Origin of the sequence: Maribacter sp., from assembly GCF_049667165.1 — a bacterium.
In the GTDB taxonomy this organism is placed as follows: domain Bacteria; phylum Bacteroidota; class Bacteroidia; order Flavobacteriales; family Flavobacteriaceae; genus Maribacter_A.
In genome coordinates this window covers 1-56,580 of record NZ_JBATHS010000214.1, presented here as the reverse complement: position 1 = coordinate 56,580, position 56,580 = coordinate 1, and the positions used below count along the sequence as shown (strand labels likewise).

Genomic DNA, 56,580 nt, shown 5'->3' with positions numbered 1-56,580 from the left:
AGATTGTATTTTAACATTCCTAGTATTTCTATATACTTAGATATTGTTTTAAAAGACTTTATAAAATATTTGGACTGGGATGATAAAAGAATACTTTTTGAAAAAGAAAAAATGGAGTTGCTTTTTACAGATGCTACGACTTATTACGAGGAAGAATTTAAGTGATTTTGTTAAATAGAGGTGGATAACGAAATATAAGTATCAAAAAAAGAGTCTATATGTTGTTGTAAATGTTCTGGAAAAATCACTATTAGGAATGGTTTGATAAGGTTTTAAAACCGAATAAATAATTGACTGTGTGGTGTTAAGGAGTTGTGTGGCTTGTTTGTAAATATAATAAAACCAAAAAACCCGATTCAAATGAATCGGGTTTTTTTTGGTGGTGCCTCCAGGAATCGAACCAGGGACACATGGATTTTCAGTCCATTGCTCTACCAACTGAGCTAAGGCACCGGTAATTCAACATAATACATGCTTTCCACAAGCGCTGTACTCGCCCGCTAGAGCCGAGTAATAGGAGCGGCTTAGAAGGGTGCAAATATAATTTCAAATTTAGGATATACAAACAAAAACCAAAAAAAAGGTGATTGTTTTTTTTCAATTATAGATCTTTGTACCATGAATCTTATTATCGATGCCGGCAATACCTTTGTAAAGCTTGCTGTTTTTAATAACGGCTCGGTAGTTTATAAGGGAAGTGCGGATGTTTCCGATGTAGTTGAAAAGGCAAAGGAGCTATATCATACATACCCCCAGATTGAATGGACGATAGTATCTTCGGTGGTTTTTCTTGGGGATAGCGATATTGACGCCTTGAATGTTTTTTCCAAAGTACATGTTCTTGGTCCAAACTCCAAAGTACCTTTCATAAACCAATATGCCACGCCCGAAACATTGGGGGTAGATCGCATGGCGTTGGCAACTGCTGCCTATTATTATGCACCTCAAAAAAACACTTTGGTCATTGATGCAGGTACGTGTATAACTTATGATATGGTAGCCCATTCAGGGGAATATTTGGGAGGTGCCATATCCCCTGGACTTTTGATGCGATATAAGGCGCTAAACAAGTTCACCTCAAAACTACCGCTTTTGGCCCTAAAGACGCCGGAAGGTTTGATCGGCGATACGACCGAATCGTGCATACATAGTGGGGTAGTCAATGGGGTTTCTACCGAATTGGATGGTATAATCGATCAATATCGCTCTGAATATGAAGATTTAACAGTTATTTTAACAGGGGGCGATGCGCTATTTTTGTCTAAACGATTAAAAAATACCATATTTGCGCTTTCCAATTTTCTACTTGAAGGATTAAATTATTTGCTGGACTACAATAAGCGTTAAATGATCAAAAAAATTGTAATTGCAATAGTATGCATTGCGTCAACAGGACTATATGCTCAAAATGGTTCTGTTTCTCCTTACTCTTATTTTGGTGTCGGTGAAATACAATCCAAGGGAACAATGGAAAACCAAATGATGGGTGGCATCGGCATGTTTGCCGATAGTATCCATATAAATCTTAAAAATCCCGCGGCATACAGTAAAATGGGTATGCAATATGGTGAGGATTTTGGGAATACGACCTATACCGCAGGGTTATCCCATAAAAGGCTGACTTTCGAAAATAATGTAGAGAGTCAAAGCAACAATGTAACCAACCTCGAATATATTTCCGTGGGCATGGCCCTGAAAAAAGGGTTCGGAATAGGTTTTGGGATCATGCCCTATAGTTCGGTGGGTTATAATATGATTTCTGAAAATGTCAATTCCAACGATGAGACAATAACCAATCAGTTTTATGGTGAAGGAGGGTTGAACAAAGTGTATTTTTCTGCCGGTTATGAATTCATCAAGAATGTAAGTCTAGGTTTGACCGCTGGGTTTAATTTTGGCACTTTAGAGAACAATCGCGTTCAGATCGTCGAGAATGTTCAATTCGGCACCTTAGACAAAAGAAGCTCCAAAGTAAACGGGATGGATTTTAATTATGCCCTTGACTATACCCCGACATTTAAGGATAAGTATCAGTTGTTCGCTTCGGTACGGGTAAATACACAGGCAAATCTAGTTTCTAAAAACAATAAGGAAATCGGTTCTTTCTCGATCAGTACGGGTCAGAATATTGAGGTTGTGAACGTGAATTTGGATGCCTTGAACCTCAGGAACACAGAATTGAAGATACCCACTACGACTACGCTGGGGATCGGCTATGGGGAAAAAATGAAATGGTTTCTGGGAGCCGAGTATAGTTTTCAGGGTATGAGCTCGTTCTCAAATGATTTTATCGAAGCCGAAAATTTGGAATATAAAGATGCCAGTTCATTTGCACTTGGCGGTTTTTATATACCGGATTACTCCGCATTTTCAGGGTATTATAAAAGAATCACCTATCGGGCAGGACTGCGGCTTGACAAGTCAGGAATGCTACTGAATAATCGGGAGATAAACAACTTTGGCATAACTTTTGGTTTTGGGTTACCAATGCGCGGAAGTTTTTCGAATCTTAACCTTGGTTTTGAGGTGGGTAGAAAAGGCACAAAATATGATGATTTTATAGAGGAGAACTACTTTAAGGTTAACGTGGGTCTTTCCTTTAACGATATTTGGTTCCGTAAGAGAAGGATAAATTAAGAAAAATTTGTACATTAACCACATTAATATAAATACTATGAAAACGAAACTTTACTTCACAGCTATAATGCTTTTAGGGGGCATTGGAGTAAGTAATGCACAGGCTCAGAATCAAGAGTGCATGACCAATCTATCAATTTATGTTGAACATGCAAAAGTCAAGAATTATGAAGCTGCGTATACTCCATGGAAAATGGTTTACGAGAATTGCCCTGATATCAACTGGGCCAATTATGCCTATGGCGAGCGAATCCTGAAGGATCGTGTCGAAAAATCGTCAGGTGCGGATAAGGATGCCAATATCCAGGATTTATTGACTTTATATGATAATAGTCGTAAGTATTTCCCCAAAAAGGCTTCTTTAGCCCCTGTGATTATAGACAAGGTTTTGCTGAAGTATGATAATAAAATGATTTCGGATGGTGACATTTTCAGTGATTTGAGCAAAGCTTTTCACGAGGATAAACCCAATTTTAAAAACCCAAAGGCGCTATATCTGTATTTTTCAAGTTTGGTCGATTTGCACAAAGCTGGAAGCAAGGACCTTCAAGAGGTTTTTGATGTCTATGATGATGTTACGGAAAAAATCGAAGATGAGAATATCATGTTAACAGATAGGATTTCGCAACTTTTACCGAAGGAAGAAGCAGGGACATTGACTTCAAAAGAGAAAAAACAATTGAAGGCAGCAACGACGAATTCCGAATCCTTTGGAAAGATTGCAGGTAGTATTGATTCCAAATTGGGTGATTTGGCAGACTGTGCTAATTTGGTTCCATTGTATCAAAAAAGTTTCGATGCCAAGAAGAGCGATATCAATTGGGTGAAAAGAGCTGTCGGTAGAATGTTCGACAAGGAATGTACCGATGATCCCATGTTCAAAAAATTATTCGAGGCACAAATGGCGTTGGATCCATCGGCAGATGCATATGTGTACGGTGGTAATTTAAAATTAAAAGCGGGCGATAGTAAAGGGGCCGTTGCAGATTTCAACAAAGCCTTGGAATTGGAAACGAACGCCAGGAAACAATCGAATATCGCATACAAGGTGGCCACCGTTTTTAGAAGGGGAAGTAAATCAACCGCAAGAAGTTATGCCCAAAAAGCTATTGATGCCAATCCTGCGAATGGGAAAGCCTATTTGTTGATTGCGAATTTATATGCAACAAGTGCCAATGATTGTGGTGAAACACCTTTTGAGAAAAGGGCGATATATTGGAAGGCAGCTGAAATGGCAAATAGGGCAGGAAGGGTCGATCCTTCATTGAGTGGAAGGGCAAATCAATCCGCTACAAGTTACCTCGCCAAGGCACCCTCAAAAACGGATATCTTTAATTCTGGAATGGCCGGTAAAACCGTAACATTCAATTGTTGGGTCGGTGGTAGTGTTAAGGTACCTAATCTGTAGGATGAAACGACATTTTCGAAATTATATAAATGGCATTGCCCTGGTGTTTTCCGGGGCAATGCTTTTTTTTTCTTGTGCGGATAATTATAAAAGGGTGGGCGAAGAAGCCTTGCCAATGGTGTTTCCCCAAGGTGTCGCCCAAAATTTTTCATTTACGTATACCGAAACTAAAAATGTGATGGCCAATGATGCTACCGATACGACTCGGGTCTTATCGGTATTGACGGGCCCCATTACCGAGAATTTTGAGAATCTTGAATTTCCCTATCGCACCTTCCCCGAAGGTATCGTGGTCGATATCTATGATGAAAACAATAATAAAAATAAGATTACCGCTGATTATTGTATTCGGTATTCATCGACAGGACTGATAGATCTTCGGGGTAATGTTGTATTGGAGACCCATGATGGGAAAAAACTGGAGACGCCCCAATTATATTACGATCAGACAAATGAATGGGCCTTTACCCAAGACAAATTCAAATATACAAACCCCGAGGAAGGAACCATTATGGACGGGGAGGGAATGGATTTTAATAAGGATTTTAGTTTTTTATATGCACATAAAACCTTTGGTCTGATGACCATAAAAGAAGAAATCAATGATTAAGATTTTAAGATATACCGAGTATCTATACCTGGCAGTTGCCTTTTTCTCGCTTTATAGGATATTTACGGATTGGAATACAGATCGCGAGGGCACCTATATATTTATATTCTTTGCGGTAGTTTCATTGGCAATGTTCGCTTTTAGAAGAAACTATAGGAAAAAATTTGAACAAAGAAAAAAGGATAACCAATAGTAAGCGTGGATACATCCATTGTCATAATAATAGTGTCCTTAGTGTTCTCCGCCTTTTTTTCAGGAATGGAGATAGCTTTTATTTCGGCCAATAAGATTCATATTGAAATAGAGAAAAAACAAAATGACTTTTTGGCCAAAGTACTGTCACGGCTGACTAAGAGACCTTCGAAATTTATTGCTACCATGCTTATTGGAAACAATATAGCATTGGTCATCTATGGCTTATTCATGGGTGAGCTCTTGATGAATTGGTTTGTGGGTATGTTACCGGTAGATAATGCCATCATCCATCTTATTTTGACCGATTTCAGTTTGTTGACACAAACCATCATCTCCACACTGATTATTTTGATCTCTGCGGAATTTCTGCCCAAGGTCTTATTCCAGATTTATGCCAATAGTCTTTTGAAGATCCTGGCGTTGCCCGCCTATATTTTTTACTTGCTTTTTTCGATCATATCAGAGTTCATTCTCAAAATTTCCGATTTTATCCTGAGGATCTTTTTCAAGACTGAAGGTGATGAGACGCAACTTGTCTTTAGCAAGGTAGAACTTGGTGATTACATCCTAGAGCAAATGGGGGCCGTTGAGGAAGAGGACGTAGTAGACTCCGAAATACAGATTTTTCAAAATGCCTTGGAATTTACCTTGGTAAAGGCCCGTGAGGTCATGGTGCCAAGGACAGAGATTGCCGCCGTTGAGTTGCATGAGGGTACAAAGAACCTCACTAAATTGTTTACAGAAACAGGATATTCCAAAATATTGGTCTATAAGGATACCATCGATAATGTCATTGGTTACGTACATTCCTATGAACTTTTCAAAAAACCCAGAACCATAAAGAGCATACTAAGGCCTGTGGAATTTGTTCCAGAGACGATGCTCATTCACGATATTTTGAATGTGTTGACCAAAAAACGAAAAAGTATCGCTGTGGTATTGGATGAATATGGAGGCACCTCGGGTTTGATGACCGTAGAGGATATCGTAGAGGAATTGTTTGGTGAAATTGAGGATGAGCATGACTCGACCGATTTGATCGAGGAGCAATTGGATGAAAACAATTACAAATTTTCGGCCCGCTTGGAAGTCGATTATATAAATGAGAATTACAAATTACACCTTCCTGAGAACAATGAATACGAAACTTTGGGTGGACTTCTGGTCAATGAGAGGGGCGAAATACCTGAAAAGGATTCTGAAATAAGAATCGGAAATTTCGTTTTTACGATATTGGAAGTATCAAGCACAAAAATAGATTTGGTGAAACTTGAAATTTTGGATGAGGAATAAACCCTTTATTACCTGATTTTAGGACCGATTTACTTTTTAATAATTCAAAAGAAAATGGTAATTTCGCAAACTGATTTTAAACATACCATATAATGGCGATTTTAGAGAATATAAGAAAGAGAACGACCATATTGATTTTGATCATAGGACTTGCACTTTTTGCATTTGTCATTTCTGGCGTATTTACAAATAGTAGTTTTGCCGGTGGCAAGATGGGTTCTTCGGTAGCTGAGATTAATGGGGATGAAATTCCAATTGATGAGTTTAGAAGAAAAGTTGAGGTTGCCTCCAATAGATTTGGCCCATCGGCTTCTTCCATGATGGTGGTGAACCAAGTATGGGACCAAGAAGTCAGGAATTCGATTTTAGGCCAGCAATTCGAGGATTTGGGGATCGATATAGAAAGAGATCAGATCATGAACTATATCAAAACCATTCCTGCGTATAATCAAAATCCCCAGTTTTTGAATGAAAATGGGATTTTCGATGAATACAAGTTTCTTGATTTCATCGCGGATCTAAAGGTCAATAGCCCCTCGCAATATAATCTATGGTTGCAGGACGAACAATCCATCATTCAAAATGCCAAGCAACAAACGTATTTTAATTTGGTTAAGGCAGGGGTGGGTGCTACTTTGAAAGAAGGGGAATTGGATTATAAATTGGCCAATGACAAAGTGGATATCAAATATGTACGTATACCGTATACTTCGATAGCCGATAGCACTATAAACATCACCAAAAGTGAAATACAGACGTACATAAACAGCCATAAGGAGAAATTCAAGCAGGAGAAGGCCCGTGATATACAATATGTCTATTTTGAGGAAAAAGCTTCTGCCGCGGATGAGGATGCCATAAAGCAAGAAACCCTTAAATTATTGGATGATACCATAGAATACAGGCAAGAAACCGATCGTATGGATACCATTCCAGGGTTTAGGAATACCACTGATCTAGAAGATTTTCTCGATCGTCGTTCAGATATAAAATATGACACCATTTATAAGGCCAAAAAAGATTTACCGTCAAGTTTTGCCGATACCTTGGTAGCGCTAAAGGTAGGGGAGATCTTTGGGCCCTATCGCGATGGAAATTATTTTAAGGTTTCTAAAATGGTCGATAAAAAAATCAATGGCACAGCAAAGGCCAGCCATATTTTGATTTCATGGAAAGGGGCGAAAAGTGCCGGTGAGAATATTACCAGGACCAAAGAGGAAGCCGAGATCAAGGCCAAAGAACTATTGGACGAAGCCAAAAAGAAGGATGCTGTTTTTGTGCAATTGGCACGTGATAATTCAGATGGGCCTTCTGCGCCAAATGGCGGTGATTTGGGATACTTCCAACAAGGTGCCATGGTCGCTGATTTCAATGACTTTGTATTTGGCAATGCAACAGGAACCATTGGTCTCGTTGAAACCGAGTTCGGTTTTCATGTGATTAAGATCGATGATAAGCAGGATATATATCGTATTGCTACTTTGGCCCGAGAAATCGAACCGTCAGAAACGACCGTCAATACGTTGTTCCAAGATGCGACTAAGTTTGAAATGGATGCTATTTCAGGGGAAAAGGCATTTACCGATTTGGCCAAGGAAAGTGATTATGAAGTACGTCCGGTCAATAAAATCATGGCCATGGATGAGAATTTGCCAGGTCTAGGTTCCCAGCGGGGAATCGTACAATGGGCGTTCAATGAAGAGACAAAGGTAGGAGAGGTTAAACGGTTCAATGTGAACAATGGGTATGTTATAGCCCAAATGACCGGCTCATATGATGCAGGGCTTAAATCTGTGGAAGATGCTTCTACTACCGTACTGCCGATTCTAAGAAAAGAAAGAAAAGCAAAACAATTGATTGCCGCCAATAAGGGCAAGTCAATGGAAGATGTTGCAAAGGACAATAGTGTTTCTGTTTCCAATGCCTCCGCCTTGAATGTGAAAACGCCGACCATACCTGGTGCAGGTAGGGAACCTATGGTAGTAGGTAGGGCTTTCGCAATGAATGTTGGGGATACATCCGATTTTATTATTGGTGAGACAGGTGTCTTTCTAATTTCGGTGACCAATAAACAAGAAGCCCCAGTATTGGAGAATTACAGCACATTCGCAAATTCAATCAAAACCATGAATGCTGGAAGGGTCAATAATGCGGTCTATGAAGCATTGAAGAAAACTTCGGAAATAGAAGATAATAGAGCCGTGTTTTATTAAGGCATCAAAATTTTCAAAAAAGTCCTAACAGAAATGTTAGGACTTTTTTTTCAAAATCATTTCCGAGAAAGGTATGATCGTTTCATATCCCCTTTGTCGAAAATACCCCATCGAAGCGTCATCCCCAATAACCAGAATAAAGTCACCTCCCCATGCACCAAGACTTTTGATGGCCCGAGGGTACTCTGAAAAAAGTTGTTCTTTTATTGTGGGTATTCGTATCGTGTTAGAAATCACCGTTTCATGAAGGTTCAATAGGGTTTCGAAGGAATCGATATCCTTAGAGGCCATTATTTTGGATGTTAGATTCCCAATAACCTGAATCAACTCATTTTTGTTGAATGTCTGTTTCCTGTATTGCAAAATTCCATCCCTGCTATTCTGTTTTTTTTTGAGATAAACAAAATACAATTCGTTGTTGAATTCAGGATTGAATTCGACCGCTTCCACTATAGGGGCTCCTTGGACCCATTGGTAGGTTATAGGGGTGTTGTGCTGTGCACATGCGATGTCGTACCCGCTTCCCCCGAAAGTAGTAGCCAATAGTTTATATGGGTCTATTTTGGCCCACTGGGCGATATTGTTGATCAATGTCGATGATGAACCAAGTCCCCAATCCTTCGGGAATGTCAATTGGGTAGATAGGTCGTAACCGCCTTCATGCGTTAAAAAGTCAGGTTGTAAACGTTGGGCCTCAATAAGGATCTTCAGTGCTGTATTTGCATTGGATGTATGGGTCGAAGTACGTATGTGCATGGTTCCCAGATCGACCTCCATCTCAAACCAAACCTTTCCTTCCTTATCCAAACTACGCCAAAAAAGGCCTTTGTTCTTTGAGGGTTCCACGGTCAAAAACTGACCGAATGTCGTTGGTAAGGCCAAGGCTTTGGCCCCATCAAGAACGGCATATTCGCCCGTTAGCAATAATTTTCCGTTGCTGTAGAATTCTTGCCTCATGGTCTGCTTCTCAATTTATCCAATTTTGCAACGACAGCACTATAGGTAACGGTATGGTTCTTAAAATGGTCAACAATGGTTGTTTTTTCTTGCTCGGTGGCTTCCAATTGGTTAAGGATATTCAATAAATGCATTTTCATATGACCTTCCTGAATACCCGTGGTGACCAACGAACTGACAGCCGCGAAGTTTTGCGCCAATCCAGCAACAGCTACAATTTGCATGAGTTCTTTTGCCGTTGGGTTTTGGAGTATTTCAAGCGCCAATCCGACCAAAGGATGAAGTGTTGTCAAACCACCCACGGTACCAAGGGCCAAGGGTATTTCCAACCAGAATTTGAAAACCCCATGTTCAATACGGGCATGGGTTAGGCTCTTATAGTGGCCCTCCTTTGCAGCATAGGCATGTACCCCGGCCTCGACCGCCCTAAAATCATTTCCCGTGGCCAAGACTACGGCATCTATGCCGTTCATGATGCCTTTGTTATGGGTAACCGCCCTATGTGGTTCAACATCTGCTATATGTACGGCCCGTATCATTTTATCGGCAAATTCTTCGGGAGTGACACTTTCACTTAAAGTTAGTTCACTGATGGGGCATGATACTTCAGCCCGTACCAAACAATTCGGAACGTAGTTGGACAGGATGCTCATGACAATTTCAATCTGTTTTTCCTTTTCGTTAAAAACAGCATATTGTTGGGCCTCTCTTTTGAACGTCTCGGCAAATTGCTCCAAACAGGAATTTATGAAATTGGCACCCATGGCATCCATAGTTTCAAAAGTGCAATGCAATTGATAATAGTCCTTAAGTTGGGCTGTTTTATTTCGAAGTTCGATAGTTACGATTCCACCGCCCCTTTTTTCCATATTTATGGATAAAGGTTTGGCGTCTTTGATAAGCATGGGTTTCACTGCTTTAAAAAAGGTTTTCAGATGCTCAGGGTCGCCGTCATACATAAAATGTACCTGACCTATTTTTTCTGTGCCAAGGACCTCTGTTTTAAATCCGCCTCGATCAAACCAGAACTTAGCGGCCTTACTGGCCGCGGCCACTACGGAACTCTCCTCAATGGCCATCGGAATTGCATACAATTTTCCGTTGATTAAGAAATTAGGGGCTATTCCCAAGGGCAGGTAATAATTCGTAATCGTGTTTTCTATGAATTCATCGTGCAATTTTTGCACCTTACTGGCGGTATTCCAATACTGCTTCAGTAATTTTTTGGTTTGCGCTGGGTCATGGGTATACCGCTCGGCAACCCAGTCAATTTTTTCTTGTTTGGATAATTTAGAGAAGCCCAAAATTGGATCGATCATTGTACATTTGATTTGTAGCTGTAAAGATAGTCAATACGCCGATATTCAAAGCCTGAACGAACCTACATGGCCCGTTGCTTTTTGTCGTTAAAGTTTAATTAATTGTAAAATAATCACTAAACTTGAGTGTTTAAAACAGATTTTACAAAATATATGAATAAATGCTGTTTGTTCTTACTCCTATTCATTGGTTTTATGACCTCTACTTATGGGCAAGGGAAGAAAATCACTGTTGAAGAGATATATGGGGGATCTTTCAGGACAAGTGCTATGGACGAACTTAGGTCCATGAAAAACGGAGAGCAGTATACCTTGTTGCATTATGATTGGGGCGGCCAAACTATACGCATCGATTCCTATGATTATAAGACCTTGGAAAAGGTTGGCTCAATCGTTAATTCAGCCGATAATGACAATATTCCGCACTTTAGTACCTATACCTTCAGTGACGATGAAAAAAAGGTTTTATTGGCCACTGAATTGGAGTCGATCTATAGACATTCCGCATTGGGGATATTTTATGTCTATGATATAACCTCGAAATCAATAGTCAAGGTATCCGAAAAAAAGATCCAAGAACCTTTATTGTCACCAGATGGGAGCCAAGTGGCCTATGCCCTTGCCAATAATCTATATATTTTTGACATTGAAAAAGGCACCACATTTCAACTCACCAAGGATGGTGAAAAGAATAAAGTGATCAATGGGATAACCGATTGGGTCTATGAAGAAGAATTTGCTTTTGTTAGGGCATTTGCATGGAATTCCAATGGCAGTAAAATTGCCTTCCTGAGATTTGATGAGACCGATGTTCCGGAATTTTCGATGGATGTGTATGGCACCAATTTGTATCCGCAACAACATGTTTTCAAATATCCGAAAGCGGGGGAGAACAATGCCCGGGTCTCGCTTCATATGTATGATGTGGTTGCAAGGAAAAGTGCTGAAATAAACTTGGACGATCCCTATTATATTCCGCGTATAAAATGGATGAACAGCGCCGATTACTTAAGTGTGACAACCCTGAACCGTCATCAGGATCATTTAAAATTATATGCGGTCAACGCGACGGATAATGCGGCACATGTGTTATTGGAAGAAAAAGACGAAGCATATGTCGCTATAAATGATGACCTAACCTTTTTGGCCGATGACAGTTTTATTTGGACCAGCGAAAGGGATGGGTATAATCATTTATACCTATACGGTTCCGATGGCGAGCTTATGAACCAAATCACCAAGGGTAATTGGGAAGTGACCGATTACTATGGTTACGATCAAAATGAGGATAGGATCTATTATCAGTCGACAGAGAACGGATCGATCAATCGAGGGGTATACAGTATTGAAAGCAATGGTAATACTAAGAAAGGGCTGGCTGTCGAAAACGGAACGAATGCTGCTGACTTCAGTGCGGATTTCAACTACTTCATAAACACCTATTCAAGTGCTACAACCCCCTATCGATTTACAATGCACCTTGCCTTAACCGGCGAAAAATTGCAGAATATAAAAGACAATCAGTATCTTGTTGAAAAGCTGGGCGAATATGATACATCCCCGAAAGAGTTTTCAACATTGGCCATCAATGGTAATGACCTCAACATGTATATGATCAAACCATCTGACTTCGATGCCTCGAAACAATATCCTTTGTTAATGTTTCAATACAGTGGTCCAGGATCGCAATCGGTTGCCAACCGTTGGGGAGGCAGCAATGATTATTGGCATCAGATGCTCGCTTCCGAAGGGTATATCATTGCCTGTGTTGATGGTAGGGGGACAGGCTTTAAGGGAAGGGACTTCAAAAAAATAACCCAAAAGGAATTGGGGAAATATGAGGTCGAAGATCAAATTGCGGCCGCCCAAATATTAAGTGAACTGCCTTATATTGATAAAGACCGAACCGGTATTTGGGGTTGGAGTTATGGTGGGTTTATGTCGACCAATTGTATTTTAAAAGGCAATACGGTCTTTGAGACCGCGATTGCAGTCGCTCCCGTAACCTCATGGCGGTTTTACGATACCATTTATACAGAGCGGTATATGAAGACGCCTCAAGAGAATGTAAGTGGTTATGATGACAATTCACCTTTCAATTATCCCGAAAAGTTAAAAGGAAACTATTTGCTGGTGCATGGATCAGGGGATGACAATGTGCATGTGCAGAATACCATGCGTATGGCAGAAGCCTTGGTGCAGGCCAATAAACAATTCGATTGGGCCATATACCCTGATAAAAACCATGGCATCAATGGGGGCAATACGCGTATTCACCTATTTACTAAAATGACTGATTTCATTCATAAAAGTTTAGGGGACAATTAACAACATATATATGACAATACGGTTTTATCTAATAACCTTTCAAGGAATGTAATTGTAAATCAGGCCAATGATATTGAAGAATAAACCAAGATTATTCCTACCTGCAACTTCAAACGTTAAAAGGGATTTGGAACAAGGCCCTAAAGAATCAAATAATACTAAAAATGAAATTACGATCAACAACGAAACTTTAAAAGTTCTTTCTAAACGAGAAATTAAACGAAATAGAGTAAGAGAATTAAAAGAATTAAAGTAACAGCAAAAGAAAACTAACAATTAACTAACCTTATTATTATGGACAAAGGAACTATTAAAAAGGGACATCCAAAAGCATTATATACCTTGTTTGCAACGGAGATGTGGGAACGGTTTTCCTACTATGGTATGCGTGCATTATTAACTTTATACCTAACTGCAGAATTAGTAAATGGTGGATTTGGATTAAACAGGGAAGAATCATTAGCCATTTATGCCATTTTTACGGGTTTGGTCTATTTAACACCAATACTTGGTGGTTGGGTAGCTGACAATTTTCTTGGTAAAAGAAAAACGGTTTATATAGGCGGTTTGGTAATGGCTGTAGGTCAGTTTCTATTGGCAGGAAGTGCATTTTTATCACATTCTTTGGATCCTGTAACGCGACTTTTTATATTTAATTTAGGCTTGGGAGTCTTAATTATTGGTAATGGATTTTTTAAACCAAATATTTCTACCATAGTAGGGGATTTTTATGATGATAACGACCCTAGGAAAGATTCTGCTTTTAATATTTTTTACATGGGTATAAATCTAGGAGCTATTTTAGGCCCTTTTATCGCAGGAGCTTTGGGTGAAAATGTAGATTGGGGTTATGGGTATATGGCAGCTGGAATTGGAATGATTATCGGAGTACTTTGGCTTAAAGCAAGAGAATATTCGTTAGAGCAAAAAGGACTTCCACCAAATTCGCCCGAAGACAAGTTTGTTTTAGACGGTAAGGATTGGCGGGAAATTATTTTATATGCTATAGGTCTAATTATATCAACATTTGTTGTTGTTTTTATTTGGAGGCTACTACCAGATAATGTTACAACCATTGTTACTTACGTTGGATTCGCAGCTGGAATAATTGGCTTAGGGTATGTTATTTTTAAAGGAACCAATGGTCCTTCAGAGTGGAGTAGAATGGTGGTTATTTTAGTTCTTGCTTTTTTTAATATTGCCTTTTGGGCTGGATTTGAGCAAGCTGGGGGAACCATGAATTTGTTTGCAAAGGAGAATACGGATAGGCTTATATTTGGATGGGATGTACCTGCTACTTGGTTTCAAAATGTAAACCCTATTGCAATTTTGATCTTTGCACCTATCTTTTCAGTAATGTGGTTAAAGCTTGACGCGATGAAATTCAATCCACGAACACCAATAAAATTTGCTATAGGATTATTTTTGGGCGCGTTTGCTTTTTGGATAATGACACAGGCAAGTCATGCAGCAGAAGGAGGTAGTTTAGTGTCTCCATGGTGGTTGGTTGTCGTATATGTTGTACTAACCTTAGGCGAGTTAATGTTATCACCTATAGGACTCTCAATGATTACGAAGTTAGCTCCTACAAAGTTAGTTTCTGTGGTTATGGGATTATGGATGGCAAGTTTTGCAGCCGGTAACTATTTGGCGGGAATGTTAGAAAGTATATTGCACAAATATGATTTTGAATTGTATCCTTTTATTACCATGTTAATGTTAGGTTCCGGAATTTGCCTAGTATTGCTTTCTCCTTTCTTGAATAAAGCTATGAAGGGAATCCACTGATAAATGTTGAAATTTTAATTAGAATAATTAAAAAGCTCAGGTTTGATTACTTGGGCTTTTTTGTTAATAAACCTAAACAATGAGCACAGAGAAAGAATCTTTTTTTGGAGTTATGAAATCCTGGAATAAAAATTTTAGGGTTGCTGGTAACATGGAACTTTTGAACGTTGGGCTTGGTACTGATTATTTGCAGTACTGGCACTTTAATTAAGCGTCATTACAAAGGCCCCCTGTTCGCCGGTGTAGTGAAATGGAATCTTTTTTTGGTCACAGGTCGCGGCCCATCGTTTTACATAACTGCGATAGTTGCTGCCATCAGCGATCAATGCCCTCGGCCGCAATGAGTCGATGACCCGTGCCAGATTAAGTTTTGGGGATTGGGTCAATAATACAATATCAGGTTGCGCTTCCAACTCGGGAAACACGGCCAAACTATCAATGATCAGCAATTTTTTTTCGTCCATATTGAAAGCGTTTCCTAGGGGCCGATACATTACCGTAGCGATATTTTCGTTTATCACGTAATCATCGATAATTCTCGTCGAAGCCGAACTGTCGGTGGAGTAGATGGTAAGATGCGCCCCGGATTGGTGCATCAAAATTGAATTCTTGGTTTGATGGGCTACCCAAAGTTGTTCTTTATCATGGGTTTGACGTTGTTTGTGCAACGACCAAATTTGTAGGCTGATCATACTTACAAGCACCAAAGTGACACTTTTAAAAGTGGGTTTAGGCAACATCCAGATCAAAGAAATAAGGAGTGCATAGGTAATCACCATTTGAACGGAATCAAAAGGGATATTCTGAAAAATAAATGCTTCTTGTTGGGCAATCCAATCGATGATCGCATTCATGGATCCGATCAGGGTATCGAATAGTGCGATAAGACTATCGGGTGCCAAATTCAATAACACCAGTGCGATTACGAGAATACCCACACCCAGTATCAGTCCTAAAAAGGGGACAATCAATAGGTTGGAGACAAAAAACAATCCGGGAAATTGATGAAAATAATATAAACCTATAGGTAAGACCCCAATCTGGGCGGCAAGGCTCACCGAAAGCAATTGCCATATTTTTTTAACCAACCATGGCTTAGGCGACCAGAATTTTTGCAGTAGGGGATATAGCCATACAATGGCAAAAACGGCAGCATAACTCATTTGGAACCCAACATTGAACAATAGCATGGGGTTGAACACGAGCAGAATGAAAAACATGGACAAGGCCAGGATATTGAAGGTATTGCTGGGCCTATTCAAGTATAGGGCATAGGCGACAAAACTGAACATGGTGACTGCCCGAACCACAGAAGCCGATAAACCGGCTAAAAAGGCAAAACCCCATAACAGGAGCACAATGACAGTAAGTTTTAGGACCTTCCCTTTGGGGAGAAATTCCAACGGACGTAAAAGAAATTCAAGGAAGATAAGGAGAATACCGATATGCAGGCCAGACACGGCAAGGATATGCACGGCACCGGCATTTTTGTAGGCCGTATATGTGGCTTCGGAAATATCATCACGTTGACCCAAAAACAAAGCTTGGATAATCCCAAACTCATCTTCCCCAAAATTTGCCTGTTTCATTCGGCTGATGATCTTATCCCTCAATCGGGCTGCATAACCCCTTAGGGTTCTAGTGGGATGGGTATATAGAATAAAATCATGTCTGTTCAAATGTAATTGATTATAGACCCCAAGCTTTTCCAAGTAGTTCTTATAATTGAATTGGTGGGGATTCAATGCGGGATGAACCATTTCTAGAGTGGAATAAGCAATAAGCTCGTCATCAACCTGCAATTTTTCTTGAATGGAGTCGGTTGCTAGGTTCACAATAATTCTTCCTGAGGCCTTTCTTTGCTGGTAGTAGGTGACCTCTGCAATAAAACGCTGATTGAATGATGTGGGTTTTAAAACTTCAATGATCTTCAATTCCCACGTGTCAGGCCCATTTGATTTGAAATGGGAATAATGATCTATTGCATTTTTTGGTTGGGCCAAGGCCACTATCAGGATGCCGAGGAATAGGGTAGTACATGCGGCCATGATCCCAAAAGTTATGCCTCTGGCCTTTTTTTGTTTAAAATGAAGAATGCCGAGTGTAAGTAAAGAAACCAAGGTAAGTAGCAATGGTACGCGAATACCGGTATTAAAGGAGTACCCTATAAGGATTCCCAATACCAAAAGTAGCGTTAACTTAATGGGAATGAAATCCAGCAGTTTCATCTATAAAACTCGGGTTGCTTTTACAAAGGAATAGTTCCAATACCCTTCCCTCAGGGAAGAGACGATAACCCCTCTGGAAGTGGAGGCATGTATAAATTTGATCTCATCATTTTCGACCGCGACCACCATGCCTACATGATTTATTTTTTTACCCCTGCGTGACGTTTTAAAAAAAAGGAGGTCGCCTTTTTCAACCTGGTTTACACGAATGCGTTTACCTTGGTTGGCCATTGCGGAAGAAACTCGTGGAAATGCAATATTATTTTCCTTAAAAGCGACATACAAAAGACCGGAGCAGTCCATCCCTTTTTTTGTCGTGCCTCCATATTTATAACGTACCCCCGAGTACGTAAGGGCTGTGTTGATGATGTCGTTGACCTTCGTTGATGATGAATGGGTTTCAAGAACTTCCAAATCATTGCTGTTTTCCCCGTTACCCGAATTTTCTGGGGAAGCTTCAACGGTAATCGTACGCTCTTTCGCGTAGGTAGTTTTCTTTTTGGCAATACAGCTGCCCAAAAAAATAAAGAGAATAATAAATGGGTATGTTTTTTTCATCCAAGGTTTGCAAAAGGCCTTCGGATACCAAATTTAAGCATTTTCTACAATTAGATCGGCTGCCTTGACACTGGCACCTGTGCCACCTAGTTTTTTTTCAAGTAGTTCATAGGCTTTCAGTTGATTTTCCCGACATGCACCTTGCAGTATTTTAGTAAGTTCGTTGCGCAAGTTTTTGCTATTAAGGTCATTTTGGATCAATTCCTTGACAACCTCTTTCTCCATGATCAGGTTCACTAAGGATATGAATTCTAACGTGATAATGCGTTTTGCTATTTGATAGGACAACCAACTTGCCTTATAGCAAACGACCTGGGGAACCTTGAACAATGCGGTTTCCAAGGTGGCCGTGCCACTCGTGACCAAGGCAGCATGCGCCAAACTCAATAATCCGTAAGTTTTATTCGTTACAAATCCTACATTGGAATCCTTTAAAAATGGGGTATAAAAACCATAGTCCAAACTTGGGGCCCCTGCAATGACAAAGTAGTAATCGGGAAAATCCTGTGTTATGGAAAGCATGGTTTGGAGCATTTTTTTGACTTCTTGCTTACGGCTTCCAGGGAGTAAGGCAATAATGGGTTTATCAATGTCCAATTTGTTTTCTTGCCGAAAGCGCTGCGCATCGATTTCTTCCCGATTCTCAATGGCATCGATCAACGGATGGCCCACAAAATGTACAGGGTAATCGTGTTTTTCTTCGTAGAATGACTTCTCAAAGGGAAGAATGACATACATGGCATCGATATTCTTTTTTATCTTTTGAATACGTCCTTCCCGAGATGCCCAAATTTGAGGCGATATATAATAATTCGTTTTGTAATTGCCAGCCTTGGCCCATTCGGCAATCCTTAGGTTAAAACCTGAAAAATCGATAAATACGATGACATCCGGATTGAAGGCGGAAATATCATTCTTACACAATTTGATGTTCTTGAAAATTCTGCCCAGGTTCATGACGACCTCAATAAAACCCATAAAGGCCATTTCCTTATAGTGTTTCACCAGTGTCCCGCCAGCCGCCTGCATTAGATCACCGCCCCAGCATCGGATCTGGGCATCGGCATCCTTTAGTTTCAGGGCTTTGATTAAATTGGATCCATGAAGGTCTCCAGAGGCTTCCCCGGCGATAATGTAGTATTTCATTCTAGAATACTTTATAATAAAGAATCACCAGGGCCGTAAGAAGTGTTGCAATCAACACGCCTTTTGCCCGCTGATCCCGGCGTATTTTTAAAAATCCGAAAAAGGCCACTAAATTCAAGATTGCCCCTAGGGCAAGTAAACTCCCGACATGTCCCTGTTGTACTGCAGCTTCGAAGGTCTCTGCAATGCCAAAATCTGAAAACAGTAGGATATAGGCCAAGGTGCCGATCGTATTTGCGATAATGCCGACTATAAAACCGACGATAAGTTCTTTTTTAGTTTTCATGGGTAAAGTTTCAATTTTCAGATTTGTCCGAATGTTGCGTGTGTCAAGCTCGGTTGTAAATTCCAAAAGCCTTCTCCCGCCACTTTGGTATTTAAAGCTGAAAGTACTATTTCAGATCTAATTTTCCTGTATGGAATGTATGCTCTTTCTAGGTGTTTGCCATATCGGCCTCCTGACACCCTTTATTCAATACCTATAAATCCCAACCATTGAGTTCTTGTATGGCATGGTGTGCCGTTAGGTCAAATTGGGTTGGTACCACAGATATATAACCATTGGCGAGGGCCCATTCATCGGTGTCCTCCCCATGGTCCAAAAGGTCGAATTCCCCGGTCAGCCAGTAGTACTCCCTTCCTCTTGGATTCGTACGTTTATCAAATTTTTCCTTCCAATTTGCCCGGGCTTGCCGGCATATTTTTATTCCTTTTGGCAATTCCTTGTCCATTTTGGGTATGTTCACATTGAGGACCACCCCTTTAGGGAGTTTGTTTTTCAGTACTTCACTTACGATATTCCTTATGGCTTCGCCCGCAAATTCGAAATTAGCATCCCAGGCATAGTCGCACAGAGAGAAACCTATGGCGGGAACCCCCTCTATACCTGCTTCAATGGCAGCACTCATGGTGCCCGAATAAATGACATTGATCGATGCATTTGACCCATGGTTTATCCCACTGATACATATATCGGGTCTACGATCCAACAATTCCTGCAGTGCTAGTTTAACACAATCTGCCGGGGTTCCACTGCAACTGTATTCCGCGAAGGCACCATCGGCGAGATCTATATCGACTTTCGCTGAATATAGGGTATTATCAACAGTAATGGCGTGGCCCATTCCCGATTGTGGACTGTCAGGTGCGACCACTATGACCTTCCCGATTTCTGACATAAAACGAATCAATGCCCTAAGGCCCGGAGCGGTAATTCCGTCGTCATTGGTAACCAGGATAAGGGGTTTTTCCATTTTACATACTTTATTCTGCAAATTTACGTTTAAAAAAACAGATGTTCCCATATGGTGTTTAACAAAAATTTAATGCCTGCGGCTTAAGTGCTGGCACGGTTTTTTCTGTATATTAGGGAATTGGATAGGCCCCCTTGGCAGGACAATGGGGAATCTTGGTTTATTAAGAATAAAGGAAAAGTACTAAATAGCAAAGAATTATATATGAAAAGGAATCTTGCCTACGCCCTAATTGTTATGCTTGTTGCAGTAGCATCTTGCAGTTTTACCAAACAGTCTTTTGTGAATGATGACAAGGATAAATTGTTGTTAGACCTGATTACCTATGTCTTGGAAAAAGGCCATTATGAACCCAAGCATATCGATGATGATTTTTCAGTACATGTGTTTGAGGATTTTATTGATGTTCTCGATCCCACAAAAAGATATTTTTTAGCAAGTGATATTCAGGAGTTTGAAAAATATAAATTTCAAATCGATGACCAGATCAATAATACGGATATTACCTTCTTCAATGTGGTCTACAATAGACTGATAGAACGAATGAATGATGCAAAGATCATTTACAAGGAAGTATTGGAGGTTCCATTTGATTACAACATAGAGGAAAGTATTAGCATTAAATATGAGGATGAGCCTTTCGCAGCATCAAAATCCGAACTAAAGGAACGTTGGAGAAAACAGTTGAAGTATGCGACCCTAGGCACTTACGACTCCAAACTGAACCAGTCTGTAAAAGCACCTAAAATTACCAAAAAGTTAAAAAACGAACAGGTTGAAACGACTATCGAAGATTCTGGAATTTCAAAAGAGGAATTGGATAAGGTATTAACACCGGAAGCTGCTGAAATTGCATCCAGGGAAGCCACAAGGAAAACGTTGGACGAATTTTTCGATTTCATTGATGATCTTGAGCGTAAAGATTGGTTCGTGCAATATATCAATACCATTGTAGATGAATTTGATCCGCATACATTTTATTTTGCCCCTGAGGACAAGGAGAAGTTCGATGTAAGTATGTCAGGTAAGTTCGAGGGTATCGGGGCACGTCTGCAAAAGAAAGCCGAAGGTGCCAAGATTGTTGAGATTATTTCAGGTGGACCTGTATGGAGAGATCAACGACTCGAAGTCGGGGATGAGATTATCAGGGTTGGCCAGGAAGGGAATGACCCAATAGATATCGTGGGCATGCGATTGGATGATGCCATTAAGTTGATAAAAGGACCTGAAGGCACCGTCGTCGATTTGACCGTCAGAAAGGTAGATGGCTCGATCGAGGTCATTTCTTTGACGAGAGATGTGGTAGAACTTGAAGAATCATATGCCAAATCGGCGAATATCATTAAAGGTGACCAAAAATTCGGTTTGATCAACCTGCCCAAATTTTATGTTGATTTCAATGATTACTCTGAACGTAATGCAGCAACCGATGTGGCCAAGGAGGTCGAACGTTTAAAGCAGGAAGGTGCTGAAGGGTTGATCCTTGATCTTCGTGATAATGGTGGTGGGTCTTTGAAAACCGTAGTTGAAATGGCCGGACTCTTCATAAAAGACGGTCCAATAGTTCAGGTACGGTCCAATGGCAAAGGCAAGGATGTTTATGACGATAAGGATGAGCGTATCCAGTGGGATGGCCCTCTCGTAATCCTTGTCAATGAGCTTTCAGCCTCTGCATCGGAAATTTTAGCCGCTGCAATGCAAGATTACAAACGTGCCATCGTAATCGGCAGTAAGCAGACCTTTGGCAAGGGAACCGTACAAAATGTCATTCCATTGGAGAATATTGTACGTAGCAATGAGCATGGCGATTTGGGAGCGATTAAACTGACCACCCAGAAGTTTTATCGAATCAATGGTGGGTCGACCCAATTGGAAGGGGTGAAAAGTGATGTAGTTGTTCCGGATAAATATAGTTATATCGATTTGGGGGAACGCGATCAGGCGAACCCATTGAAATGGGATAAAATCTCCCCAGCCGAGTATAATATTTGGGATGGCTATATCGACTATGACCAAACCATAGCGAACAGTAAGAAGCGAATGGCAGAGAACAACCAAATAAAATTGATCGAGGAAAATGCCAAATGGATCAAGGATCAACAAGAAGAGAATGTGATTTCCTTGAATTATGATATTTATAGAGCCGAAGAAAAGAAAGACAAGACCAAATCGGACTACTTTAAATCATTGACGGAGTATGATTCAAAATTGACTTTCAAGTCGTTGAAGTATGAAGAGGAATTGTTTACCCAAGATGCCGATTTACGGGAAAAAAGAGATCGCTGGCATATTAATCTTGCCAAGGACGTCTATGTTGAGGAGGCTGTAAATGTATTGCAGGATCTTAAAATCAACAACCTAAAGCATGCCAAATTGGCGAGTTTAAAGGACTAACGAATTTAGTGGTTATAACACAAAATTAAACCCCGACCCTAAATAGGCGGGGTTTATTATTTGCCAATATTCCATAAAGGCATTCGAGGCAGAAGGGACTTGAACCGCGCCAGAACGCCGGCAATACTGTTATACCAATGATCGTTCTCACTGATTTTGTTGGGCTATTGACACTATAAGGAGGCACCGATACTTTTTTTGGTAAAATGCACAGCGCCCCGCATTAAAATGCAGGGCGCTGTATCATTCATTTTTAAGCGAATTGGAAATATGCGTTCAAGGGAACCTTATTTCCTTTCGAATAAGGCTTCCATTTCCTCCAGTGTCTTCCCTTTGGTTTCAGGGATATATTTGTACACGAATAAAATGATGATCACAATAAAGACCGAGAACAGAAAATAGGGTAGGGCATTGTTCCAGGTTCCCCCATTCATGATCAATCTATTGGCATCACTCTCAACCACCATGGGAAAAGTTTGGGATACAAAATAGTTTGCCAACCATTGTGCGGCCACTGCGACTGCCATAGCCGCACTTCTTATCTTATTAGGGAATATTTCCGATAAAAGCACCCACACAATAGGGCCCATCGACATGGCAAACGAACCGATGAAGATCAGGATCCCAATAAGACTAACGATACCTTCAGTAGTAGAAATAGTTGGTAGTCCGGCTGAATTCACTCCTGCGTAATCACTGAAATATAAGGTGAAACCCATCATCAAAAATCCGACTAGCATTCCAAAACCACCAATGATCAATAAAGGTTTTCTACCCAATTTGTCAACCGTGAACATGGCTATAAACGTGAATAGTAAGTTTACCGTTGCGAGCAAGATTTGTTGCAAAAGCACATCATCTTGTCCGAAACCAAGGGCTTGTTCAAAAATATCGGCACCGTAATAAAGTACCGCATTGATTCCTGTAAATTGTTGTAGTACGGATAATACCGTACCAATAACGACGATAGGAAGCATACTCTTGTTGAATATCGAGGCTTTTTTCTTAGTGCTTTCCGCCTTAATATTGTCCCTGATTTCCTTAATTTCCTTCACTGCGATTTCCGCACCGTGTATTCTCGTTAATATATTTTCAGCTTCCTCTTCTCTTCCCTTGATCATTAACCAACGTGGACTTTTAGGCACAAAGAATAGTAGGACCAAGAAGAGCATGGCGGGCACCAATTCTGACCAGAACATATTACGCCATCCAAAAGCGATATTCTCGCTCTCGCTTAAATCCGACCCGATAAAATAGGTGACCAAGAAAACCACGAAGAAACCGATAACCACGGCCAGTTGATAAAATGTTACCAGTATGCCCCTGTTTTTTGCCGGTGCGATCTCAGCGATATACATAGGTGCGTTCATTGATGCAATACCAATGGCAATACCGCCTATAAGTCTAAATATAACCAATAAGGTGGTCGATTCTGGCAACATACTGGGCAAACCGGATCCCCATGCCGAAATGGAGAAAAGGACCGCGGAAATGATCAAGGAGTTTTTTCGACCAATGGCCTTACTAATGAGGCCTGCGGAGGCTGCACCAGCCAAGGCTCCCAATAGGGCGCTACTTACAATAAAACCTTTTAATGCCCCGGTCAACTCAAAATACTTGGAAAAATAAAACTGGGTACCATTGATTACCCCGGTGTCATAACCAAATAATAAACCGCCTAAGGTTATGACGATGGTTATAAAATAAATATTGATTTTTGCGGTTGATTTTTTTCCCATTGTTTGATTGGTTTTAGGTTTGATAAAAAGAAATTCAAAGATACTTCTTTGTTCTTAAAGTATCCTTATTATTGATTTAATAATTAAATGGATTGAATCTCACTGAATCCTGTATTTCAGTATTGAAAATACAGTATTCAATAATTTTCGGAATGGTATCGACTATTTAAATTTTACCGTAATTCATCGGAATTTAATCGAAGGGACTTTGGAGATTTCAATACATGAACCCACTATAATTGGGTTATGAAAGTGTACCTATAAATAAATCTTGATGGTAGGCTTTGCTCGTATGGAAATATCCTTAAGCAACTTACTTTCGTTACAAGAATTATCTTAATGTAATGCACCAAAAACGTTCGCCACCAAACGTATTATTTTTATACTTTTTTCAATCCTCTTTCTCTTGACTTTTCGCTAGTGTCATTGATTCTGAATTGATACAATACCGCAATCCACTTGGTGCGGGACCATCTGGAAATACGTGTCCTAAATGGGCATCGCACGTATTGCACATAACTTCCACCCGAATCATGCCATAGCTACTGTCTTTTTTATATTTGATGGCATTTTTCGAAACCGGCTGGGTAAAACTGGGCCAACCAGTCCCTGATTCGAATTTGATCGTGGAATCGAAAAGTGGGGTGCCACAACATACACAATTGTATTGACCTGCTTCGTGAATACTGCACAGCGCCCCTGAATGTGGTGCTTCGGTACCTTTTTCTCTGGTAATCCTGTATTGTTCGGGACGCAATAGTTCACGCCATTGGGCATCTGTTTTTTCAACCCTTCGACCGGGTTCAAGGTTTCCTTTTACCGTAAAATTTATGACATCTTTCCAAGTTAACATAGTTATTTTCTTTTCAATGCATTGGTATACGTTCTCGGTACATTAAAAGCCGGTTGGTAAATTGCAAAGGCTTCATTATAGTCATGGTAATGGTATTATCCTTACGATCGCATACGATTTCAACCTAAATTACACTAATTTTAGTCCGTGGACAAGCGCAAACAACATAAGATCCTCTATGCCGTTTTAATGTTACTATGTGTCATTGGCTTTTGGTTGTTCGAAAACTTTTATACACCAGACACCTATTCCTCAACGGATGATGATGGCTTCAAAACGGTTATACCTACTTATTTTATACCCACTTCAACGACAGGGGACATTGTTTCCCATGATCATTTTATGTTGTCTTATAATGAACCCTACGAGCAGGCTGAATGGGTGGCCTATATGCTTAAAAAAAACCAATTGACCAATGATGATCGAAAACGCCCTTATTTTATCGAGGATCCCAAAGTGAAATCAAAATCTGCGGATTGGCGCAATTATAAGGGGTCTGGTTTTGACCGAGGACATTTATGTCCTGCGGGTGACCGGCGTTTTACCGAATTTGCCTATAATGAAACCTTTTACACCAGTAATATAAGTCCACAAGACCGTGATTTCAATGCTGGGGTTTGGAACCGGTTGGAAATTCAAGTACGGCAGTGGGCAAAACGTTATGGAAATCTTTTTGTGGTTACTGGGGGTGTTTTGGAAGACGGCCTTGAAGAAATTGGGGAAGAGGATGTGGATGTGCCGCGGTACTTTTACAAAATTATAGCGAAGGGGGATGAGAAGAACCTTAAAGTCATCGCTTTTTTAATTCCCAATAAGGAAAGTGCCGAGCCCTTACATCATTTCGTGGTTCCCGTAGACCGGATAGAGAAACTTACGGGTCTTGATTTTTTCGAAGAATTGCCGGATATGGAAGAAGCGGAATTGGAAAGTAGATCTACATTGGCCGGATGGAAGTTTTAGATACCCTCCTTCAATCTATTAGAGTCTAGCTTTAAAAAGATAAACAGTAAGATGGAGAAAAAGAGCAGTCCGGAGCCACCATAACTAAAAAAGGGAAGGGGTATGCCAATGGTGGGTAAAACACCGATAACCATACCTATGTTGATGAAGTAATGAATGAACAGGATGGAAATTACGCCATAACCATACATTCGTGAAAATGGATTCTTTTGTCTTTCGGCCAAATAGACCAATCTTAAAAAAAGGAATGTAAAAAGGAGTATGACTGTTGCTGTTCCTACAAATCCCCATTCTTCACCCACCGTACTGAAAATATAATCGGTGTGCTGTTCAGGTACGAAATCCCCTTTGGTTCGGGTTCCTTCTAAGAATCCTTTTCCGAAAAAACCACCTGATTCTATGGCCTTCTCAGATTGATAGGTGTTGTATCCAATGGTTTTTCGAATTTGCTCCAATTTTTGTGGGTCCTTTTCAAGACGCAGCCAAAGGCTAAAACGATCCCTGTGTCTTTGTTCAAAAACATTGTTAAAGACAAAACCAACAGAGAGCGAAAATAGGATAATGACAGTAACCACCGATATCAATGGAAAAACTGGAACTTTGAAGGTTTTTTTCTTTAGAATAAGAAAAATAACGATAAGAAGTCCCAATATGATTCCGACCCATATCGTCCCAAACATCAAAGTCGCGATAAAAATTACAATGGTCAATAAGCCGATGACCAAATAAAAAAGGGGTAGCCCTTCACGGAAAATAACGAACATGAGTGCGAAAAAAACCAAGGCACTTCCCGGATCTGGTTGGGGAATGATCAGAATTGCTGGTAACAAGATGATTCCCACGGCAAATAATTGATCTTTTCGTCTTTTGATGTCCGTTTGAATATCGCTTAAGTACTTGGCTAAGGCCAGAGCGGTCGCGACCTTGGCAAACTCGGAAGGCTGTAGGTTGAAGAAACCGAGATTATACCAAGAGGTTGCTCCGGCAATGGTCTTGCCAAAGACAAACAATCCCAATAATAAGACCATGGCGATTACATACATTAAGCTTGAGAACCGTTCATAGAAATTGGCCTCTAGGGCCATAATAATGATTATGCTCAAAATGCTTACTCCAAAAAAGAACAGCTGTTTTCCATGCAAGGAAGAAAAATTGAAAATTGAGGGGTCGGCATCCGTGAATGTACTTGAATAAATGTTCACCCAACCTATAGCCACTAAAGCAATGTAAAAGAAAATGGTGAGCCAATCTATACGTTTAAAAAGACTCTTACCAGACATACTCGTTTATCTTGAATTCCTCACCACTATATGGTTTTGCGTATTCATGTTCCAAGGTTTTCTCCAACATCCTTTTTTCGAGATCTTTTCGAGTAATTTCACCCTTAAGGTATTTTTCTATCATCAGCGATGCGATATGTCCTGCATAACGAGATCCATAATATCCATTTTCAATATAAACAGCTAATGCTATCTTGGGATTGTTCACAGGGGCGAAGGCGATAAAAAGAGAATGGTCGGTGAGTTGGGTTTTAACACTATCTATAATGGTATAATTTTCGACAGTACCTGTTTTTCCTGCAATTTCGATTCCGGGGATTTGTACCCATCGCGCAGTACCCTTATGATATACGTCGGCCATTCCTTGTACCACGGGTTCAAAATATTTGCGATCAATGGTCGTTTGTTTCAATTCGGTGAATTCGGGAATGGTAATTTCCTTCCCGTTCACTTTCTTTAGAATATGCGGTGTAAAGTAATGCCCACGATTTGCTATGGCTGCGGTCATATTCGCCAATTGAATAGGTGTTACGGCGACCTCCCCTTGCCCAATGGCATTTGAGATAATATACGAGGAACTCCACCGATTGTCACCGTACCATTTATCATAATATTCCTTAGATGGAATGCGCCCGGGTCGTCCCGTATGTAGGTCCGAACCTAAGTAGCCACCTAGGCCAAAGCTTCGCATATGTTTTTCCCAAACATCCATGGCTTCATCCGTGGTTTCGAACTTATCATATATTTTTCTGAAAACTCCTGCAAAATACGCGTTGCACGACTTGTAAATACCGACATTCAAGTCCCGGATCCCACCACCACAATGGCATCCGCGTTTCGTTTTACCAACATAAAATCCATGATAGCAAGTAATTTTGGTATTTGGATCGATAACCCCTTCCTGTAATGCAATCAGCGCATTAAGTGTCTTAAACGGTGATCCTGGGGATGGCTCGGCCAAAAGGGAACGATCCCACGTCGGATTCGCTATGGAATCATTATAGAGTACGGTATAATTCTTAGAACGTTTTCGCCCAACGAGCAATGAGGGGTCATAGGTTGGCCCTGATATCATAGATAGTATTTCCCCCGAGGAAGGTTCTATGGCAACAATGCCCCCTCGTTTGCCATGCATCAACAATTCACCATATTCCTGAAGATCCTTGTCAATGGTGATACTGATTTCCTTTCCCTGTTCAGGGGGGGTGTCCAAGGCACCATCTTTATAGGGGCCAATGTCCCTGTTGAATCTATCTTTTTGAATGTACTGTACGCCTTTTTTTCCTCTTAGGGTATCCTCATAGGTCTGTTCGACCCCAGTTCTGCCTTTGAGTTCCCCTTGAACATAGTAAGGGTTTTGGGCAAGGTCTTTTTCATTGACTTCACTGATGTAGCCAAGAACGTTGGCCGCACTTTTGGTATCATAATAACGCAATGATCTTTTTTGGATATAGAAACCTTCAAAATGGCGCATTTTTTCTTGAAGCTTTGCATAGTCCTGTTTTGACAATTGTGGTACCAGTACTGAGGGTAATCTTGGGGAATAGACCCTGGCTTTGTTAAGTTTTTGGATAAAGGCCTCCTTGTCCATGCCAATTAGGTTGCAGAATTCCAAAGTATCCAATGGTTTAACCTCCCTGGGGATAACCATGACATCATAGGCCGGATCATTACCCACCAATAATTTGCCATTGCGATCATAGATATACCCTCTTTCAGGGTAATCATAAATGGCTTTTATCGCGGGGTCTTCCAATACCTGATCTTCGGAAAAACTGAATATCTGTAAGTAAGATAACCTACCGATAAATGTTATTCCTATAAACAGGATAATGGATGATAAGAGAACCTTCTTCATTGAAGATGATTTTATACTTTAGGAAATCATTCCTAGATTCATTACATGGTCAATAACCTACCCAACTTCGATATCTTACGAGGCTATTGTACCTTCGATTAAACAGAAATGCTATTCTTTGTTGACACTGAACAACGATGCGAACAATAAACACAAAATTAATGAGGCAATGCCATTTGACAATACTTTTTTTACAATTAACACGAAATTGGCTATACTGAAAATCTCGAGGGAAAAGAAGATCAAATGGTGCACCAATATTAATAACGCCAAAAACGTAAATTGTTGTGCCTTAGTACTATTACTTAGCTTAAAACTTTGAAATTCATAATTGATACCAAATACAAACCGCATTATGGTCGGTCGCAAATAGGCGATCGTGATGGTTGACGCAGCGTGAATGGCCATTGTATCGGAAAAAAAGTCTACGGATAGTCCTAGTAAGAAGCTCAATCCGATAAATGCGGCTCTATGCTCCTTGATCGGATACCAATACAGAAACAAAATATAGACCATGGGGTTGATATACCCAAAAAAATTCAGACGATTGAAAACCAATACTTGAACCAGTACCAGTAACACAAAGCGGATAATATTTATAAAAACACCCCTATTCATTTGTCGTGGCTTTTTCCAAGTCCAGTAATTCCTCCCGATCTAGATTTTTGATGATATATACATTCTTAATATTGGTCATGTCATTGAATAGGGCCACATCTATTCGATAAAAACTCTTGGAATTGTCCAAATTGAACTTTTTAATGGTGCCAATTGGGACATTTTCCGGAAAAATACTGCTCATGGCGCCTGATACGATCGTATCCCCTATATTTAATTGCACCAACCGGGGAATGTCTATCAATTGGACCACATTGTAGTTTTTGGCATCCCAAATCAGGGAGCCGAAATGATTCGTATTCTTTAGTTTGGCGTTGATATTCGACTTCGTGTTGAGTATACTTTGTACCGTTGCAAATTTATTGGAGGTGTTTTCCACAATACCCAAAATCCCCAAATCGGTAATGACACCCATATCCTGTTCCACACTATCTTTTTTTCCGCGGTTTATGGTGATGTAATTCCTTTTATTGGCATAACTGTTCTTAATAACCTTCCCTGAAACAACGGCATACCCCATATTGTCCGTGTGCATTGACCGTAAGGAATCTGTAGTTGTCTTAAGTAACCTATTGCGCAATACTTCGTTTTCCCGAAGCAATCTTTCATTTTCAACATCCAAATCAAAATAGGTAGTGATACCATGGGATATACCATAGATTTTTCCCGTGACCGCATTCGCGGAATTAAAAAACCTTGATTGATGGAAAGAATGGGATTGGACCGTGAAGGCCAATGAGATGATCAACAATAAGATATAAAGTAGAAAATTCTTATATCGAATTATAAAGTTGATTATCTGCTGCATTCACTTTCTGTTTTGTGAAGCCGATAAAGGTAATTTTTCGAGAATAAAAAAACCTTCAACGTACCTAATGAAACTAAATTGTTTATGGGACTTTACTTTATTAAAATGTTCTTGTAGCGTTCCAAATTCTTAAGTGCGATGCCAGTACCCCTTACAACCGCGCGTAATGGATCTTCCGCAATGTACACCGGTAAATCTGTTTTTTGTGATAACCTCCTATCCAATCCTCTGAGCATAGAACCACCACCGGCAAGGTAAATTCCGGTATTGTATATATCAGCTGCCAATTCAGGCGGTGTTTGCGATAAGGTTTCCATTACCGCATCCTCGACCCTAAGAATGGATTTGTCCAAAGCTTTGGCAATTTCCCTATAGGATATTTGTACTTGTTTAGGTTTTCCCGTAAGCAGATCACGCCCTTGAACCGATTTTTCCTCAGGTGGGTTTTGAAGATCTTCAGTTGCCGAACCTATTTCAATTTTTATAGCCTCTGCCGTTGTTTCCCCGACATAAAGGTTGTGTTGGGTTCGCATGTAATAGATGATATCGTTGGTGAATACATCCCCTGCGATTTTCACGGACTTGTCACAAACGATTCCACCTAGGGCAATCACCGCTATTTCAGTAGTACCACCCCCTATATCGACGATCATGTTTCCTTTGGGCTGCATAATATCAAGGCCGATACCGATGGCTGCCGCCATGGGCTCATGGATCAGATAAACTTCTTTTCCATTTACACGTTCGGCCGATTCCTTTACGGCCCGCATCTCAACCTCAGTAATCCCGGAAGGAATACAAATAACCATTCGCAATGCCGGCGGGAACCATTTTTTCTTAAGCGCAGGGATGTTTTTGATGAACATATTGATCATCTTCTCGGAAGCATCAAAATCTGCAATAACCCCATCTTTCAAGGGTCTAATGGTCTTTATGTTTTCATGCGTTTTCCCCTGCATCATGCTGGCTTCCTTCCCAACGGCAATGATTTTTCCTGTAATACGATCTCTCGCAACAATGGACGGACTGTCTACTACGACTTTGTCTGCATGAATGATGAGGGTATTTGCTGTACCTAGGTCAATAGCAATTTCCTCGGTTAAGAAATCAAAGAATCCCATTATAAGTTATGTTGTTTCGGTTAAAGGTGCATTTCATCGACAAAAGTAGTGAAATTAATGCTTAAAATGACGTGTGCCTGTCATTACCATCGCAATATTATTTTTGTCACAATAATCAATACTTAGTTGGTCCTTAATAGAACCTCCTGGCTGTATAACGCATGTAATGCCACTTTTATGCGCAATTTCAACACAATCTGGAAAAGGGAAAAAGGCATCACTTGCCATTACGGCCCCGTTCAGGTCGAAATGGAATGATTTTGCCTTGTGAATAGCCTGGTTTAGGGCATCTACGCGCGAGGTCTGTCCTGTGCCACTAGCGCATAATTGTTTGTTTTTTGCCAGCACTATGGTGTTGCTTTTGGTGTGCTTGCACAATTTTGAGGCAAAAATAAGATCCTCCAATTCTTTGGATGAAGGTTTTTTGTTTGTCACATAGTTCAAATCGTCCACGGAATCGGTTTTTTGATCTTTGTCTTGAACCAAAATGCCATTTAAACATGTTCTAACAAGGGTGTCGGGTAAATCAACTTCTTTAAGGATCAAAATGATCCTGTTTTTCTTCCCTTTTAAAACTTCAAGGGCTTCTTTTGAATAGCTTGGCGCAATGACCACTTCACAGAAAAGGGTATGTATTTCTTCCGCGGTAGGCTTGTCAATTTCAACATTGCTGATCAAGATGCCTCCGAAAGCAGAGACAGGATCGCCGGCAAGGGCATCCACATAGGCTTGAAGAATGGTCGTTCGCGTAGCCAGACCACAGGCATTGTTGTGTTTTAATATGGCAAATGTAGGGGCGTCATTGCGGAATTCGTTCATAAGGTTCACGGCAGCATCAACATCCAATAGGTTGTTGTAGGAGAGCTCCTTACCATGCAATTTGGTGAATATAGCATCAAAATCCCCAAAGAAAAGCCCTTTTTGATGTGGATTCTCACCGTAACGCAACGGCTGTCCTTTGGTCTCACTGATTTTTAATACCGGCTCATTGTGCTTTTGGTTGAAATAGTTGAAAATGGCCGTGTCGTAGTGTGAGGAAACATTAAAAGCCTTGGTAGCAAATTTTCTACGCTCTTCCATGGTGGTAGTTCCTTTGCCTGAAGAAATGATATCCAAGACTTCACCGTAATCCTCCATGGACGAAACACAAAGTACATCCTTATAATTTTTTGCCGCGGCACGGATCAACGAAATGCCGCCTATATCTATTTTTTCAATGATATCTTGCTCAGAGGCCCCACTTGCAACCGTTTTTTCAAAAGGATAGAGATCTACGATGACAATATCCAGTTGGGGAATTTCGAATTCTTCGAGCTGGGCAATATCTCCCTCATGGTCTTGGCGGTTCAAAATACCCCCAAAAACTTTAGGATGTAGGGTTTTCACTCTTCCACCTAGGATAGAGGGATAACTGGTTACCTCTTCAACGGGCACCACATCGATACCTAAATCCTTGATGAATTTTTCGGTACCACCGGTTGAATAGATAGTTATGCCAAGGTCATTGAATTTTTTTACTATAGGTTCAAGACCATCTTTATGAAATACGGAAATTAAGGCTGATGTCGCTTTTTTGGTGCTCATTTTATGCTGGTGGAATTTAAGTTACTAAGCCCACAAAATTAAATTTTTTGAAGGTAACAAATGAGTCAGGTTATCAACAAAACCCTAAAGTTTTAAAGAATTTTGGCCACTTCCTGATTTACATATTCCAAAAACCGTTCATCATCCACCGTGAATGGGTCAATAGTTTTTGAATCGATATCAATTTGCCCTACATTTTCGCCATTTACAAAGAGCGGAACGACAATTTCAGATTTTACCGTTAGACTGCACGCGATATAATTATCCTGTGCCTTGACATCAGGAACCACGAAGTTCTGATTGCTCAACGCCACTTGGCCACAAATTCCCTTCCCGAAAGGAATTATAAGATGATCCGTGGGTTCTCCTGCAAATGGCCCTAGCTTCAATTCATTCTTGTCGCCATTTTTAAAATAGAATCCGACCCAATCGTAGTGGGGAACATTTTTTTTTAAGAATTGACAAACGAGTTGCAGACGCATCTCTACTTCAAGTTCCTTATTTAGGATTATTTCGGAAATTTCCGAACGCAAAAGGTTTAGCATTTTTATTTGTAAAATTATTAAAGTAAGAATGATATTTTGGAATAGAAGGAATTTTTTTGCTTTTAAACTTAAAACCTCTTTTTAAAAAAAGAGTTATTGATTATTTAATACAAATTTTCTCTTAGCAACCATTTAATCTTTTGTTAATAAAAACAATATAATCTAAGATTTCGTAGTTTTGCAGTTGTAATGAAAGCAACGTTTCGAAAAATAACGTCTTCGGTTATGGCACTTATTGTGCTGTTTTCCACCATGTCCTTTTCTTTGGATATGCATTTTTGTGGAGATCATTTGGTTGATTTCAGCTTTTTTGATCATGTGGATAATTGCATGATGAAGTCTCAAATGTCCAAATCACCCCGTGAGTGTACCATGATGGATATGGATATGGATTGCTGTACCGATGTGGAAGTTGTTCTACAAGGACAGGATGACTTGAAGATTTCATTCGATCAAATCACTTTTGACCAACAGGTATTCATCGCCTCATACGTTTATTCGTACATCAATTTATTCGAAGGGTTTGACCAGCACGTTGTTCCCTTTAAGGATTATTCTCCTCCACCGCTGATACGGGATTTACAGATCCTAGATCAGACTTTCCTTATTTAAGAGCATTTTTAAGAAGTATTGCCATGCTATTGATTTAGTATGGCTACAGGCATTTCTTGCCTTTGGAGCAGTATTATCACTTCCAATCCAACATCTCATATTATGCTTAATAAAATCATCAAATACTTTTTAGAGAACAAACTGGTCACCGTTCTCATTCTGATTGCACTAATTACCTGGGGTGTTGCCACCTCTCCCTTTAATTGGGATACGGGATTCCTGCCAAAAGATCCTGTTCCCGTTGACGCCATACCCGATTTGGGTGAAAACCAACAAATCGTTTTTACCGATTGGAGTGGAAGGTCGCCACAAGATATTGAAGATCAAATAACCTACCCACTTACTACCTCGCTTTTAGGAATCCCAAATGTAAAATCAATTAGAAGTACTTCTATGTTTGGGTTTTCAAGCATTTACATCATTTTTGAAGAAAAAGTCGATTTTTATTGGTCCCGGTCCAGAGTTTTAGAAAAGTTAAATTCTCTACCAGACAACTTATTGCCTTCAGACGCAAAACCTGCTTTAGGACCAGATGCTACGGCATTAGGCCAGGTGTATTGGTATACCATTGAAGGTCGCGACCCGAAAGGTAATGTAACGGGGGGTTGGGATTTAGATGAATTGCGCTCGGTGCAAGACTACTATGTCAAGTATGCCCTAAATGGAGTTTCTGGTGTTTCAGAAGTCGCATCGGTTGGTGGTTATGTGAAGGAATATCAAATTGATGTGAACCCAGATGCTTTGAAAGCTTATAATATTGGGATCGATATGGTCATGATGGCGGTTAAAAATTCCAATCGCGATATTGGCGCTAAAACCATTGAAATCAATAAAGCAGAGTATTTTATTCGCGGACTTGGTTATATAAAAACTACCCAAGACATTGAAAACACGGTTGTAAGTGTTACTAATAACAAGCCAATACTTATTAAAGATATAGCTCATGTTAGTTTGGGCCCTGAAACGCGAAGAGGTGTTTTGGATAAAGGAGGCGCCGAAGTGGTTGGAGGTGTTGTAGTGGCTCGGTATGGCTCTAATCCTTTAGAGGTTATCAATAATGTAAAAGATAAAATAAAGGATTTTTCATCGGGCTTGCCCAAAAAGACCTTGGCAGACGGAACTATAAGTCAGCTTACCATAGTGCCGTTTTATGATCGTACGCATCTTATAGAAGAAACCATTGCTACCTTAGAAACAGCACTATCACACGAAATTCTCATTTGTATTATTGTCGTACTTGTTCTTATGATGAATTTAAGGGCATCCTTTATAATTTCCAGTTTATTACCCGTAGGCGTACTCATGACATTTATCATAATGCGATATGCTGGTGTAGATGCGAATGTGGTGGCGCTGTCCGGGATAGCAATTGCCATTGGCGTTATGGTGGATATCGGAATCGTGTTTGTTGAAAATATTATTCGACATTTAGAAATGCCCGAAAATCATGGGGTAAAAGGAAAAGAATTAATGAATGTCATTTATGTTGCCACCAAAGAGGTGGCATCAGCCATCACCACTGCTTTAGCAACAACAGTCGTTAGTTTTATTCCCGTTTTCGCCATGGTGGGAGCAGAAGGTAAGTTGTTCAGACCATTGGCATTTACTAAAACATTCGCCTTGTTAGGTGCTTTTATATTAGGTATTGTGGTATTGCCGGCTTTGGCGCATTTTGTGTTTGGTATTAATTATGATAAAAAGAAAGTAAAACGAACTTGGGGTATTATATTGATTGTTGGTGGATTGCTTTTAGCGGTTTACCTTCACATTTGGCTACCGCTAGTTTTGTGTGTTTTAGGTTTGAATTCATTTTTAGAACATAAATTACCACTTCGATTTAATAAGTATTCCAACTATATAAATATAGGGTTAGTCTTATTTATTGCCACATTTTTCTTAGCAGAAGAATGGATGCCATTGGGGCCTCAAAACTATCTTATTGTAAATTATTTGTTTGTGTTGGTTTTAATAGGTTCTATTTTGGGAACACTGCTAACCATTGTACATTTTTATGATCCCGTGCTTAAATGGTGTTTGAACAATAAAGGAAAATTTATGCTGATTCCGTTGTTCACCTTGCTATTTGGGGTTTTCATTTGGATTGGTTTCGATAGTACTTTTGGATTTGTTTCTAAGGGATTCGATAAAATGGGTTGGAAGATAAATGAAACTAAAGCTTGGACTTCAATTTCGAAAACATTTCCAGGTATTGGTTCTGAGTTTATGCCAACCTTGAATGAAGGTAGTTTTTTATTAATGCCTACAGCGATGCCACATGCAGGTTTAGAAGAAACCAAAAACATCGTTCAAAATCTGGATATGTTATTAGCTAATATTCCGGAGGTAGACATTGCTGTCGGAAAATTAGGTAGGGTTGAAAGTGCTATTGACCCTGCGCCCATTTCCATGTTTGAAAATATCATCAATTATAAACCTGAGTTTATAGCTACTTATGAAGGAAAACCCAAACGATTTAAAGTTGATAAAAAAGATAAGTTTATTACTAAAAGCGGAACTTCCCTGTCAAATGATGATGCTTTAAATCAAAGTATTACAGAAAAAGATTTAGTCCTTGATGAGAATGGTGAGTTTTTTAGAAACTGGCGTTCCCACATAAAAAGTTCGGATGACATTTGGAAAGAAATCATAAAAGTTTCAAATCTTCCCGGTGTTACTTCAGCACCAAAATTGCAACCTATTGAAACACGATTAGTCATGTTGCAAACGGGTATGCGTGCCCCTATGGGAATAAAAGTATATGGACCCGATTTGAAAACAATTCAAGATTTTGGAATCGAATTAGAAGCCGTTTTAAAACAAGTACCTTCTGTAAAAGCCGAAGCGGTTTTCGCTGATAGAATTGTTGGAAAGCCTTATTTACAAATGAACATCAATCGTTCTGCCATTGCTCGATACGGTTTAAGTGTAGAAAAAGTACAGCAAGTAATAGAAACGGCCGTTGGCGGCATGAATGTTACAACCACTGTTGAAGGCAGGGAGCGGTATCCGGTCAGGGTTAGGTACCCTAGGGAATTACGCGATGACCCGGAGAAAATCAAAAAAATATTAGTGCCAACGCCAACGGGTGTCCAAGTACTATTAGGGGAACTAATAAGTCTTGAATTTGTTCGAGGGCCACAAATGATAAAAAGTGAGGAAACTTTTTTAGTAGGCTATGTATTATTCGATAAAAAGGAAAACTTCGCCGAGGTTGATGTTGTGAACGATGCCCAGGATTTGATAAAAGATAGGATAGATGCTGGAGATTTAATAGTTCCGAAAGGCGTGAGCTATAAATTTTCTGGCAGTTACGAAAATCAAATTCGAGCGGTTAAAAAACTGTCCATTGTTATTCCAATAAGTTTGGTAGTGATATTTCTGTTGTTATACTTTCAATTTAAAACAGTCATTGCTTCCTCCATCCATTTTTCGGGTGTATTTGTTGCCTTCGCAGGTGGATTTATTATGTTATGGTTGTACGGGCAAGATTGGTTCTTGAATTTCTCCGTTGCCGACGTTAACATGCGCCATTTATTTCAAATTCACCCCATCAATTTAAGTGTCGCGGTTTGGGTTGGGTTTATTGCCTTATTTGGAATTGCAACAGACGATGGGGTTATTATGGGAACCTACATTCACCAAGTTTTTGAAGAGCGGCAACCCAAAACAATTGACAATGTTAGAGATTCTGTTTTAGTAGCTGGCAAAAAACGGGTAAGACCTGCAATGATGACAGCGGCAGTTACTATTATAGCTTTACTTCCGGTGCTAACCTCAACAGGTAAAGGGGCGGATATTATGATCCCAATGGCAATTCCAGTTTTTGGAGGGATGATCATTCAACTCATGACCATGTTTGTCGTACCGGTTTTACAAGCCTTTTGGAGGGAAACAGTAATTAAAAGCAATCAATAATGAGCATACAAAATGTATATAAGAAATTGAATATTAGATATTTAATTCTTGTTTTGGCGATGTACTCCACAAGTGTGAATAGTCAGACATTACATGATTATTTAAGTATTGCATTACAGAATAATCCTGAGATACAATCAGCATACAAGGAGTTTGAAGCCGCTATACAAAAAGCACCCCAAGTGAGTTCTTTGCCAGATCCAAGTTTAACCATGAGTGCCTTTGGAAGGATGATTGAAACCCGAGTTGGCGCTCAAGAGGCCCGATTTAGTTTGATGCAAATGTTTCCATGGTTTGGAACATTGGAAGCAAAAAAGAATGCAACTAACTTAATGGCCGAAGTGTCGTTTCAGAAGTTTATAGATACTCGCAATGAAGTCTTTTTGGAAATTAAAAAAACATATGCAGATCTCTATGAAATCAATAAAATGATTCAGCTTGAAGAGGAGAACCTTCAAATTTTAACTGATTATAGAGAACTCGCCTTGAGCAAATTTAGAAGCGGAAAAGGAGCTATGGTAGATGTGGTTAGAATTGATATTAAAAGAAACGAAAGTGAAACTGATATTCAATTGTTAAAGGATCAAATGCAACCGCTTCAAGTTGACTTTAACAGTTTGTTAAACGGTAGTTTAAATGACATTATAACTATTCCTGATTCATTACCGTTGGTTGAAAATAATATGCCAATCGAAAACGATAGTTTATTTAGTTCCAACCCAAAATTGTTAGGATTAGACAAAAAAATGGAGTCTTTTGAAGAACAAAAAAAGGTCGCCAAAAAAGATGGGTATCCGATGATTGGATTAGGATTGGATTACTCGATTATTTCAAAACGCGATGTCCCCGGTTTAGAAATGAACGGGCAAGATGCCATTATGCCTATGTTAACAGTTACACTACCTATTTTCAGAAAAAAATACAATGCCATGCAAAAAGAAGTTGATTACATGCTAGAGGCGACTAAGTTTGATAAACAAGCAGTAAAAAATAAGTTGCAGTCTAAATACAGTATGTCAAATTATAAGGTTTCAAAAGCAAAATCATTAAAAGAATTATATATAAAGCAAACAGAGCATACAAAACAGGCTATTTCCTTATTAATAGCCGCTTATAGTAATTCCGGAACCGATTTTGAAGAAATATTAAGAATGAATCAAGATTTGTTAATACTTCGAACGGCAACAGTTTCAGCTAATAAAAATCAATTTATAGCACAATCAACCATAGATTATTTAATCTCTAAAGAGGAATAATGATGAATACAAAAAATAAAAATATATTAAAAATGGTAGGCGTTCTATTCATAGGCCTACTACTAGGATGGATGATTTTCGGAGGCAATGATGCACCAAAATCCGAACACGACCATAATGCCACAGAAGGAACAGAAACCATATGGACCTGTTCCATGCATCCACAAATACGTATGAATGAACCAGGTCAATGCCCGATATGTGGTATGGATTTAATTCCATTGGAATCGAATGGATCTGCCATGGATCCAAATGCGATTCAAATGACTGACGATGCTATGAAATTGGCCAATATTCAAACCATGATTGTTGGAGGAAGTAATGGAGCCAATAAAAAATTGACGCTTAATGGCAAAGTGCAGATTGACGAGCGCAAATTATACACACAATCTACCCATCTTCCCGGTAGAATTGAAAAATTGAATATGAACTTTACCGGTGAAAAAGTAAACAGAGGTCAAACACTGGCGATGGTTTACTCTCCTGAACTGGTTACGGCTCAAGAAGAATTATTGCAATCCTATCGCATGAAAGAGGCACAGCCGGAATTATTTGAAGCCGCCAAACAAAAATTGGGGAATTGGAAAATTGGATCCGCTACAATAAACAAAATAATAAGTGCTAATAAACCCATTCAACAATTTCCTATTACCGCAGATGTTTCGGGAATTATCACTGCTAAAAAAGTCGATTTAGGCGATTATGTAGGTCAAGGTATGCCAATATATGAAATAGCCGATTTATCATCGCTTTGGGTGCTATTCGACATATATGAAAGCGATATGCCTTGGGTTAAAGTTGGCAATAAGATCAATTATACCGTTCAATCGCTCCCGGGTGAAACTTTTGAAGGCGTTGTTTCATTTATTGATCCTTTGATTAATCCTCAAACTAGAGTTGCATCAGCAAGAGTGGAAGTGAAAAATTCCGGAAATAGACTAAAACCTGAAATGTTTGCTTCCGGTGTTGTGATTAATAGTTTAACGACCTCAACATCAAAAGACATCGTAATCCCAAAATCGGCTGTGATGTGGACTGGGGAACGGTCAGTAGTTTATACGAAAAGTGTCGTTTCAAATAAAGTAAACTTTAAACTTAGAGAAGTTACGTTAGGGGCATCGCTTGGAGATGCTTATATCATTAAAGAAGGGCTTTCTGAAGGAGAAGAGATTGTAGTAAATGGCACGTTTACTGTAGATGCCGCAGCGCAATTAGCGGGAAAGCCCAGCATGATGAGTCCAGAAGGGGGGGCAGCCATGACCGGTCATAACCATGGTGGCGCGGCAGTGCCCACATCAAATGACCCGATCATAAACAAGGTTGCCAAAAGTGTTGCCGTGGATCAAAAGGCAAAAGATGCCCTAAAACCCCTCTTAACAGAATATCTGGCAATGAAAGATGCTTTGATAATCGATAATTTGGAGGACGCAAAAAAGGCGGGATCAAATATCCTTAAAACGATTGAGGGCGTAAATATGTCCTTGTTTACAGAGGAATCACACAGCGTGTGGATGGGTCTGAGCAGTGATTTAAAGAATACATTACAACATGTACAGCACTTTAAAACGCTGGAAGAAGTTAGAGGGCCTTTTCAACAGGTATCCAATAGGATGATTGAACTAGAAACGTCATTTAATCCTAACGCTGAAACATTGTATGTACTGCATTGTCCAATGGTGAACAACAACAAGGGGGCAGATTGGCTAAGCAATTCCAAAGAGGTGAAAAACCCCTATTACGGTCAGGCGATGCTAACCTGTGGAGCGGTTACCAAAGAGATTAAATAGTACGTATATGAATTCGGTTTTGCAATCAACCCTTAACGTTAAAAATAGATTTAAATAGGTCAATGAAGCACTGTTAACATCTATATTTTGATGTTAATACTAAACATAAAAAATGATGAAATGCCAATGACATCGTATACTTTGATTCATAGGGATGCCATTTTTTCTGAAGAAGAAAAGCTTGCGATTATTGACTATATGACAGAATTGAAACAGAAATTAGAGTAAACAAACACACATGAAAACAGAAGATACACTTTCGGAAACGATGAGGCAATTACAAAAACGCGGTTATACATATGATTTAAATCTATGTTCCGAACACGTCGAATGCTATGCCTTGAAGTTGAAATTACATCCAGAAGATTTTAATGTTGATGAGGTACATCGTTTCGAAGGAATGAGCAGTACTGACGATAACAGTGTGCTTTATGCCATTCATTCCAAAAATGGCATAAAAGGATTATTGGTTGATGCCTATGGTGTATATGCCGAAAATATTTCGGAGGCCATGCGAAAAAAATTAAGATAAGATGACTCAGACCCTTCACATTAAGAATATGGTCTGCAATCGCTGCAAGACCATCGTTATGCGCGAAATCAAAGATGCTGGGTTTACTGTGGAATCTATCGAACTTGGAAAAGTTACCATAAGCGGTAAGGAATCCATGATTTTTTCAGAATTGGAAACTACTTTAAATCGACATGGTTTTGAAATTATTAAAGATGATACGGAAGAATTAATAGAACGGCTAAAAATTACATTGATTAAAAAACTGGAAGATCAAGAACTCACAAATCTTTCAACATTCTTGCCAAAAACCTTTCACAAGTCTTATTCGACATTAAGTAAGCTTTTTAGCAAAACTGAAGGCGTAACCATCGAAAAATATCTTATCAACTTAAAAATTGAAAAGGTTAAAGAGTACATTCAATTGGGACAACTGAATTTTTCAGAAATCGCCTATGCATTGAATTACAACAATAGTGGGCATTTAGCGCGACAGTTTAAAAACGTCACAGGCTTGTCAATGAGTGAATTTAAAGCTTTGCAGCAATGGGACCGGAAATCGATTGACCAAATTGTGTAAATAGTATCCGGAATTATACAAACACAAATTGATAAGGCGCATTAATTTTGGATAGTATTTAAAACCTAGGAATCATGAAACACATGTATCACATACACGGAATGACTTGCAACGGTTGCCGAAGCCACGTAACAGAGACACTTTCTAGAGTAAATGGCGTGACCAGTGCATCTGTTGATTTGGAAAAGGCCGAAGCGACCATTGAAATGGAAAAACATATTCCTCTCGAGAAATTTCAGGAGGCTTTGAAAAATGATGGCGGGCGCTATACAATTCATAAACAAGGTGAACATCATCATTCGTCAGAAAAGAAAGTGGAAAAACCAAAAGCCCATGGAAACGGTACTTTTTATTGCCCCATGCACTGTGAAGGCGATAAAACCTATGATAAACCGGGCGATTGTCCGGTCTGTGGAATGGATTTGGTCGAGGAGCAAAACGTTGCATCCAATTCCGCGACACAGTATACTTGCCCAATGCATCCCGAAATCGTTAGGGACGAACCGGGAAGCTGCCCCATCTGTGGAATGGATCTCGTACCCATGCAGCCCGACCTGTCCGCAGAGGAAAAGACCTATAAAAAGCTGCTCAAAAAGTTTTGGATAGCCGTTGCCTTCACCTTGCCCATTTTCTTGATAGCGATGTCCGAAATGATTCCGAACAATCCACTTTACGATGTAATGGGGCAGAAAAGCTGGAACTGGATACAATTCGCACTATCCATTCCCGTGGTATTCTATGCCACTTGGATGTTCTTTGAACGAGCCTATCGCTCCATCAAAACATGGAATCTCAATATGTTCACCCTTATTGGGATCGGTGCAGGCGTTGCATGGCTTTTCAGCGTTTTTGGGATGCTATTACCCGATTTCTTCCCTGCCCAGTTCAAAACGGAATCGGGTAGCGTACATGTCTATTTTGAGGCGGCCACGGTCATCTTGACCTTGGTGTTGTTGGGACAGGTATTGGAGGCCCGTGCACACAGCAAAACAAATTCCGCTGTTAAGGAGTTGCTGAAACTTGCCCCGAACAAAGCGATTCGGGTCACCGACGGAAAGGAAGAAGAAATCAGCATCGACGAAATAGAACTGGGCGATATCCTGCGGGTTAAGCCAGGGGATAAGATTCCGGTAGATGGGGCATTGACCGAAGGCAATACTTCCATAGATGAATCCATGATAACCGGGGAACCCATTCCTGTAAACAAATCGGAAGGGGATAAGGTCAGCAGCGGCACCATCAATGGCAACCAATCTTTTTTGATGAAAGCCGAAAAGATAGGTTCCGACACCTTGCTCTCACAGATAATACATATGGTCAATGAGGCCAGTCGCAGCAAGGCGCCTATTCAAAACTTAGCGGATAAGGTTTCTGCTTATTTTGTTCCCGTAGTAGTATTGATTTCTATGATCACCTTTGCAGTATGGGTGCTTTGGGGACCGGAACCGGCCTATGTCTATGCGCTGGTGAATGCCATTGCGGTATTGATCATTGCCTGCCCTTGTGCTTTAGGTCTGGCCACGCCCATGTCGGTCATGGTAGGCGTTGGCAAGGGAGCTCAAAATGGGGTGCTTATCAAAAATGCGGAAGCCTTGGAAAAGATGCATAAAGTAGATACGCTCATCGTTGACAAGACCGGGACCCTAACCGAAGGGAAACCCACAGTGGAGGCCATAGGTACTTCGCGGGATTCCTACTCGGAGACAGAAGTACTTCAATATATCGTTTCCCTAAATCAATTGAGCGAACATCCCTTGGCAGAGGCAACGGTCAACTATGGTAAAGAACAAGGGATATCCCTTTTAAAAGCGGACGGTTTCAATGCCGTTACGGGTAAGGGTGTTGAAGGTGCAGTAAATGGCAAAAAGGTTTCGTTGGGAAATTTTAAAATGATGGAACATGCAGATGCTGCGATAACCACCAACCTTAGGAATGAGGCGCAGACCTATCAAAAACAAGGCAAAACGGTCTCCTATCTATCCATAGATGGAAATGCGGTTGGTTATGTGGTTATCGGCGACAAAATAAAAGCGACAAGTGCTAAGGCCATCAAGGAATTACAAGACAAAGGTATTGCGGTCATCATGCTGACAGGGGACAATTATGATACGGCTCAGGCTGTGGCCAGTGAACTGAACTTGGCCGATTTTAAAGCAGGAATGCTTCCTGAGGACAAACTCGAAGAGGTCGAAAAACTGCAAGAAAACGGAAAAATAGTTGCCATGGCAGGAGATGGCATCAACGATGCCCCCGCATTGGCCAAAAGCGATGTCGGTATCGCCATGGGCACCGGAACGGATGTCGCCATCGAGAGCGCCACCATTACCTTGGTAAAGGGCGACTTGCAAGGAATCGTCAAGGCCCGGAATCTTAGCGATAAGGTTATGAAGAACATCAAACAGAACCTATTCTTTGCTTTGGTATACAATACCCTTGGGGTGCCGATTGCCGCAGGAGTGCTCTATCCCTTTTTCGGACTATTGCTCTCCCCGATGATAGCCGCTGCCGCAATGAGTTTTAGTTCCGTTTCGGTAATAGTCAATGCCTTGAGATTAAGAACAACTAAAATCGATTAACCTGCAAGGTCTCCAAAACCTTGTAGGTTTAAAAGAAATATGTAAACAATGCATAATGCCTAAAAAATGGTAAAACGCACAACAGCCATCAAAATTCGAAAGATACATCGATACCTAGGTATTTTTCTAGGCGTCCAGTTTCTATTATGGACGATAAGCGGACTTTATTTTAGTTGGACGGATATCGATGAAATCCACGGGGATCATTTTAAAAAGGCAACACCGGATCAAACCGCTTTTGTAGATTTAGTGGGCACTTCCCAATTAGATCATAAAGAGCCGATTACATCCTTAGAGCTTCTGGAAATTGCCGATGAGCCTTATTACTGGGTCAATGAATCGACACTTTATAATGCCCGTTCAGGAGTTAAAAAGGAAGAAGTCACCAAACAGGAAGCGATCAAAATTGCCCAACGCTATATGCGTCCTGATTTGGAATTCGACCAAATAAAAAGAGTAGAAAGCGTTAACGAACACCATGAGTACAGAGGAAGACCCTTACCGGCATACGAGATCTCCTATCGAACATCGGAAAATCTAAAGGCCTATGTGGCTATAGAAAATGGTGCTTTTCAGACCGTAAGACATCGGGATTGGCGTTGGTTCGATTTCCTTTGGATGACCCATACGATGGACTATCAAGGCAGGGACAACTTTAATACCATTGTGCTTAGGGCTTTCTCCCTTTTGGGACTCATAACCGTATTGAGCGGTTTTACACTATGGTTCGTAAGTTCCCCAACAATAAGAAAAATAAAAAAGTAACAAATGAAAAGTATAAAAATGGAATCAGAAGAAATGAAAAAAGATAATATGGAAAAACTTTATTATGGCAAATTTGCCCTCATGATGGCAACCTCCTTCATCATCATGTATGCCGTCATGTTCTTGAACGCCGATGTGTTCGATCATGTGATGTTGAGCTATACACGAACCTATATGACGATTTTGATGATAGCCCCCATGGCGTTTACGATGCTCTTGTTCATGTGGGGAATGTACAAGAACAGAAAAACAAACTTTATCATTCTTGGACTTTCTGTTGTTGTCTTTATTGTCACTTTAGTGGGACTGAGACAACAAACCTTTATTGGCGATGTACAATGGATGAAGGCCATGATTCCGCATCATTCCTCTGCCATTATGGTTAGTCAAAAAGCACACTTGAAAGACCCTGAGGCCATCAAATTGGCCGAGGATATCATAGAGGCACAAAAACTGGAAATCGCACAAATGAAGGAAATGATCAACCGTTTGGAGCAAAACAATAAATAAGTTTAAAAATCCAGGAAGAATATAAATAGTCTTATTATCGGATTGGTATTGATAGGAGGTATTATCGCCAGATACCTTATTTTTCGGAATTATTCAAATGATGCTACGAATTCACTACATTACCACAGCCCATAATCGGAGTCGGGTGAAATGTGGTCGTGTTCCATGCATCCAACGATAATGCGACCCGAACAGTGTGGCTGCTCTATCCATGACATGGATTTGATTCTAATGGAATCCTGAGCCGATGGTTTGGCAGAAGATCAATTCAAAATGTCCAAAAATGCGTTGGCTCTGGCCGATATTAGAACCACAAAAGTCTACTCCAGTACTAAGGGAGACAATGCACTGAAATTTTCTGTAACTATTGAAGAAAATGAAAAAGGCAGTTGCGACCCTAGCATCCTACTTTGCTGGACGCATAGAAAAACAGTTCGTGAACTTTAAAGGCGAGGAGGTCAAAAAAGGCCAACAATTGGCGACCATCTATTCCTCTAAACTGGTTTCGGCCCAACAGGAATTGAATACGGCCGCAAGTTTAAAGGAATCCCAGCCCTCTTTGTATACCGCTGTTCGTAATAAACTCAAGCTTTGGAAGCTTTCCAAAAAGCAAATCGAACAAATTGAAAGATCAGGTAAGGTCCAGGAAAATTTTCCTGTGTATGCCAATGTATAGGGTTTATGATTATTGTTTTTGGTTAAATTTTTCCCAACGAATATACTAGCTGTGTAAATGCGGAATACATTAGCTTAAGTATTTAAATATTCTAACAATGGCACTTAAAAAACCAGTAGGGAAACCTCTTGCCAAGCCTTCTTCAGCTAAAGCTGTAAAAAAGGCTGGACCAAAGGCAGCTCCTCGAAAGAAGTAATTGATTTGGGGTTTATGGGATAAATCCTGAACATCGGAACAGACACCATCTTTATTTAAAGATGGTTTTTTGTTTGTCATAACTACATAAAAAAAAGCCTCACTTTAAACTCAAAGTGAGGCTTTTTAGCATCGCATGATGCACTATCATGCTATAGCAATCAATGCTGTGTATTACATCATTCCTGGCATTCCGCCACCACCCATTGGAGGCATGGCCGGGGCAGCTTCCTTGATATCGGTCAAAGCACATTCGGTAGTCAAGATCATGCCCGCTACAGAAGCTGCATTCTCCAATGCAATCCTTGTTACTTTAGTCGGGTCAATGATACCTGCTTTGAACAATTCAACATATTTCTCCGATTTGGCATCGTAACCGAAGTCACCTTTGCCGTCTTGTACTTTTGCTACGACAACCGAACCTTCTCCGCCTGCATTTTCAACAATGGTCCGCAAAGGAGCTTCAATAGCCCTGGCAACAATTTGAAGTCCGGTTTCCTCATCCGCATTTTCGGCTTTAACTTTGGAAAGGCTGGCTTTGGCACGAACCAAAGCAACACCGCCACCAGCTACAATGCCTTCTTCTACGGCAGCTCTTGTGGCATGCAATGCATCATCAACTCGATCTTTTTTCTCCTTCATTTCAACCTCTGAGGCAGCACCAACATAAAGAACCGCAACACCACCTGCCAATTTGGCCAGACGTTCTTGTAGTTTTTCCTTGTCATAGTCAGAAGTAGTGGTTTCAATTTGGGATTTTAATTGGTTTACCCGAGTCTTTATATCTTTGGCGACCCCACCACCATTTACAATCGTGGTGTTGTCTTTATCTATGGTAACTTTCTCACAGGTACCTAGCATGTCCAAAGTGGTATTGTCCAAGGAGAAACCTCTTTCTTCAGAAATCACAGTTCCTTTGGTCAAGATGGCAATATCCTCTAACATCGCTTTTCTTCTGTCGCCAAATCCTGGGGCTTTTACAGCAGCGATCCTTAAAGATCCTCTTAGTTTGTTCACGACCAAAGTGGCCAATGCTTCCCCATCTACATCTTCTGCAATGATCAAAAGCGGTTTCCCGGATTGCGCAACGGGCTCCAATATGGGAAGAAGATCTTTCATTGAAGAGATTTTCTTGTCGAACAAAAGAATATATGGATTTTCTAAATCCGCGATCATTTTTTCTGAATCGGTAACAAAATAGGGGGAAAGATACCCTCTATCAAATTGCATCCCTTCCACGATATCCACATAGGTATCTGTACCCTTGGCTTCTTCAACGGTGATTACACCTTCCTTACCAACTTTTCCGAAAGCTTGGGCAATCAATTCACCTATAGATTCATCGTTATTCGATGAAATAGAAGCAACTTGTTTTATTTTTTCTGAAGAATCACCTACTTTTTTGGATTGTTTCGTCAAGTCGGCAACGATGGCTTCAACAGCCTTGTCGATACCTCTTTTCAAATCCATCGGATTTGCACCGGCAGCAACATTCTTCAATCCTTCCTTAACAATGGCCTGGGCAAGAACAGTTGCCGTAGTGGTGCCATCACCCGCAAGATCGTTGGTTTTGGAAGCTACCTCTTTAACCATTTGGGCTCCCATGTTTTCCAATGCATCTTCCAGTTCAATTTCCTTTGCCACTGTAACTCCATCCTTGGTTACTATAGGTGCACCGAATGATTTGCTGATAATCACATTTCTACCTTTGGGTCCCAAGGTGACCTTTACCGCATTGGCCAAGGCGTCAACACCTCTTCTGAGGCCATCACGTGCTTCAATATCAAATTTTATATCTTTTGCCATAATGAAAATTTATTTTTAAAATTTAAAATCCAAATCCCATATTCCAAATATGAACTATTGGAATTTGGTTTTTGTATTTGATTGTTTTGATTAAATAATTGCTAAAATGTCACTTTCCCTCATCATCAGGTAGTCCTTGCCTTCCAATTTCAACTCGGTGCCAGCATATTTACCATAAAGAACGGTATCTCCGATCTTTACCGTAATTTTCTCATCCTTGGTTCCGGGACCTACGGCAATTACTTTTCCCTTTTGGGGTTTTTCCTTAGCGGTGTCTGGAATATAGATGCCAGATGCAGTTTTGGTTTCTGCAGCCATTGGCTCAATAAGAACGCGGTCTGCCAATGGTTTAATGTTAACTTTAGCCATATTTATTATTTTAAATTGATTTTTATGTTATTGGATGTATCAGTCAGAAATTATGCCATACCACAAAACCTGACATATTGTAAAGCAAAAATGCCAGCTTGTCATTCAGGCTGGCATTTTTGCTTTTATATAGCGGAAAAATTAAAGACTATCGGCGGGATTATTGATATTGGTGGCAGGCGCGGGCACCTCTTCGGGTACCGCCTCAGGAACGGTTTCCTCAATATCATCTCCTTGTAATAATTTAGAATCGGCATTGCCAAAATTTCCTTTTAGGGCGATGTTCGATGCCAAGATCAACACAATCAGCAATGCTGCAAGTGTCCAAGTACTTTTATCCAAAAAGTCACCGGTTTTCTTGACGCCACCTACTACTTGGCTGCCACCACCACCGAACGAAGACGACAATCCGCCTCCTTTAGGGTTTTGAACCATGATCACCAACACCAATAGAAAGCAAACTGCGATGATAAGAACCAAGAATATTGTAAATCCGCTCATTAGTACTATGTATTTTCTTGTTGTATTTTTTCTACCGCTTTAATACGGTCTGCAAAGAAACCACTTTTTTCCGGATATTTCAAACTTAAAATTTTGTAGGCTTGAATGGCTTTTTTATACTTTTTCTGTTCTAGGTATACCTTGGCCAACGTCTCGGTCATCAATTCATTTTTGTCCAATTTAAGCGACTCTTTAATATTGATTTTTTTGTTGGTCTTAGGGGTGGGCCCAATTTTTGGGTTGTTTTCGATAAACCGATCTATAAGATCGAACTTTTGCTTTTTGACAACTTCTTTTTCTGACGGAGTGTCTACATTCTCCCCGGTAGTTTCATTGGAAGCCTCCTTATCCTGATCGCGTTCAACGATTTTTGAGGAAGCCAATTGCAACCATTCACTGAAAGAATGTTTCTCTTGTTTGGTGAACGGTAGGGGTTGACCGATTTCAAGCTCTTTTTCAGCTTTTTCCTTTTGAGCCTTTATAGTTTGATCATCTTTCGGGTCTTTTGATTTGAACAATTTTGGATCCAAAATGTGGTCGGCATCCGCAAGATCTTGTGGTAGGGGCTTGTCTTCCGATCGCTCAATCAGTACGGCGGTTTCTTTGTTTTCGGCGGGTATTTCGTGCTGATCTTTTTCAGCATCGTTCAAGTCTGGGACCTTTCCGGCAATGGTATCTGCAATGGTATTCTGTAAGAAATCCTCGGAAGTGATAAAGTCGAACAGAACATCACGATCGGTAGTATAGGCCGCTGTCTTCTTGAGCGCGTTATTGTATTTAAAACTGTTGAGATTCCTTAGTCCTTTTAAATGCAGCGCCCTTGCGGTTTGAAAATAGGGGTATTCCTCCAATACATCCTCTAATTGTTTCGTCTGTATTGGGGTGACGACCTTGTCAGGGTTTTGCAATAAAAAGGTAAAATCCTGTACGTTCATGTTATTGCTCGATGCTGGTTTCTATCAATTATGTTTTCAATCTGGTAGTAATACACCACAACTTAATTTATTACCAATCTGCAAGGGATTCATTAAATATATCCTGGGTAATTCGTTCAAAAATCACCTCATGCGCTTCGTCCTTTACACTTGATAATTGTGAGTTGGCAGGGTAGTCATAAAAAAAGGAAAATCGTTTCTCAAAATCGGCATCCTCTTTCGTCTTATTGTAGAAACGAACATTCACCCCGATTGACAACCGGTTCTGCGCAGCGGTCTGCTGGGCGGTGGCACTCATGGGGGAGATGCGATACTCTACGATTTCCCCTTCATACAGTAAATCGGCATTGTTGGAGTTAACGAGATCCAAACTGGTTTGGTTCAATATCCTATCCTGAAGTGCCAATGTAAAATCCCGGTCCATCCCAGGTTCAAAAGTAGAGCCTGGACTTTGGGTGGCATAGTTCTGAAAGTAGTTTACTTGAAAGGTGGTCGCGGTACCCACATCACCTCCTGTAAAGTTATAGATGCCACATCCCGAGAGTATGAAAAATACCAAAAAGGTCAATCTTGCTATTTTGAATCTTTGCATAATTAAAGATCGTATTGTTTTATCTTACGATAAAGGGTGCGTTCTGAAATACCCAGTTCGGCGGCGGCGGCTTTTCTTTTGCCCCGGTTCCTTTCCAATGATTTCTTGATCAACTCCACTTCCTTTTCCTGTAAAGATAGGGTTTCTTCCTCTTCTATTTCTTCTGCAAAATGGTACTTATCTCCCTGAGGTGGCTCATACCCATTTTGTTCTACATGGGGTTCAGGCAATTGCAGTACCTCCATCGTTTCATTTTCTTCCTCTTCATAGTCTTCTTCATTATTGCCATAGATCTTTTGGATCAGGCCTTCATTTTCTTCTTGGACCTTTCGGGTATCATTATTCTTCAATAATTCCAACGTCAATTTTTTCAAGTCAGTAAGATCACCTTTCATATCGAACAACACTTTATAAAGGATTTCGCGTTCGTTACTGAAATCACTGTCCCTTTTGCCCTGTGCGATTACAGCAGGTAAATTGGTGCCGCCCTCAGCAGGCAGGTAGCTGTTTAAAGTGATGGCGGAGATGTTGCGTTCACTTTCCAAAACCGATATCTGTTCGGCAATGTTCCTAAGTTGTCGTATGTTGCCTGGCCAGCGGTATTTAAGCAGTAATTGAACGGCATTGTCCTGTAGTCGAATGGTAGGCATTTTATACTTCTGCCCAAAGTCAGAGGCAAATTTCCGAAACAACAGATGAATGTCTTCTTTGCGATCCCGTAGGGGCGGTATGTTGATCTCGACCGTACTCAACCTATAATAGAGGTCTTCCCTGAATTTTTCCTTATTGATGGCCTCGATCATATTCATGTTGGTTGCCGCGACGATCCGAACATCGGTCTTTTGCACTTGGGAGGAACCAACTTTCAAAAACTCGCCATTTTCGAGCACCCTTAAAAGACGAACCTGAGTGGTCAAGGGGAGTTCCCCGACTTCGTCCAAAAAAATGGTACCGCCATCGGCAACTTCAAAATAACCGCTACGGGTTGCGGTTGCTCCGGTAAACGAGCCTTTTTCGTGCCCAAAAAGTTCACTGTCGATCGTGCCCTCAGGAATTGCTCCACAGTTTACGGCTATATATTTGGCATGTTTCCGATGCGAAAGCGCATGAATGATCTTGGGTATGGATTCTTTACCAACACCGCTTTCCCCAGTGACCAGCACGGAGATATCCGTAGGGGCCACCTGAACGGCCTTTTCTAAAGCCCGATTGAGCTTCGGGTCATTCCCAATGATTTCAAAACGCTGTTTTATTGCTTGTACACCTTCCATATTATTTCTGTGACTTCACGTGTTATTTAGTTGGTTCGACTTAATCCAACGGCCTCGCCTATTAAAGTGGCAGAGGTGCAATCATGTATCCTTACATTCACAAAATCGCCTAATTTGTAGGTTTCTTTTGGAAAGACCGCGACCACATTTTGGGAATTGCGGCCCATCCACATGGTGTTATCCTTTTTTGAGAGACCTTCGATCAAGATTTCCTGAACCTTGCCTACATGTTGTTTTGTTCGAAACATGCAATGTTCGCGTTGCAAGGCGATAATTTCAGAAAGCCTGCGCTGTTTTACTTCACTGGGCACATCATCTTCCATTTTTCGCGCAGCCAACGTACCGGGACGCTCGGAATAGGCGAACATATACCCATAGTCATACTTTACATACTCAAGTACGGCCAAGGTAGCTTGATGATCTTCTTCGGTCTCAGTGGGGAAGCCTGTGATTATATCATGGGAAATGGCACAATCAGGAATGATTTTTTTGATATTGTCTATAAGTTCATAATACGCCTCAATGGTATGTAGGCGATTCATCGCCTTTAAGATGCGGTTGCTTCCACTTTGGACCGGCAAATGGATATGGTTACAGATATTGACATGTTTTGCCATCGTCCTGATGACCTTCAAGCCCATATCCTGTGGGTTCGAGGTTGAAAAGCGAATGCGCATTCTAGGTGCGGCCTTGGCTACCATATCCAACAAATCGGAAAAATCGACGGCTGTGGCAATCTGCATTTCGGTAGCCTTCTCAAAATCCTTTTTTAATCCACCACCGTACCACAAATAGCTATCGACATTCTGCCCAAGCAAAGTAACCTCCCTATAACCTTTTTGCCATAGATCGTTCACTTCATCCACTATCGATTGTGGATCCCTACTGCGTTCTCGACCTCTTGTAAAAGGTACCACACAAAACGTACACATGTTGTCACAACCCCGGGTAATTGAAACAAACGCGCTTACCCCATTGCTGTTCAATCTCACTGGGGAAATATCGCCATAGGTCTCATCCTTCGATAGTACCACATTAACGGCCTCCCGACCTGCATCGATTTCTTGTATAAGATTGGGTAGGTCTTTATAGGCATCTGGGCCAACCACCATATCCACGATCTTTTCCTCTTCGAGCAATTTGCTTTTGAGGCGTTCGGCCATACAGCCTAGGACCCCAACTTTCATGTGGGGTCTTTTCTTTTTTATGGCATTGAATTTTTCGAGCCGTTTGCGCACCGTAGTCTCTGCCTTCTCCCGTATGGAACACGTGTTTACAAGAACCAAATCGGCCTCTTCCAATTCTTGGGTGGTATTGAATCCTTCGGTGGCCAATATTGAGGCTACGATTTCGCTATCGGAAAAATTCATGGCGCACCCAAAACTCTCAATGTAAAGGTTGCGTTTGTTTTTTAGGTCTTTTTCCAGCGAAAGGCTTTTGCCCTGTATCGATTCATCAAAGATTTTCTCCATATATCAATCCCTAACTTGTGAAAGGGGCAGCAAAGATAACGCTAATTCCAATTTTATGACAATATGACAGTATATTTTAGTACTATTTTAGGGATTATGACGTTAATTTTACTTTTATAAAATCAAGGGAACCATGACCTTCAAGACATTGTCGAACGATATAGAAAATAGTGATCATTTGGATTTCGGCTCAATTTTCAATAGATCCTTAGAGCTGTTCAAACACGTATGGTTGCAAGGCTTTATGATTGTTATTTTAACCTTTGTGACCATTATTCCTTTTTATGTTCTTATTTATATCCCACTGCTTATTGCTGGGGTGACCAATCCTGAAATGTTGAAAAGTGAGCAAGCGCCCCCAGGGATTATCATCCCCATGGTGATTCTGTTGCCCCTTGTGATTTTGGCGGTCATTACGATAAGTCTATTGCTCAATGCCGCATTCTTGCGAATTTGTAAAAACAAGGATTTGAACCTAGCCTTGTCTGATAATTACTTTCATTATTTTAAGAAAGAGTACGTTCTAAAGGCCTTGGTATTATCCTTAATGCTGTTGGGATTGATCTTGCTGGGGCTGTTGGCTTGTGGCTTGGGGATTTTTTACTTGGTAGTACCCATTTCCTTAATTCCGGCTTTTTTGGCTTTTGAAGGGGAATTGTCACCCATGGAAATAGTGAAATCGAGCTTTTCATTGGGGAATAAAAATTGGCTTGTGGTTTTCGGCCTCATCGTTATCATGGGCTTTGTAGCGGAATTAGGTGTTCTGCTCTGTTTTATCGGGGTCTTTTTCACCGCTATGTTAGCGAAAATACCGGTTTATTTTATGTTTAAGGATGCCGTGGGTTTTTCTTCTGAAGCGTGATTTTTCCCCTACCTTTTATTTAAAACGCAACGCTAATGCAGTACTTGCATCTAAATGGTATAACCCCATAAATAAAGATTATGAAAAAGAGATTTTTATTGCTACTGTTCGTGGTCTCATTGGGCCTGGTTTCCTGTGAAAAATCAGACGATGGTAAATATGCCGATTATTTGGTGGCCAGACCTTTGACCATAAGTAAGACCGAGTTTAAGAATGGTGTGGACATCATCGCCCCATTACCGATTCAGGAGTCAGGGAAAATTTATGCATACCAGGATTACATTTTTGTGAATGATAAATATAGAGGCGTCCATGTGATTGACAATAGTGATCCGAATGCCCCAAAGAAGATTTCGTTTATCAAGATTGCGGGCAATGTGGACATCTCCATAAAAGATGATTATTTGTATGCCGATAGCCTGATGGATCTGATCGTACTCGATATTTCCGATGTAAACAATATTAAAATCGTAAACCGTTTGGAGAATGTGCTGAGGGATAATATCGTTTGGCCTGCCGATGCCGATTTTTACGAATATGATGGCGTTGATTATGAAAATGAGGTATTATTGGGTTGGGAGACGGTTACGGAACGTAGGCTTATATCGGAATATGAGGAAAGATTTACAAGGGACGGAGAAATCTTTGCCTTAGCAGAAGCCGCAAATGATGCAAGTGTTGGTCAAGGAGGTTCTTTAGCCCGATTTAAGATTGTGGGCGATTTTCTTTACGCTGTGGATAGTCATAACATAAATATTTTCAATATACAGAACCTGGAAGATCCGAAAGATTTGGAAGATGTTTATGCCGGATTTGATATAGAGACCATTTTCAGTAAGGACCAATATTTGTTTTTAGGAAGTATGCGCGGCATGTATATTTATGACATCTCTTCTCCGGCCACACCGATATTCGTTTCCGAATTTCAACACGGCACCGCCTGTGATCCCGTCGTGGTCGATGGGGACTATGCCTTTGTTACCTTACGAGGTGGTAATTGGTGCGGTGCTACGGAGAGTGGTTTGTTCATTGTGGATATCTCAGATATCACGAATCCGGAATTGACTGTAAGTTATCCGATGGATGGGCCTTATGGCCTTGGGGTCAAGGACGAAAAATTATTCGTTTGTGATGGTGATTCTGGGTTGAAGGTTTATGATAAAACTGATGTTGAGGATTTGGTAGCCCTGAACCACTTTAAGGATATCAATACCTTTGATGTTATTCCGTTGGAGAACTCATTGCTAATGGTGGGTGAGGATGTGCTGTATCAATATGAGTATTTGGACAATGAAATAAAACTGTTGAGTACCTTACAACTGGATTAAGTGATCGGGTTCAGCACAAGCTATGGATTCAAAGGGCACTACCTACGAACAGCGCGGATAAAACCCTAAAGGTTCGCAGTGCTTGATTAAGCCAATATGGGCAGCGGCAGGTCTTTCGGTTTGCACAAAGTACGAATCCTATTCTTTATAGAACTTCACGGATTAAGCCGCCATGAAACACCTTATTCTTTAAGGTGTTTTTTGTACGTATTATACAGGGTATAAGCCGTAATTAAAAAATTCAACTACTTTTGTGACTCGAAAAATCGTTTAATGGCAAAGAATTTAGTTATTGTAGAGTCACCGGCAAAGGCTAAGACTATAGAAAAATTTTTAGGTAAGGATTTTAAGGTAGAGTCCAGTTTTGG

50 protein-coding genes and 1 tRNA gene are annotated in these 56,580 nt (G+C 40.4%); 26 read left to right on the top strand and 25 right to left on the bottom strand.

Annotated features, from left to right (window positions below; all coding sequences use genetic code 11):
* Window positions 1–377: 377 nt before the first annotated feature.
* Window positions 378–453 (bottom strand) — tRNA-Phe (locus tag WBM98_RS10940).
* A 165-nt stretch (window positions 454–618) separates the two neighbouring features.
* Here WBM98_RS10940 and WBM98_RS10935 point away from each other — a divergent pair.
* The 7 genes from WBM98_RS10935 (at window position 619) to WBM98_RS10905 (ending at window position 8,356) form a co-directional block, all read left to right on the top strand.
* A complete protein-coding gene (locus WBM98_RS10935; protein WP_424366055.1) occupies window positions 619–1,347 on the top strand; it encodes a type III pantothenate kinase in 729 nt (242 codons plus the stop codon).
* Window positions 1,348–2,637: a hypothetical protein gene (locus WBM98_RS10930; RefSeq protein ID WP_424366054.1), complete on the top strand. Its 1,290-nt coding sequence runs from the start codon at window positions 1,348–1,350 to the stop codon at window positions 2,635–2,637.
* 37 nt (window positions 2,638–2,674) lie between these two features.
* Window positions 2,675–4,045, top strand: a complete 1,371-nt coding sequence (locus WBM98_RS10925) for a tetratricopeptide repeat protein (RefSeq protein WP_424366053.1) — start codon at window positions 2,675–2,677, stop codon at window positions 4,043–4,045.
* Window position 4,046: 1 nt separating this feature from the next.
* The gene (lptC, locus tag WBM98_RS10920; protein WP_424366052.1) at window positions 4,047–4,655 is read left to right on the top strand and encodes an LPS export ABC transporter periplasmic protein LptC; all 609 of its coding nucleotides are present in this window, start codon (window positions 4,047–4,049) and stop codon (window positions 4,653–4,655) included.
* Window positions 4,648–4,848, top strand: a complete 201-nt coding sequence (locus WBM98_RS10915; protein WP_424366051.1) for a hypothetical protein — start codon at window positions 4,648–4,650, stop codon at window positions 4,846–4,848. Before lptC ends, WBM98_RS10915 begins: the two co-directional genes overlap by 8 nt.
* A gap of 5 nt (window positions 4,849–4,853) precedes the next feature.
* Window positions 4,854–6,143, top strand: coding sequence for a hemolysin family protein (locus WBM98_RS10910; RefSeq protein ID WP_424366050.1), 1,290 nt, complete (start codon window positions 4,854–4,856; stop codon window positions 6,141–6,143).
* A gap of 92 nt (window positions 6,144–6,235) precedes the next feature.
* Complete coding sequence (locus WBM98_RS10905; protein ID WP_424366049.1) at window positions 6,236–8,356, top strand: peptidylprolyl isomerase; 2,121 nt, start codon at window positions 6,236–6,238, stop codon at window positions 8,354–8,356.
* A 36-nt stretch (window positions 8,357–8,392) separates the two neighbouring features.
* Here WBM98_RS10905 and WBM98_RS10900 read toward each other — a convergent pair whose 3' ends face one another.
* Together WBM98_RS10900 and WBM98_RS10895 are read right to left on the bottom strand one after the other, a co-directional pair.
* Window positions 8,393–9,313, bottom strand: coding sequence for a GYDIA family GHMP kinase (locus WBM98_RS10900; RefSeq protein ID WP_424366048.1), 921 nt, complete (start codon window positions 9,311–9,313; stop codon window positions 8,393–8,395).
* Window positions 9,310–10,644: a hydroxymethylglutaryl-CoA reductase, degradative gene (locus tag WBM98_RS10895; protein ID WP_424366059.1), complete on the bottom strand. Its 1,335-nt coding sequence runs from the start codon at window positions 10,642–10,644 to the stop codon at window positions 9,310–9,312. The genes WBM98_RS10900 and WBM98_RS10895 overlap by 4 nt, the downstream gene beginning before the upstream one ends.
* Before the next feature lie 141 nt (window positions 10,645–10,785).
* Between WBM98_RS10895 and WBM98_RS10890 the strand changes: the two genes are divergently transcribed.
* The 3 genes from WBM98_RS10890 to WBM98_RS10880 all read left to right on the top strand — a co-directional run bounded on the left by WBM98_RS10890 (window position 10,786) and on the right by WBM98_RS10880 (window position 14,748).
* On the top strand, window positions 10,786–12,960 hold the full coding sequence (locus tag WBM98_RS10890) for a S9 family peptidase (RefSeq protein WP_424366047.1): 2,175 nt from the start codon (window positions 10,786–10,788) through the stop codon (window positions 12,958–12,960).
* 67 nt (window positions 12,961–13,027) lie between these two features.
* Window positions 13,028–13,216, top strand: coding sequence for a hypothetical protein (locus tag WBM98_RS10885; protein ID WP_424366046.1), 189 nt, complete (start codon window positions 13,028–13,030; stop codon window positions 13,214–13,216).
* 38 nt (window positions 13,217–13,254) lie between these two features.
* Window positions 13,255–14,748 (top strand): peptide MFS transporter, encoded by a 1,494-nt coding sequence (locus WBM98_RS10880; RefSeq protein ID WP_424366045.1) that lies wholly within the window; start codon window positions 13,255–13,257, stop codon window positions 14,746–14,748.
* A gap of 203 nt (window positions 14,749–14,951) precedes the next feature.
* On the opposite strand, the gene WBM98_RS10875 is transcribed toward WBM98_RS10880, so the two are convergent.
* The 5 genes from WBM98_RS10875 to surE form a co-directional block, all read right to left on the bottom strand.
* The gene (locus tag WBM98_RS10875) at window positions 14,952–16,976 is read right to left on the bottom strand and encodes a ComEC/Rec2 family competence protein (RefSeq protein ID WP_424366044.1); all 2,025 of its coding nucleotides are present in this window, start codon (window positions 16,974–16,976) and stop codon (window positions 14,952–14,954) included.
* A complete protein-coding gene (locus WBM98_RS10870) occupies window positions 16,977–17,534 on the bottom strand; it encodes a C40 family peptidase (RefSeq protein WP_424366043.1) in 558 nt (185 codons plus the stop codon).
* Window positions 17,535–17,567: 33 nt separating this feature from the next.
* Window positions 17,568–18,680, bottom strand: coding sequence for a lipid-A-disaccharide synthase (gene lpxB / locus WBM98_RS10865; protein WP_424366042.1), 1,113 nt, complete (start codon window positions 18,678–18,680; stop codon window positions 17,568–17,570).
* A gap of 1 nt (window position 18,681) precedes the next feature.
* Window positions 18,682–18,966, bottom strand: a complete 285-nt coding sequence (locus tag WBM98_RS10860) for a hypothetical protein (RefSeq protein WP_424366041.1) — start codon at window positions 18,964–18,966, stop codon at window positions 18,682–18,684.
* A gap of 193 nt (window positions 18,967–19,159) precedes the next feature.
* Window positions 19,160–19,933, bottom strand: a complete 774-nt coding sequence (surE, locus tag WBM98_RS10855; protein ID WP_424366040.1) for a 5'/3'-nucleotidase SurE — start codon at window positions 19,931–19,933, stop codon at window positions 19,160–19,162.
* Window positions 19,934–20,137: 204 nt separating this feature from the next.
* Here surE and WBM98_RS10850 point away from each other — a divergent pair, with 204 nt between their 5' ends.
* On the top strand, window positions 20,138–22,327 hold the full coding sequence (locus tag WBM98_RS10850; RefSeq protein ID WP_424366039.1) for a carboxy terminal-processing peptidase: 2,190 nt from the start codon (window positions 20,138–20,140) through the stop codon (window positions 22,325–22,327).
* 287 nt (window positions 22,328–22,614) lie between these two features.
* Here the strand turns inward: WBM98_RS10850 and WBM98_RS10845 are convergent, their stop codons facing one another.
* Entirely contained in the window at window positions 22,615–24,066 is a 1,452-nt protein-coding gene (locus tag WBM98_RS10845) for a sugar porter family MFS transporter (protein WP_424366038.1), read from the bottom strand.
* A 391-nt stretch (window positions 24,067–24,457) separates the two neighbouring features.
* Window positions 24,458–24,919: a peptide-methionine (R)-S-oxide reductase MsrB gene (gene msrB / locus WBM98_RS10840; protein ID WP_424366037.1), complete on the bottom strand. Its 462-nt coding sequence runs from the start codon at window positions 24,917–24,919 to the stop codon at window positions 24,458–24,460.
* 189 nt (window positions 24,920–25,108) lie between these two features.
* Between msrB and WBM98_RS10835 the strand changes: the two genes are divergently transcribed.
* Window positions 25,109–25,879: a DNA/RNA non-specific endonuclease gene (locus tag WBM98_RS10835; protein ID WP_424366058.1), complete on the top strand. Its 771-nt coding sequence runs from the start codon at window positions 25,109–25,111 to the stop codon at window positions 25,877–25,879.
* Here WBM98_RS10835 and rodA read toward each other — a convergent pair.
* The 7 genes from rodA to WBM98_RS10800 form a co-directional block, all read right to left on the bottom strand.
* Window positions 25,876–27,159 (bottom strand): rod shape-determining protein RodA, encoded by a 1,284-nt coding sequence (gene rodA, locus WBM98_RS10830; protein WP_424366036.1) that lies wholly within the window; start codon window positions 27,157–27,159, stop codon window positions 25,876–25,878. The genes WBM98_RS10835 and rodA overlap by 4 nt on opposite strands.
* Complete coding sequence (mrdA, locus tag WBM98_RS10825; protein ID WP_424366035.1) at window positions 27,149–29,017, bottom strand: penicillin-binding protein 2; 1,869 nt, start codon at window positions 29,015–29,017, stop codon at window positions 27,149–27,151. Before mrdA ends, rodA begins: the two co-directional genes overlap by 11 nt.
* A 111-nt stretch (window positions 29,018–29,128) precedes the next feature.
* Window positions 29,129–29,635, bottom strand: a complete 507-nt coding sequence (locus WBM98_RS10820) for a rod shape-determining protein MreD (RefSeq protein ID WP_424366034.1) — start codon at window positions 29,633–29,635, stop codon at window positions 29,129–29,131.
* Window positions 29,628–30,443: a rod shape-determining protein MreC gene (mreC, locus tag WBM98_RS10815; RefSeq protein ID WP_424366033.1), complete on the bottom strand. Its 816-nt coding sequence runs from the start codon at window positions 30,441–30,443 to the stop codon at window positions 29,628–29,630. The genes WBM98_RS10820 and mreC overlap by 8 nt, the downstream gene beginning before the upstream one ends.
* Window positions 30,444–30,535: 92 nt before the next feature.
* Window positions 30,536–31,564: a rod shape-determining protein gene (locus WBM98_RS10810; protein ID WP_424366032.1), complete on the bottom strand. Its 1,029-nt coding sequence runs from the start codon at window positions 31,562–31,564 to the stop codon at window positions 30,536–30,538.
* 54 nt (window positions 31,565–31,618) lie between these two features.
* The gene (gene purH / locus WBM98_RS10805) at window positions 31,619–33,148 is read right to left on the bottom strand and encodes a bifunctional phosphoribosylaminoimidazolecarboxamide formyltransferase/IMP cyclohydrolase (protein WP_424366031.1); all 1,530 of its coding nucleotides are present in this window, start codon (window positions 33,146–33,148) and stop codon (window positions 31,619–31,621) included.
* A 92-nt stretch (window positions 33,149–33,240) separates the two neighbouring features.
* Window positions 33,241–33,693, bottom strand: a complete 453-nt coding sequence (locus tag WBM98_RS10800) for a GAF domain-containing protein (protein ID WP_424366030.1) — start codon at window positions 33,691–33,693, stop codon at window positions 33,241–33,243.
* 189 nt (window positions 33,694–33,882) lie between these two features.
* On the opposite strand from WBM98_RS10800, the gene WBM98_RS10795 reads away from it, so the two are divergent.
* The 11 genes from WBM98_RS10795 to WBM98_RS10745 all read left to right on the top strand — a co-directional run bounded on the left by WBM98_RS10795 (window position 33,883) and on the right by WBM98_RS10745 (window position 46,881).
* The gene (locus WBM98_RS10795; protein ID WP_424366029.1) at window positions 33,883–34,305 is read left to right on the top strand and encodes an HYC_CC_PP family protein; all 423 of its coding nucleotides are present in this window, start codon (window positions 33,883–33,885) and stop codon (window positions 34,303–34,305) included.
* A 102-nt stretch (window positions 34,306–34,407) separates the two neighbouring features.
* A complete protein-coding gene (locus WBM98_RS10790; protein WP_424366057.1) occupies window positions 34,408–38,220 on the top strand; it encodes an efflux RND transporter permease subunit in 3,813 nt (1,270 codons plus the stop codon).
* Window positions 38,220–39,476, top strand: a complete 1,257-nt coding sequence (locus WBM98_RS10785) for a TolC family protein (RefSeq protein ID WP_424366028.1) — start codon at window positions 38,220–38,222, stop codon at window positions 39,474–39,476. Before WBM98_RS10790 ends, WBM98_RS10785 begins: the two co-directional genes overlap by 1 nt.
* A complete protein-coding gene (locus WBM98_RS10780; RefSeq protein WP_424366027.1) occupies window positions 39,476–41,263 on the top strand; it encodes an efflux RND transporter periplasmic adaptor subunit in 1,788 nt (595 codons plus the stop codon). The genes WBM98_RS10785 and WBM98_RS10780 overlap by 1 nt, the downstream gene beginning before the upstream one ends.
* A 90-nt stretch (window positions 41,264–41,353) precedes the next feature.
* Window positions 41,354–41,491 (top strand): heme-binding domain-containing protein, encoded by a 138-nt coding sequence (locus WBM98_RS10775; protein WP_424366026.1) that lies wholly within the window; start codon window positions 41,354–41,356, stop codon window positions 41,489–41,491.
* Between the two features lie 10 nt (window positions 41,492–41,501).
* On the top strand, window positions 41,502–41,795 hold the full coding sequence (locus WBM98_RS10770; RefSeq protein WP_424366025.1) for a phosphoribosylpyrophosphate synthetase: 294 nt from the start codon (window positions 41,502–41,504) through the stop codon (window positions 41,793–41,795).
* A gap of 58 nt (window positions 41,796–41,853) precedes the next feature.
* Entirely contained in the window at window positions 41,854–42,354 is a 501-nt protein-coding gene (locus tag WBM98_RS10765) for a helix-turn-helix domain-containing protein (RefSeq protein ID WP_424366024.1), read from the top strand.
* A gap of 74 nt (window positions 42,355–42,428) precedes the next feature.
* A complete protein-coding gene (locus WBM98_RS10760; RefSeq protein ID WP_424366023.1) occupies window positions 42,429–44,930 on the top strand; it encodes a heavy metal translocating P-type ATPase in 2,502 nt (833 codons plus the stop codon).
* A 66-nt stretch (window positions 44,931–44,996) separates the two neighbouring features.
* Window positions 44,997–45,695 (top strand): PepSY domain-containing protein, encoded by a 699-nt coding sequence (locus WBM98_RS10755; protein ID WP_424366022.1) that lies wholly within the window; start codon window positions 44,997–44,999, stop codon window positions 45,693–45,695.
* Window positions 45,696–45,698: 3 nt separating this feature from the next.
* On the top strand, window positions 45,699–46,205 hold the full coding sequence (locus tag WBM98_RS10750; RefSeq protein WP_424366021.1) for a DUF305 domain-containing protein: 507 nt from the start codon (window positions 45,699–45,701) through the stop codon (window positions 46,203–46,205).
* 376 nt (window positions 46,206–46,581) lie between these two features.
* Window positions 46,582–46,881 carry an efflux RND transporter periplasmic adaptor subunit gene (locus tag WBM98_RS10745; RefSeq protein ID WP_424366020.1) on the top strand — a complete coding sequence of 100 codons (300 nt, stop codon included), beginning with the start codon at window positions 46,582–46,584 and terminating at the stop codon, window positions 46,879–46,881.
* 69 nt (window positions 46,882–46,950) lie between these two features.
* On the opposite strand, the gene WBM98_RS10740 is transcribed toward WBM98_RS10745, so the two are convergent.
* The 8 genes from WBM98_RS10740 to miaB form a co-directional block, all read right to left on the bottom strand.
* Window positions 46,951–47,157 (bottom strand): hypothetical protein, encoded by a 207-nt coding sequence (locus tag WBM98_RS10740; protein ID WP_424366019.1) that lies wholly within the window; start codon window positions 47,155–47,157, stop codon window positions 46,951–46,953.
* A gap of 93 nt (window positions 47,158–47,250) precedes the next feature.
* Window positions 47,251–48,882, bottom strand: coding sequence for a chaperonin GroEL (gene groL / locus WBM98_RS10735; RefSeq protein WP_424366018.1), 1,632 nt, complete (start codon window positions 48,880–48,882; stop codon window positions 47,251–47,253).
* 90 nt (window positions 48,883–48,972) lie between these two features.
* Window positions 48,973–49,251, bottom strand: a complete 279-nt coding sequence (locus WBM98_RS10730) for a co-chaperone GroES (protein WP_424366017.1) — start codon at window positions 49,249–49,251, stop codon at window positions 48,973–48,975.
* Window positions 49,252–49,392: 141 nt separating this feature from the next.
* Entirely contained in the window at window positions 49,393–49,752 is a 360-nt protein-coding gene (gene secG / locus WBM98_RS10725; RefSeq protein ID WP_424366016.1) for a preprotein translocase subunit SecG, read from the bottom strand.
* A gap of 5 nt (window positions 49,753–49,757) precedes the next feature.
* Window positions 49,758–50,687: a hypothetical protein gene (locus WBM98_RS10720; RefSeq protein ID WP_424366015.1), complete on the bottom strand. Its 930-nt coding sequence runs from the start codon at window positions 50,685–50,687 to the stop codon at window positions 49,758–49,760.
* Window positions 50,688–50,757: 70 nt separating this feature from the next.
* Window positions 50,758–51,279 carry an LptE family protein gene (locus WBM98_RS10715; protein ID WP_424366014.1) on the bottom strand — a complete coding sequence of 174 codons (522 nt, stop codon included), beginning with the start codon at window positions 51,277–51,279 and terminating at the stop codon, window positions 50,758–50,760.
* A 2-nt stretch (window positions 51,280–51,281) separates the two neighbouring features.
* Window positions 51,282–52,550, bottom strand: a complete 1,269-nt coding sequence (locus WBM98_RS10710; protein WP_424366013.1) for a sigma-54 interaction domain-containing protein — start codon at window positions 52,548–52,550, stop codon at window positions 51,282–51,284.
* A gap of 26 nt (window positions 52,551–52,576) precedes the next feature.
* A complete protein-coding gene (miaB, locus tag WBM98_RS10705) occupies window positions 52,577–54,022 on the bottom strand; it encodes a tRNA (N6-isopentenyl adenosine(37)-C2)-methylthiotransferase MiaB (RefSeq protein ID WP_424366012.1) in 1,446 nt (481 codons plus the stop codon).
* 133 nt (window positions 54,023–54,155) lie between these two features.
* Between miaB and WBM98_RS10700 the strand changes: the two genes are divergently transcribed.
* The 3 genes from WBM98_RS10700 to WBM98_RS10690 form a co-directional block, all read left to right on the top strand.
* Window positions 54,156–54,884: a hypothetical protein gene (locus tag WBM98_RS10700; protein WP_424366011.1), complete on the top strand. Its 729-nt coding sequence runs from the start codon at window positions 54,156–54,158 to the stop codon at window positions 54,882–54,884.
* An 80-nt stretch (window positions 54,885–54,964) separates the two neighbouring features.
* Window positions 54,965–56,212: an LVIVD repeat-containing protein gene (locus WBM98_RS10695; RefSeq protein ID WP_424366010.1), complete on the top strand. Its 1,248-nt coding sequence runs from the start codon at window positions 54,965–54,967 to the stop codon at window positions 56,210–56,212.
* Between the two features lie 273 nt (window positions 56,213–56,485).
* Window positions 56,486–56,580: toprim domain-containing protein (locus WBM98_RS10690; RefSeq protein ID WP_424366056.1), on the top strand; the 95-nt coding region annotated here is incomplete at its 3' end.

Bases quoted from the DNA above. Each gene is read 5' to 3' on its own strand.
- WBM98_RS10870 (WP_424366043.1), bottom strand. From the start codon at position 17,534: ATGAAAAAAACATACCCATTTATTATTCTCTTTATTTTTTTGGGCAGC.
- rodA (WP_424366036.1), bottom strand. From the start codon at position 27,159: ATGTCTGGTAAGAGTCTTTTTAAACGTATAGATTGGCTCACCATTTTC.
- WBM98_RS10790 (WP_424366057.1), top strand. From the start codon at position 34,408: ATGCTTAATAAAATCATCAAATACTTTTTAGAGAACAAACTGGTCACC.
- WBM98_RS10760 (WP_424366023.1), top strand. From the start codon at position 42,429: ATGAAACACATGTATCACATACACGGAATGACTTGCAACGGTTGCCGA.
- WBM98_RS10775 (WP_424366026.1), top strand. From the start codon at position 41,354: ATGTTAATACTAAACATAAAAAATGATGAAATGCCAATGACATCGTAT.
- WBM98_RS10785 (WP_424366028.1), top strand. From the start codon at position 38,220: ATGAGCATACAAAATGTATATAAGAAATTGAATATTAGATATTTAATT.
- purH (WP_424366031.1), bottom strand. From the start codon at position 33,148: ATGAGCACCAAAAAAGCGACATCAGCCTTAATTTCCGTATTTCATAAA.
- WBM98_RS10905 (WP_424366049.1), top strand. From the start codon at position 6,236: ATGGCGATTTTAGAGAATATAAGAAAGAGAACGACCATATTGATTTTG.
- mrdA (WP_424366035.1), bottom strand. From the start codon at position 29,017: ATGAAGAAGGTTCTCTTATCATCCATTATCCTGTTTATAGGAATAACA.
- WBM98_RS10740 (WP_424366019.1), bottom strand. From the start codon at position 47,157: ATGACAAACAAAAAACCATCTTTAAATAAAGATGGTGTCTGTTCCGAT.
- WBM98_RS10750 (WP_424366021.1), top strand. From the start codon at position 45,699: ATGAAAAGTATAAAAATGGAATCAGAAGAAATGAAAAAAGATAATATG.
- WBM98_RS10925 (WP_424366053.1), top strand. From the start codon at position 2,675: ATGAAAACGAAACTTTACTTCACAGCTATAATGCTTTTAGGGGGCATT.
- WBM98_RS10700 (WP_424366011.1), top strand. From the start codon at position 54,156: ATGACCTTCAAGACATTGTCGAACGATATAGAAAATAGTGATCATTTG.
- WBM98_RS10710 (WP_424366013.1), bottom strand. From the start codon at position 52,550: ATGGAAGGTGTACAAGCAATAAAACAGCGTTTTGAAATCATTGGGAAT.
- WBM98_RS10755 (WP_424366022.1), top strand. From the start codon at position 44,997: ATGGTAAAACGCACAACAGCCATCAAAATTCGAAAGATACATCGATAC.
- WBM98_RS10860 (WP_424366041.1), bottom strand. From the start codon at position 18,966: ATGAAAACTAAAAAAGAACTTATCGTCGGTTTTATAGTCGGCATTATC.
- lpxB (WP_424366042.1), bottom strand. From the start codon at position 18,680: ATGAAATACTACATTATCGCCGGGGAAGCCTCTGGAGACCTTCATGGA.
- WBM98_RS10885 (WP_424366046.1), top strand. From the start codon at position 13,028: ATGATATTGAAGAATAAACCAAGATTATTCCTACCTGCAACTTCAAAC.
- miaB (WP_424366012.1), bottom strand. From the start codon at position 54,022: ATGGAGAAAATCTTTGATGAATCGATACAGGGCAAAAGCCTTTCGCTG.
- WBM98_RS10880 (WP_424366045.1), top strand. From the start codon at position 13,255: ATGGACAAAGGAACTATTAAAAAGGGACATCCAAAAGCATTATATACC.
- WBM98_RS10780 (WP_424366027.1), top strand. From the start codon at position 39,476: ATGATGAATACAAAAAATAAAAATATATTAAAAATGGTAGGCGTTCTA.
- WBM98_RS10765 (WP_424366024.1), top strand. From the start codon at position 41,854: ATGCGCGAAATCAAAGATGCTGGGTTTACTGTGGAATCTATCGAACTT.
- WBM98_RS10875 (WP_424366044.1), bottom strand. From the start codon at position 16,976: ATGAAACTGCTGGATTTCATTCCCATTAAGTTAACGCTACTTTTGGTA.
- WBM98_RS10845 (WP_424366038.1), bottom strand. From the start codon at position 24,066: ATGGGAAAAAAATCAACCGCAAAAATCAATATTTATTTTATAACCATC.
- WBM98_RS10795 (WP_424366029.1), top strand. From the start codon at position 33,883: ATGAAAGCAACGTTTCGAAAAATAACGTCTTCGGTTATGGCACTTATT.
- WBM98_RS10935 (WP_424366055.1), top strand. From the start codon at position 619: ATGAATCTTATTATCGATGCCGGCAATACCTTTGTAAAGCTTGCTGTT.
- secG (WP_424366016.1), bottom strand. From the start codon at position 49,752: ATGAGCGGATTTACAATATTCTTGGTTCTTATCATCGCAGTTTGCTTT.
- WBM98_RS10720 (WP_424366015.1), bottom strand. From the start codon at position 50,687: ATGAACGTACAGGATTTTACCTTTTTATTGCAAAACCCTGACAAGGTC.
- surE (WP_424366040.1), bottom strand. From the start codon at position 19,933: ATGGAAAAACCCCTTATCCTGGTTACCAATGACGACGGAATTACCGCT.
- WBM98_RS10835 (WP_424366058.1), top strand. From the start codon at position 25,109: ATGTTACTATGTGTCATTGGCTTTTGGTTGTTCGAAAACTTTTATACA.
- WBM98_RS10800 (WP_424366030.1), bottom strand. From the start codon at position 33,693: ATGCTAAACCTTTTGCGTTCGGAAATTTCCGAAATAATCCTAAATAAG.
- WBM98_RS10890 (WP_424366047.1), top strand. From the start codon at position 10,786: ATGAATAAATGCTGTTTGTTCTTACTCCTATTCATTGGTTTTATGACC.
- WBM98_RS10810 (WP_424366032.1), bottom strand. From the start codon at position 31,564: ATGGGATTCTTTGATTTCTTAACCGAGGAAATTGCTATTGACCTAGGT.
- lptC (WP_424366052.1), top strand. From the start codon at position 4,047: ATGAAACGACATTTTCGAAATTATATAAATGGCATTGCCCTGGTGTTT.
- groL (WP_424366018.1), bottom strand. From the start codon at position 48,882: ATGGCAAAAGATATAAAATTTGATATTGAAGCACGTGATGGCCTCAGA.
- WBM98_RS10820 (WP_424366034.1), bottom strand. From the start codon at position 29,635: ATGAATAGGGGTGTTTTTATAAATATTATCCGCTTTGTGTTACTGGTA.
- WBM98_RS10745 (WP_424366020.1), top strand. From the start codon at position 46,582: ATGAAAAAGGCAGTTGCGACCCTAGCATCCTACTTTGCTGGACGCATA.
- WBM98_RS10770 (WP_424366025.1), top strand. From the start codon at position 41,502: ATGAAAACAGAAGATACACTTTCGGAAACGATGAGGCAATTACAAAAA.
- msrB (WP_424366037.1), bottom strand. From the start codon at position 24,919: ATGTTAACTTGGAAAGATGTCATAAATTTTACGGTAAAAGGAAACCTT.
- WBM98_RS10900 (WP_424366048.1), bottom strand. From the start codon at position 9,313: ATGAGGCAAGAATTCTACAGCAACGGAAAATTATTGCTAACGGGCGAA.
- mreC (WP_424366033.1), bottom strand. From the start codon at position 30,443: ATGCAGCAGATAATCAACTTTATAATTCGATATAAGAATTTTCTACTT.
- WBM98_RS10715 (WP_424366014.1), bottom strand. From the start codon at position 51,279: ATGCAAAGATTCAAAATAGCAAGATTGACCTTTTTGGTATTTTTCATA.
- WBM98_RS10695 (WP_424366010.1), top strand. From the start codon at position 54,965: ATGAAAAAGAGATTTTTATTGCTACTGTTCGTGGTCTCATTGGGCCTG.
- WBM98_RS10730 (WP_424366017.1), bottom strand. From the start codon at position 49,251: ATGGCTAAAGTTAACATTAAACCATTGGCAGACCGCGTTCTTATTGAG.
- WBM98_RS10915 (WP_424366051.1), top strand. From the start codon at position 4,648: ATGATTAAGATTTTAAGATATACCGAGTATCTATACCTGGCAGTTGCC.
- WBM98_RS10850 (WP_424366039.1), top strand. From the start codon at position 20,138: ATGAAAAGGAATCTTGCCTACGCCCTAATTGTTATGCTTGTTGCAGTA.
- WBM98_RS10930 (WP_424366054.1), top strand. From the start codon at position 1,348: ATGATCAAAAAAATTGTAATTGCAATAGTATGCATTGCGTCAACAGGA.